The organism is Microbacterium sp. MEJ108Y, from assembly GCF_000834175.1.
Classification (GTDB): domain Bacteria; phylum Actinomycetota; class Actinomycetes; order Actinomycetales; family Microbacteriaceae; genus Microbacterium; species Microbacterium forte.
The window spans coordinates 1-55892 of record NZ_JXQX01000001.1; the positions used below are offsets into that span (position 1 = coordinate 1).

The window sequence follows — 55892 nt, forward strand, 5'->3', positions numbered from 1 at the left end:
GTGCGATGCGCCGGAGATTCTTCGGACTCTTCTGGATGACACTTCTGGATAAGGTGCAGATATGAAGCTCGAACTTCGCGGTATCACCAAGCGGTTCGGAACCCTGGTGGCCAACGACCACATCGACCTGGTCGTCGAGCCGGGGCAGATCCATGCGCTGCTCGGCGAGAACGGTGCAGGCAAGTCCACTCTGATGAACGTCCTCTACGGGCTGTATCAGGCCGACGAGGGCGAGATCCTCCTGGACGACGTCGTCCAGCGGTTCCGCGGCCCCGGCGACGCGATGAACGCCGGCATCGGAATGGTGCATCAGCACTTCATGCTCGTCCCCGTGTTCACGGTGGCGGAGAACGTCATGCTCGGCCACGAGCAGACCAAGGGCCTGGGCACCCTCGACATCACGAAGGCGCGTGAGCACGTCCGCTCCGTCGCCGCCCGCTTCGGCTTCGACATCGACCCTGACGCCATCGTCGGCGACCTCCCCGTCGGCGTGCAGCAGCGGGTCGAGATCATCAAGGCGCTCTCGCGCGATGCCAAGGTCCTGGTCTTCGACGAGCCCACCGCTGTGCTCACGCCGCAGGAGACCGACGAGCTGATGGGCATCATGCGTCAGCTGCGGGACGAAGGCACCGCGATCGTCTTCATCACCCACAAGCTGCGTGAGGTGCGCGAGGTCGCGGACACGATCACGATCGTCCGCCTCGGCCGCATCGTCGGCGAGGCATCGCCCACGGCGACCAACGCCGAGCTGGCCTCTCTGATGGTCGGACGTGCGGTCGAGCTCACCGTGCACAAGGACCCGCCGCGCCTCGGCGAGGGCGGCCTCGAGGTCAAGGGACTGCGCGTGCTCACCTCCGCGGGGGCGATCGTCGTCGACGGCATCGACTTCTCCGTGCGCCCTGGCGAAGTGCTCGCCGTGGCCGGAGTGCAGGGCAACGGGCAGACCGAGCTGGTCGAGGCCATCGTCGGCCTCGCGGCCAGGGTCGAAGGATCGATCACCCTCGGAGGCACCGAACTGGTCGGCAAGAGCGTGCGAGCGATCCTCGACGCGGGTGTCGGCTTCGTGCCCGAGGACCGCACCGAGGATGGACTCGTCGCAGGCTTCTCTGTCGCGGAGAACTTGATCCTCGACCGCACAGGCGACGAAGAGTTCAGCCGGGGCGGGACCATCCGGCGATCGGCGCTCGAGGACTTCGCCCGCGCACGGATCAGCGAGTACGACATCCGCACGCAGGGCCCGCACACCGCGGCAGGCACCCTCTCAGGAGGAAACCAGCAGAAGGTCGTGATCGCCCGCGAGATGAGCCGCGAGCTCAAACTGCTCGTCGCCGCGCAGCCGACCCGTGGAGTCGACGTCGGCTCCATCGAGTTCATCCACAAGCGGATCATCGAGACCAGAGACGCGGGCATCCCCGTCGTGGTCGTCTCGACCGAACTCGACGAGGTGGCGGCTCTCGCCGACCGCATCGCCGTCATGTACAGAGGCACGATCGTCGGGATCGTTCCCGGCGACACCCCGCGCGAGACGCTGGGACTGATGATGGCGGGCGCCGCCGAGGGAGAGGTGGCCGCATGAGCGGTACGACGCCACACGGGAGCGACTCGGTGGGACGGGGTTCCGCCGATCAGCTCTCGGTGAACACGACCACGACGCCGCGCGATACGGGCGAGGTTCCGCCGCCCCCGCGCGGCAACGTGATCCTGAAGGAGATGCTCCGCGGCAGCGCCGTCACGACGATCCTCGCGATCTTCCTGGCGCTGGTCGTCGGCGGCATCCTGATCGCCTTCACCAACGAGGACGTGCTGGAGGCATCCGGCTACTTCTTCCAGCGTCCGAGCGACACCTTCGCCGCGATCTGGAACGCGGTCTACAACGGCTACGAGGCGCTCTTCCGCGGAGCGATCTTCAACGCACGCGGTGCGGACTTCGCCGCGCAGATCCGCCCGTTGACCAACACGCTGGGCTTCGCGGCGCCCCTGATCGCCGCCGGTCTCGGCGTCGCCCTCGCCTTCCGCGTCGGCCTGTTCAACATCGGTGCGCGCGGTCAGATGCTCATCGGCGTGGCGGCCGCTGGTCTCCTCACCTTCCAGCTCGACCTGCCGTTCTGGCTGCACATCCCGGTCACCCTGATCGCCGGCATCGCCGGCGGAGCGCTGTGGGGCGCGATCGCCGGCCTGCTCAAGGCGCGCACGGGCGCCCACGAGGTCATCCTCACGATCATGCTCAACTACGTGGCGTACTACCTGCTGCTGTGGATGATCCGCACACCCGGTCTGCTGCAGAAGCCCGGCACGAATCAGGCCCTCGGCTACGCCACCCCTGAGAGCGCGCAGTTCCCCGAGCTCCTCGGGCCGCAGTTCCCGCTGCTCGACCTCGGGTTCGTGATCGTGATCATCGCGACCCTCTTCGTCTGGTGGCTGATCGAGCGCTCGTCGCTCGGAATGCGGATGCGCGCCGTGGGTGAGAACCCGCACGCCGCACGCGCGGCCGGAATCAGTGTGCAGCGCGTCTACGTCTACGCGATGCTCCTGGCCGGTGCTCTCGCCGGTCTGGCCGGCATGAACCAGGTGCAGGGTGCGGTCACGACCGGTATCACCGAGACGATCGACGCCGGGATCGGCTTCGACGCGATCACCGTCGCCCTGCTCGGCCGCAGCCGTGCATGGGGCACCTTCGCCGCAGGTATCCTGTTCGGTGCCCTGAAGGCGGGCTCGTTCTCGATGCAGGCGCAGGACATCCCGGTCGACATCGTGCTCGTCGTGCAGTCGCTCGTCGTGCTGTTCATCGCCGCGCCGCCTCTGCTGCGCGCAGTGTTCTTCCTGCCGAAGTCCGACCTCGAGAAGGCGGCCAAGGCGAGAGCCAAAGCCACGAAGAAGGCGGTGACCGCATGACCTCCCTCGTCCAGAGCGAAGCCGCCGACGGAACCGTGCAGCTCGCCACCGTGCGCGAGCGGCACCTGAAAGCGCCGATCGTCCTCGCCGCAGCCACCGTGCTGCTGGCGCTCCTCTTCCTGCTCGTGCCACGCAGCGGCACCAGCAGCTTCCGACTCAACGACCCGTCGTCGCCGTTCGCGCTGCCCGACGTGGCGCTGCCGACCGGGCCGACCAGCTGGGTCGTGATCGTGATCCTCGCGCTGCTGTCGGTGCTCGCGTTCCTGCGGGCGTGGACGTACCGCAAGCCGTCGATCTGGCTGGTGATCGCCTTCAGCGTGATCGCCGTCTTCGGGTTCCTCGTGTGGGCGGGCGCCGGTGGCCTCGTTCCCGTCAGCAGCCTGCTCTTCGGAGCCGTCTCCCTCTCCGTTCCCCTCGTGTTCGGCGCCCTCGGCGGCGTCATCGGCGAGCGGGCGGGCGTGGTCAACGTCGCGATCGAAGGCCAGCTGCTCCTCGGCGCGTTCTCGGCCGCGCTGCTCTCGAGCGTCACCGGCAGTCCGTTCATCGGACTGCTGGGTGCGATGCTCGGCGGCGTGCTCGTCGCCGCCGTGCTGGCCGCGTTCGCGATCAAGTACCTCGTCGAGCAGGTCATCGTCGGCGTGGTGCTCAACGTGCTCGTCAGCGGTCTCACCGGGTTCCTCTACGGCGCGCTGCTCGCACCGAACGAGGCCGAGCTCAACACCCCGGTGCGCTTCAGCCGCATCGAGATCCCGCTGCTCAGCGACATCCCCATCATCGGTCCGGTGCTCTTCAACCAGACGTTCATCGTCTATCTCATGTTCATCACCGTCGCCATCGTCGCCTGGGGGCTGTACCGCACGAAGTGGGGGCTCCGGGTCCGCGCCGTCGGCGAGCACCCGCAGGCGGCGGACACGGTCGGCATCAAGGTCAACTCGACGCGGTTCTGGAACGTCCTGCTCGCGGGCGCGATCGCCGGCATCGGCGGCGCGTACTTCACGCTCGTCTCGGTGCCGCAGTTCGGCAAGGACATGACGGCCGGTCTCGGCTTCATCGCCCTCGCCGCCGTGATCTTCGGACGCTGGGATCCGATCCGCGCGACGCTCGCGGCCCTGCTCTTCGGCTTCGCGACGAACCTGCAGAACCTGCTGTCGATCCTCAAGACACCGATCCCCGGCGAGTTCATGCTGATGCTCCCGTATGTCGTGACGCTTCTCGCGGTCGCCGGTTTCGCCGGTCAGATCCGCGGGCCGGCGGCCAGCGGCAAGCCGTACATAAAGTCCTAGGAGAGACATGACCGACATCGACTGGGACGAGCTGCGCCAGGTCGCGACAGACGCCATGACGAAGGCCTATGCGCCGTACTCGCGGTACCGCGTGGGGGCCGCCGCCCTCGTCGGCGACGGTCGCATCGTCGCCGGCTGCAACGTCGAGAACGCGTCGTACGGGGTGACCCTGTGCGCCGAGTGCGCGCTGGTGGGTGACCTGCACATGTCCGGTGGCGGCCAGCTCGTCGCCTTCGTGTGCGTGAACAACGACGGACAGACGATCATGCCGTGCGGCCGCTGCCGCCAACTGCTCTACGAGCACGCGATGCCCGGGATGCTGCTGGAGACCGTCTCCGGCATCCGGACCATCGATGAAGTGCTGCCGGATGCGTTCGGCCCCCGAGACCTGGAGGACGCCCGATGAGCGTTGAACCCTTCGACGCCGTCGATGTGATCCGTGCCAAGCGTGACGGAGGTGCCGTGCCCGAGAAGGCGCTGCGCTGGATGGTCGACGCCTATACGCGCGGCTACGTGTCGGACGCGCAGATGGCCTCGTTCGCGATGGCCGTCTTCCAGCGCGGCATGGAGCGCGACGAGATCCGCGTGCTCACCGATGCCATGATCGCCTCGGGGGAGCGGATGAGCTTCGCGACCCTCGGCAAGAAGACCGTCGACAAGCACTCGACCGGAGGAGTGGGCGACAAGATCACCCTGCCGCTCGCACCGTTGGTCGCGGTGTTCGGCGTGGCGGTGCCGCAGCTCTCCGGCCGAGGACTCGGCCACACCGGCGGCACGCTCGACAAGCTCGAGTCGATCCCCGGCTGGCGTGCCGCGCTCAGCAACGAAGAGATCTTCGCGCAGATGCAGGGCGATGTGGGCGCGGTGATCTGCGCCGCAGGTTCGGGTCTCGCTCCCGCAGACAAGAAGCTCTATGCGCTGCGCGATGTCACCGGCACGGTCGAGGCGATCCCGCTGATCGCGTCGAGCATCATGTCGAAGAAGATCGCCGAAGGCACGGACGCGCTGGTGCTCGACGTGAAGTTCGGCTCGGGCGCGTTCATGCAGGACATCGATCGGGCACGCGAACTCGCGCGCACGATGGTCGCCCTCGGAACCGACTCCGGCGTCGCCACGACGGCACTGCTCACCGACATGAACGTGCCCCTCGGGCGAGCGATCGGCAACGCCAACGAGGTTCGCGAGTCCGTCGAGGTGCTGGCAGGCGGAGGCCCCTCCGACGTCCGCGAACTGACGATCGCCCTGGCGCGCGAGATGCTCGCGCTCGCAGGACAGCCGGATGCCGATGTCGAGGCCGCTCTCGACGACGGACGTGCGATGGACGGCTGGAAGGCCATGATCCGCGCGCAGGACGGCGACCCCGACGCACCGCTGCCGACGGCACGCGAGACGCACGTGGTCACTGCTCCCGCAGACGGCGTGGTGTCGCAGATGGACGCGCTGCCGTTCGGCATCGCGGCGTGGCGTCTCGGTGCAGGACGCGCGCGGGCCGAGGACCCGGTCATCTTCGAAGCCGGCATCGATCTGCACGCCAAGCCCGGCGACCGCGTCGTGGCCGGCCAGCCGCTGTTCACCCTCTCCGCCGCTGATGAGGCCAGGTTCCCTCGCGCGCTCGAGGCCCTCGAGGGCGCATGGGCGATCGGCGACGAGGCTCCGGCGGCCGGTCCGATCGTGCGCGAGCGCATCACGGCCTGATCCGCGGACCGCTAGCCTGAACACAGCGAATCCGCGACCGAGAGGAATCCCCATGTCGATCGACGCGAACGGCGATGTCACCATCCAGGGAGCGTCTCTGCGCAGCCTGCCCAAGGTGTCCCTGCACGACCACCTCGACGGCGCAGTGCGCCCGTCGACCATCGTCGAACTGGCGGATGCGATCGGCGTCGATGTGCCGGAGTCGAAACCTGCCGCTCTCGGCAAGTGGATCGCGAAGAAGAGCGACTCGGGTTCTCTGGTCGAGTACCTCAAGACGTTCGATCTGACGACCGCGGTCATGCAGACGACGGAGGGGCTGACCCGCGTCGCACGCGAGTTCGTGCAGGACCTCGCGACCGACGGAGTGATCTACGGCGAGGTGCGCTGGGCGCCCGAACAGCACCTCACCCGCGGTCTCTCGCTCGAGCAGGCCGTCGAGGCCGTGCAGCAGGGCATCGAGGAGGGCGAGGACGCCGCTGACCGCGACGGGCACAGCATCCGCGTCGGCCAGCTGATCACAGCGATGCGTCACACCGACCGCTCTCGTGAGATCGCAGAGCTCGCGGTCGGGTTCCGCGGACGCGGGGCCGTCGGATTCGACATCGCCGGCCCGGAGGACGGATTCCCCGCCTCGAACCATCGAGCCGCCTTCGACTACCTGGCCGAGAACTTCTTCCCCGTCACGGTGCACGCGGGAGAAGCCGCCGGTTCGGCCTCGATCCGTTCGGCGCTCATCGACGGGCGAGCTCTGCGCCTCGGCCACGGCGTGCGCATCGCCGAGGACCTGCAGGTGATCACCCAGGAGGGCGACGAGGTGCAGGTGCAGTTCGGCGACCTCGCCCGCTGGGTGCGCGACCGCGAGATCCCGCTCGAGCTCTCGCCGTCATCGAACCTGCAGACCGGGGCGATCGCTGCGTGGGGCGACACCCTCGCCGATCATCCCTTCGACCTGCTCTACCAGCTCGGTTTCGCCGTCACGGTGAACGTCGACAACCGCACGATGAGCGCCACGTCTCTCACGCGCGAGCTCGCCAACCTCGTCGAGACGTTCGAGTACGACCTCGACGATCTCGAGACCTTCCAGTTCAACGCCGCGGCCGCAGCCTTCCTGCCCGTCGAGGAGCGCGAAGAGCTCGTGGAGATGATCGCCGACGGATTCGACATCTAGATCATGGCTTCCGGGGGGAAGCGACGCCGCATCGGGGTCGCACTGATCATCAGCGCCGTCGTCGTGCTCGCGGCAGGCGCGACAGCAGCATACGCCTGGTCGACGCGAGCGCCGGAGGAGAGCGTTCCGCGCGCCGGTGCGGACGTCATCGAGCGTCCGCTGACACCCGCTCAGCAGCTGCTCGCCGATGCCGACGATCCGCTGGCGTGCGCGGTGAGCTTCTTCGGCGAGGGGGCCCCGGCCGAGCCCATGCTGCAGAGGCAGGACGCCCTCTACGCGGCGCTTCCGATCCCCGTGCAGGATGGGCGGGTGTTCGCGGGGTGGTACACCACCGAGGCGGATGCCGCCGCATACACCGTCGCCGCGCGGGTGAACGGCGCCGATCCCGTCGCCTGCGTCGATCAGCAGACCGAACTGTTCGCCGGGTGGACGACCCCCGAGGCGAACGCCGCTGCCGATGTGCAGGTGCCGATCCTGATGTACCACCAGTTCACGACGAACCCGGACGGCGAGACGGGGTGGCTGCGCGGCAACTACGCGTACAGCGGCGACTTCGACGCGCAGATGACTCACATCGCGACGACGGGGTTCTATCTTCCGACCTGGGACGAGCTCAGCGCGTTCATCGACGGGCGCCTCTCGCTGCCCGCCCGCTCGGTGATCATCACCGACGACGACGCCGACCAGACATGGTTCGATCTGGCGGTTCCGGTGATCGAGCGGAACAAGCTCCTGTCGACGTCGTTCATGATCACGGCCTACCGGCAGGATCCGCCGCCGTCGATCTACGTGCTGCGCCGTTCGCACACCCACGACATGCATCAGGCCGGCGAGAACGGCAAGGGCCGGATGACCAACTGGACGGCCGATGAGATCGCGGCCGACCTGAATCTCTCAGGGGATGTGCTCGGGGTACGCGAGGTGATCGCGTATCCGTTCGGGCACTACAACGACACCGCGAAGCAGGGTGTCGCACAGGCCGGCTTCGAGATGGCCCGCACCATCGAACCCGGGTACGTCGAGATCGGGACCGACAAGCTCGCGCTGCCGGTCGTGCGCATCGACTACGGAATGGGTCTGGACTCGCTGATCAAGCGGATCGGCTGATCAGGCGGCCGCACGGGGCAGGATGGAGCCATGACCGCATCCGTCTTCATCGCAGGCCCCGTCTCGTGGAACTCGATCGTCGTGCTCGATCGCCTGCCGGAGCCCGTGCCCCACATGCAGTTCGCCGAGGACTCGTGGGAGACGACAGGCGGCACGAGTGCCGGAAAGGCGCTCAGCCTCACCGCGCTCGGACGCCCCACGCTGCTGTACGCGGTGAGCGCGGCCGACGAGCCGGGTCAGCGCGTGCGGGGTGCTCTCGATCGGGCAGGTGTGCGCACCCTGTGGGGTGAGGGAGACGTCACGGAGCGCCATCTGAACCTCATGACCCGTCGCGGCGAGCGCGTGTCGCTCTATCTCGCGTCGCCCTCGGCGACCGGCGGTGCCGATGACGCTGCTCTGGTCTCTGCGATGCGAGAGGCCGATGCGATCGTGCTCGACCTCGCGGCGGAGCCCCTGAGGCTGCTTCCCGTGGCCAGAGCCACCGGGCGCCCGATCTGGGTCGACGTGCACGACTACGACGGCGAGGCCGACTTCCACACACCGTTCCTCGATGCGGCGGACGTCGTGTTCTGCAACGCCGACCGCCTCGCCGATCCGGTGGCGTTTCTCCGTTCGCGCATCTCGGCGGGAGCGTCACTCGCAGTGTGCACGCTCGGCGCGGAGGGCGCTGTGGCGATCGATGCAGACGGCGTGGAGCACCGCGTCGCGGCCGTGCCCGTCGACGTCGTCGACACGAACGGCGCCGGCGACGCCTTCCTCGCCGGTGTGCTCGACGCCCGGCTCTCCGGCGCCGACGTGCCGTCGGCTCTCCGCGCGGGCGCGCGGACGGCGTCGGGGGTGCTCGGCACCAGGCACCTGCATCCGCTGCTCGATCCCGTGATCGTCTGACACCGGGGGCCTCGGACGCGGGCGGAGAGCCGATCAGCCCTGGGAGAGCTCAGCCATGAAGGGGTTCAGGAGATCGGCGACCTCGGCATGCATCTCGTCGTCCGCGATGGTCGGCGTCCCGTCGCCGGCCTGAGGGCCGTAGTCGCCGAATGACGCGTGGGATGCGCCCTCGATCTCGACCATCTCGGCGTCGGCGGGGAGCAGGTCGCGGGCCGCGTCGATCTTCTCGGGCGTCGAGAGCCCGTCTTCGCTGCCCGAGATGCTCAGCACTGCGAGGTCGGTGTCGGAGACATCGTTCGAGCAGTACGACCCGAACAGCACGAGCGCATCGGCGTCTGCGGCGAGCTGGCACGCGCGCACGCCGCCCAGCGAGTGACCTCCGACCGCCCACTCGTCGATGTCGGGAGCCGCCGACGTGAAGGAATCCAGGCCGCGCAGGTCGAAGAACGCGAGGTTCAGCCACGGGCGGGTGATCACGACCGTCACGCCCTCCTCGGCGAGGCTCTGCAGGATCGCGGCATACGCCCACGGGTCCACCTTCGCCCCGGGGATGAACACCAGACCCGTCTCGGACTCGCCGTCGGCGGGGGTGAGGACGATTCCCTGCTCGGCGTCTTCGACGTGGATCGCCGGGTTCTCCCGGACGCTCGCCAGCGGTGCCTTCTCGGCGGGCATCACCCCGATCTGGCTCCAGGCGACGATGCCGCCGATTCCGAGCACGAGGACGGCGACGAGTCCCCAGACGATCACTTTCAGGACACGACGGCCACGCTTCTTCTGCACGGATCAAGGCTAGAGCCTGCGCATGTGAACGGCCTCTGCCGCGAGGATCAGGGCCGCCGCCCCGTCTGGTCTTCCAGCGCGTGCTTCTCGCGGCGGACGGCACCGCGGTAGGCGTCCTTGTTGACGTAGTAGGCCATGCGGTCGAGTCCGAGGTAGCGATAGCCACCGGTGACATCGGGCCACGGCTGCGAGGTCACCCGGTCTCGGAACCGGGTCGCGGTGTCCGGGTCGTGCTCGAGGGCGTCGAGATAGGCCGCCAGCAGGTCGGCCTGCTCGTATCGTCCCTGCCAGCCGATGCCGGATGCCTCGATCATTCCCATGACGTACAGGCCGTTGAACGAGGCGGGGAAGATGTTCAGGAACAGCCGAGGGGCCGCGCCGCGCCAGTGCAGGTGCGCGCGGTCGACGAACGGATAGTCGAGCGTGTAGCCGGTCGCGAGGAGCACGAGGTCGTAGTCGTCGGCCGTGCCGTCGCGGAACCGCACGGTCGAGCCGTCGAACCTGTCGAGGTCCGGGCGGATGCGCAGGTCGCCCTGGCCGAGGTGGTTGAGGATCATGGTGTTGACGATCGGATGCGATTCGTAGATGCGATAGTCGGGCTTCGGGAAGCCGAAGCGCACCGGGTCGCCGGTGAATGCCCGCAGCACGCGGCTGTCGACGGCCTGCTTGATGCGTGCGGGCAGCGGACGACCCTGGTTGAGGGTGTCGCTCGGGCGACCGAAGAGATACCGCGGGACGAAGTAGTAGCCGCGACGCACACTCATGTCGACGGACGCGGCGTGATGCACGGCATCCACCGCGATGTCGCAGCCCGAGTTGCCCGCGCCGATCAGGAGCACGCGCCTGCCCGCGAGCTGGGCGGGGGACCGGTAGGCGCTGGTGTGCATCAGCTCACCGCTGAAGGTGCCCGGGAAGGCGGGGATGTTCGGTTCGGCCAGAGTGCCGTTCGCGAGCACGACGCCGGCGTACCACCTGGTGTGCTCGCCCTCGGGGCCGTCGCTGGTGAGGTCCCAGCCGCCGCCCTGCGGTTCGAGACGGGTGACCCTCGTCTCGAACCGGAAGCGGTCGGTGAGCCCGAAGTGGTCGGCATAGTCGCGGAAGTACTGCCGCAGCACGCGGTGGCCCGGGTAGTCGACCGTCGATCGCAGGGGGAACTCGGTGAATTCGGTGGTGGTACGTGAGGAGATCAGGTGCGCCGACTCGTACATGGTGCTGCGCGGGTTGTCGATGTCCCAGAGTCCACCGACCCCTGCCGCGGCCTCGTATCCGTCGACGCCGATCCCACGTCTCGTGAGCGCTCGGGCGGCAGCGAGTCCTGACGGCCCCGCGCCGATGACGGCGTATCTGTTCATGCTGCTCCCGCACCTCGCTGTGCGCGCACCTGCGCCCTCCGCCGATCGTATCGGCAGAGGGCGCAGGCGATGCGTGCAGCGGCGCTCAGGAGGCGTTCAGAGCCGTCTGACGCGAGACGACGGCGTCGCGAACCGCAGGGAACAGCGGATGCTCGGGATCCAGTCCCGTCGTGCGTGAGGTGAAGGCGAGAGCGTCTTCGGTGCGCAGGGCCTCCTGCATCTCGACCGCCTGTTCGTCGTCGGGCGATTCGAACTCGAGCGCGGCGGTGACGGCGCCAACCAGTGCGATGGTGGAGAGTCCTCGCTCGGCGGCCATCGCCGCGGGGCCGATGAACCGCTCGTGCCGCGAGATCTTGCGCAGCGGCTGTCGTCCGACGCGCTGCACGGTGTCGACGAGCGCGGGATTGCGGAACCGCTCGAGGATCGTCGCGCGGTACTGGGCGAGCTCGGCGGGGTCGAGGCCGTGCTCGGCGACCAGGACCGCGGAGGTCTCTTCGAGTGCAGCCGACACGCGAGCGGCGATGTCGGGATCCGCCAGCGCGTCCGAGATGCGCTCGATGCCGGCACGAGCGCCGAAGTAGGCCGTCGCGGCGTGCCCGGTGTTCACCGTGAAGAGCTTGCGCTCGATGTAGGGCGCGAGGTTCTCGACGAAATGCGCTCCGGGGATCTTCGGCAACGCGCCGCCGAAGGCCTCCGACTCGATCGCCCACTCGAAGTACGGCTCTACAGTGACGTCCACTCCGCCGTCCGCGGGCTGTCCTGGCACGATGCGGTCGACTGCGGTGTTCGCGAACACCGCGCGGGAGAGCAGCTCTTCGGCATCCACTCCCGCCGCCTTCTCGATCTCGGCGCGAAGGGTGTCGGTCGCGCCGATCGCGTTCTCGCACGCCATCACCTGCAGCGGTGCGGCGCCGGCCGAGCGGCGGGCGAGCCCGGCCACGATCGTCGGAGCGACGAAACGGAGGACCGTCGGCCCGACGGCCGTCGTGACGACATCTGCGGTCGCGACCTCGTCGGCGACCGTCTCCGGATCGGTCTTGCTGTTCACGGCGCGGAAGCCCGTGACCACGTGGTCGGTGCCGCCGGGACCGGCTTCGTGCACGGTGTACGAGTCGACAGCGTTGATCGCATCGACCAGGGCGTCGGCGACGTCCGAGAAGACGACCTCGTAGCCGCCCTCGTGCAGCAGCAGGCCGACGAAACCGCGGCCGATGTTGCCCGCTCCGAAGTGGACGGCCTTCATCAGTCGTTCACCGCCGAGAGGAGTGCGTACAGCTCGTCCGGGGTCTGCGCCGCGTTCAGCTTGGCGACGTCGTCCTCGTCGGAGAAGAGGATCGCGATCTGCGAGAGGATCTCGAGGTGCTCGTCGCCGCGTCCGGCGATGCCGATCACGAAGGTCGCGGGCTCACCGGCCCAGTCGACGCCGCCGTCGTAGCGCACGACCGAGAGAGCCGACGCGAGGATCGCATCCTTCGTGTCGTTCGTGCCGTGCGGAATCGCCAGACCGTTGCCCATGTAGGTCGAGACGGTCTCTTCGCGCTGACGCATCGCGTCGACGTAGGCGGGAGTGACGGCACCGACGGATACGAGGATGTCGGTCGCCTCCTGCAGCGCCTCCTGCTGAGTGCTGGAGCCTGCGTGGATGCGGACCTGGTCGAGGGTGAGAACGCTCATGGTGATTCCTTCTTTCTGAGAGTGTGGGGGCGGGGCGGATGCCGTGGCACCCGCCCCGCCCGGTCTGTCACGCGTCGGAGTCGCGCTGCTCGCGCACCATCTCGACGACCTCTTCGTACTTCGGAGAGTTCATGAAGTTGTCGACCGACACGTGGATCGAGTTCGGCGACTGCGCCTGCGCCCGGTCGGTCAGCTGCTGCTGCGTGATGACCAGGTCGGCGGTGCCGTCGAGGTTCGCGATGGCCTGGTTCGTGACGGTGACGCCGTCGACCCCTGCCTTCTTGAACTTGTTGCGCAGCACGCTCGCGCCCATGGCAGACGAGCCCATGCCGGCGTCGCAGGCGAACACGATGTTCTCGATGCGGCGGTCGGTGGCGACACCCGCGCCCGCACCGGCGGCTGCGCCGGCAGCACCCGCGCCGGATGACGCGCGGAGAGCGTCCATCGCGGCGGACGACTTGCCCTTGTTCGCCTCGGTCTGTGCGATCGCGTCGCCGAAGCTGTCTCCCTCGGCCTCGAGGTCACGCTTGCGCGATGCGCGCAGGATGACGCCGGTGATGAGGAACGTCACGACGGCGGCGATGACCACCGAGAGGTACACGACCAGCAGGTTGCCGACACCGCCTCCGACGGCCGCCGCCGTGACGGCGATGATGCTGCCGGGTGCTGCCGGGAAGGCCAGTCCGCCACCCAGGACCATGTTCGTCGTGACACCGGCCGCGCCACCTGCGATCAGCGCGAGGATGGTGGTCGGCTTGCTCAGCGCGTACGGGAAGTAGATCTCGTGGATGCCTCCGAAGAACTGGATGATCGCCGCACCCGGGGCAGAGGCCTTCGCCGCACCGACGCCGAAGAACGTGAAGGCGAGCAGCAGGCCCAGGCCGGGACCGGGGTTCGCCTCGATGAGGAACAGGATCGACTTTCCGGTCTCAGCCGCCTGCTCGATGCCGAGCGGCGTGAACACACCGTGGTTGATGGCGTTGTTGAGGAACAGCACCTTGGCGGGCTCCACGATGATCGAGACCAGCGGGAGCAGGTTCAGGGAGACGAGCCAGTCGACGGCGCCGCCGAGCACCGCACTGATGCCGAGCATGACCGGGCCGAAGGCGAAGAAGCCGAGGATCGCCAGGACCATGCCCAGGATGCCGGCGGAGAAGTTGTTCACCAGCATCTCGAAGCCGGGGCGGATCTTGCCGTCCCACAGCCGGTCCATGCGCTTGGTGATCCAGGCCGCGATCGGTCCCATGATCATCGCGCCGAGGAACATCGGGATGTTCGTGCCGACGATGACACCCATGGTGGCGATCGTCGCCACGACACCGCCGCGTTCGCCGTAGACCATGCGGCCTGCGGTGTTGGCGATGAGGAGCGGGAGCAGGTAGGTGACCATGGGGCCTACCAGGCCGACATACGCGAGGACGTTGCCGTCGGCGCCCTCGGCGACCGCGGTCATCGCACCCTGCCAGCCCAAGACGGCGGAATCGCCACCGCCTCCGACGATCTCGGCGACGCCGGCCCAGTGCCAGCCGAAGGGGCTCTCCGCTCCGAAGAAGCCCTTCGGGATGAACAGCATGGTGATGAATCCCCACGCGATGAACGCGGCGATGTTGGGCATGATCATTCCGGACAGGAACGTGCCGAAGCGCTGCACGCCCGTTCGGAGGCCGCCTGCCTTCGTGGCGGCCGGTGACGTCGTCGTCATGATGTCGTCTCTTTCTGGTGAGGGGGGAGGGATGCCGCGGCGTCAGCCACGGCGAGGCGAGCACCGGCGGCGTCGTCGGCCGCCAGTGCGAGTTCGGCGAAGTTGCGGGCTTCGTCGAGAGTGTGCTGCGACAGGGTGTGCCGCACGTCTGCGAGGGCTGACGGCGCCATGGAGAGACTCGTGGCGCCGAGCCCCACGAGCACGACGGCCAGCATCGGGTCGGCGGCAGCTTCACCGCAGATCCCGACGGGTTTGCCGAGGCGGGCTCCTGCTGTGCCGACCTCGCGCACGAGCCTGAGCACGGCGGGGTGCCACGGGTCCTGGAATCCGGCGACGGAACCCAGCATGCGGTCGGCGGCCATCGTGTACTGCGTGAGGTCGTTGGTGCCGATCGATGCGAAGTCCGCATGCGCGAGGATCCGGTCGGCGAGCAGGGCGCTGGACGGGATCTCGACCATGACGCCGGCGGTCTTGAGGCCGTACTCGCGGGCGAGCGCGGTGAAGTACTCGGTCTCCTCGACGGTCGCGACCATGGGCGCCATGACCCACAGGTCGGCCTCGGTGGCGGCATCCGCCTCTGCCAGCGCGGTCAGCTGCTCGCGCAGGATGTCCTCGCTCGCTCGGAGCGCGCGCAGTCCGCGCAGACCGAGCGCGGGGTTCTCCTCGTGCGCATCGTTGAGGAAGGCCAGCGGCTTGTCGGCACCGGCATCCAGCATCCGCACGACGACCTTCTGGCCGGGGAAGGCCGCGAGCAGCTCGCGGTACGACTCGCGCTGCTGCTCGACGGTCGGCGCCTGGGCCGACGAGAGGAACAGGAACTCGGTGCGGAACAGCCCGACGCCCTCGGCCCCGCGTTCGACGGCATCGGATGCGTCTGCAGGTTTCCCCAGATTCGCCAGCAGCGGGATCAGCGTGCCGTCGGCGAGGGCGCCGGGGGTAAGCGGTGCGGCGTCCGCCGAGCGGCGGGCGGCTGCGCGCTGTTCAGCGCGCGTCTTCTCGTCGTCGGAAGGATCGACGGTCACGATCCCGGCGGCGGCATCGACGATGACATGGCTGCCGGTGACGAGGTCGGATGCTGATGCCGCGCCGACGATCGCGACGATGCCCTTCTCGCGGGCGAGGATCGCCGTGTGCGAGGTGGGTCCGCCGTCGAACGTGACCAGAGCCAGCACCTGATCGAGGTTCAGCAGCGCGGTGTCCGCCGGGGCGAGGTCGCGGGCGACCAGGACGAACGGATGCCCCGGGTCGGGGACCCCTGGCGCATCGACGCCGCGAAGGCGGGCGAGCACTCGCTGGGCGATGTCATCGAGGTCGGCTGCACGCTCCCCGAGGTAGCCCCCGACGGCTTCGAGCGTCGCGCGGAAGCCCGCGAACGCGTCGTGCACGGCCCATTCGGCGGTCGCACCGTCGTCGATGCGCGTGTCGACCTCGTCCTGCAGCGTCGGGTCCTCGGCGATCATCGCCTGCGCTTCGAGCACCTCCTGCGCCGAGCCGCCGGCCGCCTCACCGCGTGCGGTGAGCTCCTGGGCGACTGCGGCGACGGCCTCGCGCACCCGTGCGCGCTCAGCATCGATGCCCTGGGCGCTGGGGGTGTTCTCGGGAGCGGGCAGCGCCTCGGTCATCCGCACGACGATGCCCTGGGCGACCCCGAGACCGATCCCGACTCCTCTGAGCTCGCTCACGCGCCGGCGTCCTGGTCATGGTCGGTCGTGAGCAGTTCGGTGAGCGTGTCGAGCACGCCTTCGGCGCTGTCGCCCTCGGCGGTCAGCGTGACGTAGTCGCCGTGCTCGATCGCGAGCGCGATCACCCCGAGGATGCTGGCCGCGTTGACCGCCTTGCCCGAGTCCTTCGCGATGGTCACGGGAATCCCCGAGTCCTTGGCGGCCTGCGCGAACAGCTTCGCCGGACGGGCGTGGAGTCCATGGGATGAGCCGATGCGGACGGTGCGGGAGACGGTCATGATGTTCCTTTCGGGGTGTTCCTGGCGTCGGCGACGATCGACCGCGCCAGCGCGAGCGTGCGGGTGCCGTCCCGGTCGGCGAAGACGTCGTCGGGGAGCACTGCCACCCGAGCGGGTGCGGCACGGCGGATCGCTTCGAGGCGATCGGCGAGATGAGGACCGATGAGGATGAGGTCGTGGTCGCTGCCGGCGACGGACTGCTCCATGCCGGCGGCTGCGTCCCAGTCGAGGCCCGCTTCCGAGGCCGCGCGGCGGAGTCGTTGCGCGACGAACGTGCTCGACGCACCGGCGCCGCACACCACGAGGATCTTCATCGATGCTCACCTTTCCTGAGAACAGTCTGGGAAGAGTCGGGGTGCGGTCGCCAACAGGTTCCTTTCCGCCCCTGCGGAACATCGGTTTCGGAGCGGGCCCCCCGCCTTCCTGACATCATGGAAGTCACGTCAGGACAGTGCAGTCGGCACGGAGGAGGGAGCATAATGTCGCGACAGCGCCAGGACCAGCTCCTGTCGTCTCTGCTCCGACAGGAGAAGTGGGTGACGGCAGCGAACCTCGCGGATCAGCTCGGCGTCACCCCGCGCAGCATCCGCTCGTACGTCGCCGCCCTGAATGCGAGGACCGGAGCGGCGGATGCCGTCGAATCGGGCCCGGCCGGGTACCGCGCCGGGTCAGGGGCGCGGAACGCGTTGCGCGCCCGTCAGAGCGGTGAGTCCGCTCCGCGCGACCGCCTGCACGGTCTCGTGCGCACGCTGCTGGATGTGCCGGACGGCGTCGACGTCTTCACCACGGCCGAGGCGCTGCACGTGAGTGAGGCCACTCTCGAAGCCGACCTCGCCCGCGTGCGCGCTCTGATCGACGGCACCGATCTCACCCTCGACAGAGACCGGGAGATCGTGCGCCTGCGCGGCAACGAGGCGGCACAGCGGCGCCTGCTGTCTCGGCTGGCGCACGATGAGATGGACGCCGCGTCGTTCCACCCCGAGACGTTCCGGCGAGCGCTCGCCGGAGGGGTCATCGCCGCCGATGCCGTCGCGCCCTTCAAATCCGAGCTGGTGCGCGAGCTCGGCGAGCAGGGCTACTACGTCAACGAGCTCGCGATCTCCGACGTCCTGCTGCACATCGCCATCGCCGCCGAGAGGGTCGCCGCAGGGCATGCGCTCGAGTCGGGGCCCTCCGGCGCACGCGAGGAGATCCCGCGGGTCGGCGCCGTGATCGCCCGCCTCGCCCAGCAGCACTTCTCTGTCACGCTCGGAGACGGCGACAGCGGCCATCTCGCGTCCCTTGTGCTCACCCGCATCGTGGCACCGGGAGAGGACGCTGCGGGTGATGTCGCCCGCAGCGGCGTCGACCCGCGGGTCGAGGCCGCCGTCCGAGCCGAGATCGCGAGGGCGGCGGAGGACTTCCAGGTCGATCTGGTCGACGAGACGTTCGTGCTGCGCCTCGCCCTGCACGTGCAGAATCTGATGCGGCGAGCAGAGGAGAGCGCGCTGACGCGCAATCCGCTGACCCGTTCGCTCAAGACCTCGTATCCGATGATCTTCGAGGTGGCCGTCTCGATAGCCAGTGGCCTGCACGACCGACTCGGCACGCCGATCCACGACGACGAGATCGCATACATCGCCATGCACGTCGGCGGCCGCCTCGAGCGCAGCCGCAAGGCGGAGTCGATCCTCACGGCGACCATCGTGTGTCCCGGCTATTACGAGCTCCACGAGCTGCTGCGTTCGAGTGTCGACCGCTCCCTGGGCTCGGCGATCGAGGTGACCAGCGTCATCACCAAGGTCGACCCGGACTGGGCATCGTTCGACACCGATCTGGTGCTCAGCACGATCGAACCGGGGGCGTCGGGAGATCGCTTCGTGCGCATCCAGCCGTTCCTCACGGATGCCGATGTCGATCGGATCCAGCAGGCCGCAGCGCGCGTCAGGCGTGCGCGGCGCCTGACGAGGCTCCGCGCCGAGCTCGCGCGCTACTTCGTCGCCGATGCTTTCGTCTACCCGCTGCCCGATGAGGGCGAGGAGGCGATCATCCGGCGGCTGGGCGGATTGCTCGTCGATGCCGGTCTCATCGGCGACGTCTACGTCGACAACACGATCCTCCGCGAACGGATGTCATCGACGGCGTTCACCGACGCCCTCGCGGTGCCGCACGCGCTGCAGATGACCGCGACGCGCACCGCGATCGCGATCGGCGTCGCCGACGGATCGGCGGCCTGGGGTGAGGGGCGCGTGCAGGTGGTCGCCCTCGCCGCCTTCAGCGAGAGCGACCGCGCCGCATTCCAGACGGTGTTCGAGCAGCTCGTCGAGGTGTTCAGCGAACGAGACAGCGTGCAGCGGATCCTCCGCCGAGGCACGACCTTCGAGGCGTTCCTCGACGAGCTCGTCGCCGTCATCGACGGCTGACGACCGCGTCAGGCCCGAGGATCCAGCACGCCGGCCAGGGTGTCGAGGACCGATTCGGCATCCGCCGACTCCGCCGTCTCGAGCACCACCGCGTCGCCGGGCGCGAGTGCGAGGTCCATCAGCGCGAGAACGCTGCTGAGGTCCACGACTGCGCCCGACGACGTGCGCAGAGTCACGACGTGCGGGTGCGCCTGCACGAGCCTGACGAGCTCGGCGACGGGGCGCGCGTGCACCCCGTTGTGCGCGCTGATCACGACATGTCTTCTCGGCATGCGGCCTACGAGCGTTCTTCCAGGAGCACGCGCACTGCGGCCTCGAGCTCCGCGACCGTCGCACTCGCCCGCTCCGCAGAGTCGGCGGTGGCGTCGATGTAGACCTTGAGCTTCGGCTCGGTGCCGCTCGGACGCACGATGATGCGCGAGCCGTCTGCGAGCCTGTACCGCAGCACATCGCCGGACGGCTGTCCCTCGTCGGCGTGCAGCAGATCCTCCGCAGAGGCGATGGCGTGGCCACCGAGCTGCCGCGGCGGGATCGTGCGCAGGGACAGCATCACACTGCCGATGACCGAGAGATCCTGCACGCGCACCGACACCTGTCCGCTGGCGAAGTGGCCGTAGGTGTCGCCCAGCTCCGACATCAGGTCGGCGAGCGACTTCCCGCGCTCATGAGCCTCGGCCGCGAGACCGAGGACCGCGACGGCGGCCGAGATGCCGTCCTTGTCGCGCACGGTCTCGGGGTTCACGAGGTACCCGAGGGCCTCCTCGAACCCGAACACGATGCCGGGGGCGCGGGAGATCCATTTGAAGCCCGTGAGCGTCTCGTGGAAGTCGAGGCCGTGGTGCGCGGCGACGGCGCCGAGGCCGGGGGAGGAGACGAGCGAGCAGGCCAGCGAGGCCCCGGGAGTGCCCGCAGCCGCCCGAGCTGCGCGCGCACCGAGCAGGAGTCCGACCTCGTTGCCGGTGAGGCGACGCCATCCGCTCTCGGAGGACGCATCGGGGATGGCCACGGCGAGGCGGTCGGCATCCGGATCGTTCGCGATGATGAAGTCCGCCTGCACTCGGCGCGCCCGAGCGAACGACAGGTCCATCGCCCCCGGCTCCTCGGGGTTGGGGAACGACACGGTGCGGAACGTCGCGTCGGGCGTCAGCTGCTCCTCGACAACCATCGGCTGCGGATATCCGGCGGCCGACACGATCTTCGACAGCGTCTCCCAGCCGACCCCGTGCATCGCGGTGTAGACCCAGCGGAGGTCCGATGCGCCTGCAGGCGCAGGCGAGATCGCGGCTGTCGCTGCCACGTACGCCTCGACGACGTCCTCACCCGCCGTCTCGTAGTCGGTGGAGCGAGGCAGGGCCGAGACGTCATCCGCGTCGGCGACCCGCTGGATGTGCGCGGCGATCTCGGCGTCGGCGGGTGCGACGATCTGCGAACCCTGGTCGGCGCCGCCCAGATAGACCTTGTAGCCGTTGTCGTTCGGCGGGTTGTGAGATGCCGTCACCATGACGCCAGCGTCCGCGCCCAGGTGGCGCACCGCGAAGGCGAGCACGGGTGTCGGCAGCAGCCTCGGGAGGAGGATCGCTCGCAGACCTGCCCCGGCGAACAGCTCGGCGGAGTCGGTCGCGAACACCCGGGAGTTGCGGCGGCCGTCATAGCCGATGACGACCGTCGGCGTGCGGCCGTGCGACTTCTCGCGCAGGTAGGCGGCGAAACCCGCGGCCGCCTGTGCGACGAGCACGCGGTTCATGCGGTTGCTGCCGGCGCCGAGCGCCCCGCGGAGCCCTGCCGTGCCGAACGCGAGTCTGGCGCCGAAGCGGTCGTCGAGGTCGGCGGCCGCCGCCTCGTCGCCGGAGGCCGCGCGGGTGATGACCGCGGCGAGCTCGTCGCGGGTCTCGTGATCCGGGTCCTGTCTCATCCAGGCGCGCGCCTGCGCCAGGCGCTCGTCGTTCACAGCGCCTCGACCACTCGGGCCAGCAGCGCCGAGATCACCGGCTCGGCCTCGCGGCCGGCTTCGATGACCTCCGCGTGGCTGAGAGGCGTCTTCTGGATGCCGGCTGCGAGGTTCGTGATGAGCGAGAACCCGAGGATCTCCATGCCTGCCTCGCGTGCGGCGATCGCTTCGAGGGCGGTGGACATGCCGACGATGTGGCCGCCGATGTGCTTCGCCATCTGCACCTCGGCCGGCGTCTCGTAGTGCGGGCCGCGGAACTGCGTGTAGACGCCCTCGTCGAGCGAGGGATCGACACTGCGGGCGATGTCACGCAGGCGCGGGGAGTAGAGGTCGGTGAGGTCGATGAAGGTCGCCCCTTCGAGAGGCGAGTCGGCGGTGAGGTTGATGTGGTCGCTGATCAGCACCGGCTGGCCGGGGGTCCACGTCTCGCGGACGCCGCCTGCACCGTTGGTGAGCACCATGATCTTCGCCCCCGTGGCTGCGGCTGTGCGCACCGAGTGCACGACCCGGCGCACGCCGTGGCCCTCGTAGTAGTGGGTGCGGGCGCCGATGACGAGCACGTTCTTGCCGTCGGGGGTGCGGATGCTGCGCAGAGTGCCCACGTGCCCTTCGAGAGCGGGCTTCGAGAAGCCGGTCACCTCGGTGGCGGGGATGGTCGCTGTGGTCTCGCCGATGATGTCGGCGGCCTTGCCCCAGCCGCTGCCGAGGGTCAGGGCGATGTCGTGCTTCTCGACTCCGGTCAGGCGCGCGATGTCGGCGGCTGCGTCGGCTGCGACCTCGAACGGGTTCGCATTCGGGTCGTCGAGGGGGTTGCTGTGTGTTTCGGACATGGATCCACTCTAGGAAGGTGCAGGCTCGGGGGCCAGGATTGCGGAAGAATGGAGATCATGTCTTCCACCCCTTTTGAGCGCACTCAGCGCGTCGCCGTGCTCGGCGGCGGTCCCGGCGGCTACGAGGCGGCGCTCGCCGCCGCCCAGCTCGGAGCCGAGGTGACCCTGGTCGAGCGCGTGGGCGTCGGCGGTGCGGCGGTCCTCACCGACGTCGTGCCCTCGAAGAGCCTGATCGCGACGGCCGATGCGGCCATCGCGATCTCGGAGGCATCCGACCTGGGTGTGCAGTTCTACGCGAAGGGCGAGCACGGCAAGCCGCTGAAGCCCGAGATCGCCATCAACCTCGCCGCCGTCAACAAGCGCCTCATCGCCCTCGCCGGGCAGCAGTCCGAGGACATGCGCTCCGCCCTGCTCGAGGCCGGAGTGCGCATCCTCTCGGGACACGGGCGCCTCGAGGGCCCGAACGCGATCATCGTCTCGACCGGTCACGGCGGCACGGACTTCGACCGCATCGAGGCCGACACGATCATCGTCGCCGTCGGCGCGTCGCCGCGCGAGCTGGACTCGGCGAAGCCCGACGGCAAGCGCATCCTCACCTGGACGCAGCTGTACGACATGAAGGCTCTGCCCGAGCACCTCATCGTCGTCGGATCCGGTGTGACCGGTGCCGAGTTCGCCTCCGCCTACATGAACCTCGGCGCCAAGGTCACCCTGGTGTCCAGCCGCGACCAGGTGCTTCCGGGCGAGGATCAGGATGCCGCGCGCGTGCTCGAGAAGGTCTTCAAGCGCGGCGGCATGACGGTGCTCTCCAAGGCCCGAGCCGAGAAGGTCGAGGTCACGAAGGACGGCGTGACGGCGACCCTGTCGGACGGCCGCACGGTCGACGGCAGCCACTGCCTCATGGCCGTCGGATCGATCCCCAACACCGCGGGCATCGGCCTCGAGGATGCGGGAGTCGAACTCGACGAGAGCGGACACGTCCGCGTCAACCGCGTGGCTCGCACCTCGGTTCCCAACGTCTACGCCGTCGGCGACTGCACGAACTTCTTCCCGTTGGCATCCGTCGCGTCGATGCAGGGCCGCACGGCCGTCTTCCACGCGCTGGGCGACATCGTGATCCCGCTCGAGCTGATCAAGATCACATCGAACATCTTCACCGCGCCCGAGATCGCGACGGTCGGATACTCCGAGAAGGACGTCGAGGACGGCGTGGCTGACGGGCTCGTCTACAAGCTGCCTCTCGCCGCGAACCCACGGGCCAAGATGATGGGCATCAAGGACGGCTTCGTGAAGCTCATCGCCCGCAAGGGCTCCGGCACCGTGATCGGCGGCGTGATCGTCGGACCGAAGGCATCCGAGCTGATCTACCCGATCGCCGTCGCGGTCGAACGCCGTCTGACGGTCGACCAGGTCTCGCGTGTGTTCGCGGCGTACCCGTCGCTGTCGAGCAGCATCACCGACGCGAGCCGGGCGATGCACCTCGTCAACGCGAAGATCTCGTAGCTCGTCGAGACGGTCGGACCGCGGCCGGTACCGTCGTCTGCGAAGACGGTACCGGCGCGAGTCCGACGGCTCGCCTCAGCGTGCCCAGACGGACGCGTCGCGGCGATCCTGCGCACGGAAGCTGTTGTTGCCCCGATGGGCGATCGCGGACAGCGCATGTGCGATCGCCGTCATCTCGCGCATCGACTGGTGCCATTCGCGCTGCGCCACACGATAGGCGACCTGTGCCTCTCCTGACCACTGCCAGGACAGCGCGTCCGCCGCAGCCTCGAGTCGATCGAGCTCGGCGTCGATCTGCCTCACATGCTCCGAGATCTCGGTGCACGCGGCGTCCAGCTGGTCGTGCTCGATCGAGATGATTCGACTGTCCATCTCACTCCCCTCAGAAGTCGTTCTGCGATGTGCAGGTCAGTGTGCCGTCGAGTGTCGCCGACGTCTCGAGTTCGGCCGGATACCCCTCGGCGGACGTGCCGATTCGGGCTTCGGCGTTGTCGAACGTCACCGCGCCGTCATGCTCGAACGCGTCCGTCGTCAGCAGCCACCGGTCGTCTCCGAGGCTGATCCAGGTGGTCGCGTCCGAGGCGCCGGTGATGGACGCGGTGAACGCCGAGAGCTCGCCGACGCGGTCCTGCGCGCTGGATGCGGTGAATCGATCGCCTGAGGTGACGCACTGCAGATCTGAAACCGAGACGGTCTGTCCTTCGCCCTCTTCGAACTGCACGGTCAGCGAGGATTCCGCGGAAGACGAGCAGCTGCTGAGCAGGATCGCGGCGAGTGCGGTGCCGACGACCGCGAGCGCGCGCTCACCGCGCACGGTCGTCACCCGAACCGGTCGTGTCGGAGCGGTCGCCCGGTCCGTACAGGAAGGCCGTTCGCACGGCTTCTCGCTGCTCGTCGTCCATATCGGCGAGGGCGGCCTTGAGCAGGCGGCCCGCCTCTTCCATCCGCGCGGCGAATGCCGGGGTCTGGGCGACGTCGCGGAGCGTCGCGCGTCCGGCGAGCGCCGCCTGAGCGCGATTGCGCACCGATTCGTCCATCTGCGGATCGCGGCTCAGGCGTGCGAGCAGTTCGCGGGCGCGGAGGTCGAGGGGACTTCCGGCCTGAGCGGTGCCGAGCACGCGGGGCTGGCCGGGGACTTCTCCTTCGGGAGAGATCGAGGGGTCGTCCATCATCAGTTCACCTGCGCATTGTCGTATCCGACGGGGAGGGGGAGGTCGGTGCCGCCCGCGAGCAGCGAGCTCAGCACTCCCACCGAGGCGTTCAGCGCGTCGAAGAAGGTCAGCACGGACTGCACGGTGTCGTAGGCGGACTTGGCGAGCCACAGGGCGTATCCGATCTCGATGCCACCGCAGAGGTAGCCGAGGATTCCACCGACGACCGTCTCGATCGTCACTGTGCCCGCCGCGATGCAGACGGCGGCCACGAGTGCGGCGTCGAGGATCTTCGAGAAGATGCCGCTCACCAGTGCAGCCGTGCTGATCATGCCCCGCGCCACCATCTCGAACTCCGGTCCGAGCTCGGCGATCTTGGTGCCCGCCTCACGGAGGAGCTCCGCGAGGTCGGTGAAGAACGCGTTCGCGGCTGTCGCCGCTTCCCCGGTCCAGGATCCGGCGGTCACGGCCATCTCGTAGGCCACGTTGTCGCCCTGGGTGCCGGTGTAGGCGCCGAGCTTGCGGAGCGAGTCCGAGACTTCATACAGCTTGTTCCAATCGCCGCTGAAGTTCTTGGAGATGACGTCGAGGTAGTTCCAGTCGAAGATCCAGTCCAGCACCTGGGCCAGCACCGACGACGGGCTCAGCCAGTCGGTCGTGAGGATGGTGGAGACCAGATCCTCCGGAGTCTCCGTGGCCGGAGGGGACAGCTCGTCCACTGCGTTGTGGGGCGAACCGGACGACGCATCGTCCGCCGATGTCGTGGCACCGCTGCCGCCCCCGCCGGGATAGTTCCGGTCGAGGTCGGCTTCGATCGCGTCGTCGAGTTCGAGTGATCGGGTCGCCGTGCCCTGCAGCTCGGTCGCGGATGCCGTCAGCGCGGTGTTCAGTGCGCCGAAGTAGCTGTTGAGCGCCTCCACCGTCTCATTAGCCGCGAACAGAGCCTTCGAATAGACGAAAGAAGTGTCGAGGTACTCGAGCGTGATGTGGTCGGAGGCGTAGGTCGTGGCTGTGGCCGTCGATCCGGAATCGTCGGTCAGTGCGCCGGCGTGCGCCGTGAGTCGCGCGGGGTCGATCCGATACATGCGATCCTTCCTCGGTGGTGGTCCGGCGATCAGCCTACTTCGAATGCGCTGCGATAATGGTGGCCATGCGAACTGCCCTCGTCGAACCACCGCTCCTCGTCGCGGAGGGGCAGCGGTGACGGATTCGTTCGCATCGCCGCGGTTGCAGGGATGGCCGGCGAAGTGGGGTGAACGTCGCCCTCGACGCAACACCGGCATGCTCTGGCTCGGCGTGGTCCTCTTCGCCGCCGCGGCCGCCATGGTCGGATTCTCCGGCGGCGCCGCGGGGCCGCTGTGGTCGGGGGCGTTCGTCGCGCTGTTCGGTCTCACGGCCCTCGCCGTCGCTGCCCGCAGGCCTTTCGCCGCAGGGAGCGCGCGTCTGGCCGACGCGGCGACGCTGACGCGCGGGCGGATAGGAAGCCCTGATGCACGCGTGCACTTCGTGCCGGAGCGGCGCCCGGGCGTCGTCACCCTGATGCTGTGCGTCGTGTGGGCCATCGTGCTCACGGCCGCGACGATCGTGGCGGTCGGGATCGGGCTGACCGGCCGACCGGAGGCCTTCCTCGGCGTGGCGGTGCTCGCGGCGACCGCCGCGCTGTTCGTCTACACGGCGGTGCGCGCGGCCATCACGCAATACCGCTCCGATTCCTTCGGCCGTCGACCGATGGGGCTGGGCATCGGCCATGACGGGGTGCTCCTGATGCGTGCCACCGAGACCCTCTACGTGCCGTGGAGCGCGATCCGTCGCGTGGAGCCGGACACGACCGAACCCCGTCGAGGAATGGATGAGCTCCCGCTGATCCGACTCCGCGTGGACCCCGGTCGCGTGACCGCGTCCGACGGTATGCGTGTTCCCGCCACGGTCACCGTGGCCCCGGCGATGCTGAAGACGCACCCGCAGGTCGTCTGGTCGGCGCTGCGTGAGTTCCACGATTCGCCGGCGGCACGCGCCGCCCTCGGCACACCGACGGGGCAGGGGCTGTTCGACGAGTGGTGCGCGACTGCCCCTGCGGACTGAGGGAACGACGAAGGCCCCCGCCTCGAGGCGGGGGCCTTCGTCGTGATGCGTGTGGTCAGCTGATCGTGAGCAGCTGGTGCCCGGCCGAGACCGTCGCACCGGCGACCGCGCTGATGTTCGCGATCGTGCCGTCCTTGTGGGCCTGCAGCGGCTGCTCCATCTTCATCGCCTCGAGCACGACGACGAGGTCGCCCTTGACGACCTGCTGCCCCTCCTCGACGGCGATCTTGACGACGGTGGCCTGCATGGGCGACTTCACGGCGTCGCCGGAAGCACCGGCGCTGACGGAGGTGGCGTGGCTGCGACGAGACGGCGGCACGGCGGCCGGTCGTCCGGCGGTGCCTGCGGCTACAGCGACGCGGTCCGGAAGGCTGACCTCGAGGCGCTTGCCTGCGACCTCGACCACCACCGTGTGGCGGTTCTCGGCGGCCGCGGGAGACTCGAGCTCGCCGTCCCACGCCGGGATGTCGTTCTCGAACTCGGTCTCGATCCAGCGTGTGAAGATGCCGAACTCGCCGTTCTCCGCGGTGAAGGCGGGGTCGCGGACGACCTTGCGGTGGAACGGGATCACGGTCGGGAGGCCGGCGACCTCGAATTCGTCGAGCGCCCGGCGCGACCGCTCCAGAGCCTCGGCGCGGTCCTTGCCCGTGACGATGATCTTCGCGAGCAGCGAGTCGAATGCTCCCGAGACCGAGTCGCCCGCGGTGACGCCGGAGTCGAGCCGGATGCCGGGGCCGCCGAAGGTCTTGAAGACGTGGATCGGACCCGGCTGGGGGAGGAACCCGCGACCGGGGTCTTCGCCGTTGATCCGGAACTCGATCGAGTGGCCGGTCGGCTTCGGGTCGTCGTAGTCGATGGTGCCGCCGGCGGCGATGCGGAACTGCTCCCGCACCAGGTCGATGCCGGTGACCTCTTCGGAGACGGGGTGCTCGACCTGCAGGCGGGTGTTGACCTCGAGGAACGACACGGTGCCGTCGGCGCCGATCAGGAACTCGCAGGTTCCTGCGCCGACGTAGCCGACCTCCTTGAGGATGGCTTTGGAGGCCGAGCAGAGCAGGTCGTTCTGCTCGTCCGTGAGGAACGGAGCCGGTGCCTCCTCGACGAGCTTCTGGTGGCGCCGCTGCAGCGAGCAGTCACGCGTCGAGATCACGACGACGTTGCCCTCCGCGTCAGCCAGGCACTGGGTCTCGACGTGGCGGGGCTTGTCGAGGTACTTCTCGACGAAGCACTCTCCACGACCGAACGCCGCGACGGCCTCACGGGTGGCCGACTCGAACAGCTCGGCGACCTCGTCGAGCTCACGGGCGACCTTGAGGCCTCGGCCTCCACCGCCGTACGCGGCCTTGATCGCGATCGGCAGACCGAACTCCTGGGCGAACGCGATGACCTCGTCCGCTCCGGCGACCGGGCCCGGCGTGCCGGGGGCGAGGGGAGCGCCCACCTTCTCGGCGACATGACGGGCGGTGACCTTGTCGCCGAGCGCCTCGATGGCCTCGGGGGAGGGGCCGATCCAGGTCATGCCTGCACCGATGATGGCGCGGGCGAACTCGGCGTTCTCGGCGAGGAAGCCGTACCCGGGGTGCACGGCATCTGCGCCGGCACGGCGGGCGATCGAGAGGATCTTCTCGATCTGCAGGTAGGTCTCGGCGCTCGTGGCACCGCCGAGGGCGTATGCCTCGTCGGCGAGGCGGGTGTGCAGAGCGTCCCGGTCCTGGTCGGCGTACACGGCGACCGAGGCGATCCCCGAGTCGCGAGCGGCACGGATGATGCGGACGGCGATCTCGCCGCGGTTGGCGATGAGCACCTTGGCGATATCAGGCATGCCTGCCAGCCTAGCGAGAAGGGTGGCGTTCGCTTTGACGACTCTCCACAAGAAAGAGGGAGAAACGTCGACGAGACTCTACGACCAGAGGTCGGTCCACGTCACGCCGAGATCCGCAGCGAGGCGGCGCACGGTCGAGAGCGACATCCCGACCACCGTCGACGGGTCTCCGTCGACGCGCGTGATGAAGGCTCCGCCCAGGCTGTCGACCGTGAATGCGCCGGCGACGAGCAGAGGCTCGCCGGAGGCGACGTAGGCCGTGATCTCGGCATCCGTGATGTCCTCGGCGAAGGTCACCGAAGCCTCCGCCGTCGCGGTGGCCTCGACCGGAGCGGAGCCGGGGGAGACCCGGAAGACCGAGTGGCCCGAGTGCAGGATCCCGGTGGCGCCGCGCATCTCCTGCCAGCGCCTGGTCGCCTCCTCCGCCGTGTAGGGCTTGCCGTAGACACGACCGCCGATCTCGAACATCGAGTCTCCGCCGATCACGATGCCGTCGAACGACCCGTCCTCCGCGAGCCGCTGAGCGACATCCGCGGCCTTCGCGCGGGCGAGCAGAAGCACGAGGTCGGCCGGCGCGAGCTCGGCGCCGCGTTCGGCAGCGGCAGCGGCGGCGACCGCATCCTCATCCACGCCGGGCGACTGGGTCAGCGGTTCGATGCCGGCCTGTCGCAGCAGCATGAGACGGGCGGGAGAGGTGGAGGCGAGGCAGACGCGCATGTTCACCACCGTATCCTCGAAGGATGACTTCCTCCCCAGCCCTGCTCGATCTGGACATCACCGGCATCGCGCACGGCGGCACGTTCATCGCCCGACACGAAGGTCGCGTCGTCTTCGTCTCCGACGCCATCCCCGGTGAGCGGGTCCGCGCGCGCCTGACCGAGGATTCGACCGGAGAGTCGAAGAGCTTCTGGCGCGCCGAGACGGTCGAGGTCCTCGAGGCTTCGCCGCACCGCCGACCGCACGTCTGGGCGGAGGCCGACGTCTCTCGCGCCCCGGAGGATCGGCCGGGTGGTGCCGACCTCGGGCACATCGACCTCGCGCAGCAGCGCGTGCTGAAGCGTCAGGTGCTGACCGAGGCGCTCGATCGCTTCGCCGGTCCCGGACTCGAGGCCCCCGAGATCGAAGCCGTCGACTCCACCGACGGCACCGGGTGGCGCACGAGGGTCACCCTGCACGTCGACGACGAGGGCCGGGTCGGGCCCTATGCCGCGCGCAGCCACCGCGTGATCCCGGTCCGTTCCCACCCGCTCGCCCGCCCGGCGGTCGCGAAGGCGGCGCTGCGCCTCGCCGGCGGCGACGCGGGAAGCGTCGACCTCGTCGAACCCGGCGACGGCGAGGTGCGGGTCATCCGCCGAGACCGCCTCGACGAGCGCCCGGCAAGGGGCCAGCATCGTCGGCCCGCCCCCGAGGTCGTCTACGAGCAGGTGGGAGACCGTCGGTTCCAGGTCGACGCCGGTGGATTCTGGCAGGTGCACCCCCGTGCCGCCTCGGTGCTCGACGGCGCCGTCTACGGAATCCTCGACGGCCATGTCGACCCCGAGAAGAAGCACTTCGATCTCTACGGGGGAGTCGGGCTCTTCGCCGCGTCGCTCGCGGATCTCGGCGGCACCGACATCGTCACGGTCGAGTCGAGCCGACGAGCGACCCTTCACGCGCAGCAGAACCTCGCGCCCCTCGCAGTGGATGCCGTCACGGCGAGAGTCGACCGCTATCTCGCCGGTGTCCCCGCGGGTACGCGCGCAGGAGCCGTCGTCCTCGATCCGCCGCGTGCGGGCGCCGGCCGCGCCGTGGTCGACGCTCTCGACACGCTCGCCCCCGAAGCCATCGCCTACGTCGCGTGCGACCCCGTCGCGCTCGCCCGTGACCTCGGCACCTTCCGTGCGCATGGGTGGAACGTGGGGACTCTGCGAGGGTTCGATCTGTTCCCGCACTCGCACCACTTCGAGGTCGTCGCGCTGCTCACTCGGTGACCGGTGATCTGCGGACGCTGACTACTCAGTAGGCTGGGCGGATGAGCAGGGTCGCACTCATCGACGATCACGAATCCGTCCGTCTCGGTCTCGAGGCGGCGTGTGCTCGTGACGGAGCGCAGACCGTCGTCTTCTCCGGCAGCACGGTCGTGTCGTATCTCGAGTGGAGGTCGGCGACGTCATCGCAGCCGGCCGACGTGGTGGTGCTCGACCTGACGCTCGGCGACGGCACCACGGTGACGGAGAACGTCCGGTCGCTCGTCGCAGACGGCGCGAGCGTCGTGATCCACAGCGTCGCCGATCGACCGGCGGCCGTGCGCGAGGCGCTCGCCGCCGGTGCGGCGGGCGTCGTGAGCAAGTCCTCGGCGCTCGACGACGTGCTGGACGCCATCCGCACCGTCGCCCAGGGGGAGGCGCTCAACAACGTCGAGTGGGCGAGCGCCGTCGACGGGGATCGCGACTTCGCGGATGCCCAGCTGTCGACCCGAGAACGAGAGGTCTTGCGGCTCTATGCGGCCGGCCTGCCGCTGAAGGCTGTGGCCGAGCGACTCGGCGTGGCCTACTCGACCGCGAAGGAGAACATCACTCGCATCCGGGTCAAGTACGTGGAGGTCGGCCGACCGGCACCGACGAAGGTCGACCTTCTGCGCCGCGCGATGGAGGATGGGATCGTCGCCGCAGACGGGGCGCCGAGTGGCCGCTGATCCGCTCAGCATCCGCGAGGCCTGGAGCAAGATTCCTTCTCCCGGCAGCGTGGAGACCGAGTTCGAGCGCTTCACCGGCAAGCGCATGGAGCGCATCCTCGCCACTGTCGTCGCGATCGGATCGGGCGTTCTCGGAGCGCAGGCGCTGATCGCGGGCATCACCACCACATCGGGGGCGGATGCTGCGCGCATCACGATCCTGCTCGTCGTCTTCATTCCGCTGATGGTGATGCTCATCGCGTGCGTCATCGGCCGTGGTGTCAGGACGGCGTCGGGGGCGTTCGCGATCGTCTACACGGTCGCGCTCGGTGCGTGGCCGAGTTTCGTCGAGCCGGTGGGAGAGGCGGCCGACCAGCCATGGATCTTCTTCCTCGTCAACGTGGGCGTCGTGGCCGCCATGCTCGCATTCCCGCTCTGGCTCCAGTTCGCCTGGGCATTGTGTCTGCCGTTCGTCTACGGCTACGTCCGTCTCGTCGAGGGCGACTTCTCTCGTGACTTCTGGGTGACGACCGCCTTCGACGTGTCGTTCACGCTGATTCTCGGTTTCGTCATCATCGCGCTCGGGTGGATGTTCCGTTCGGTCGCCGCCGGCGTCGACGAGGCTCGCGCGCGGGCGGTCGCGTCGTATGCGGGGGCAGCGGCCGCGGCCGCGGCAGAAGAGGAGCGCGCGGCCATGTCGGCACTCATGCATGACAGCGTTCTCGCGGCACTGATCGCCGCCGAGCGAGCGGAGGGAGAGCGCGCGCAGGACCTCGCCGTGGGTATGGCGCGCGAGGCTCTCACCCGGCTGGCGAACACGGAGGCCGCAGTCGCTCAGGAGGGGAGCGATGAACCTGTGGGTGCGGCACAGATCGTGGTCGAGCTCCGCAGAGCGCTCTCGGAGCTCGGGGCGGATGCGATCGTCGAGGAACGAGGCGGGATCGGCCTGATCCCCGGACGCGCCGCGAGAGCGCTCGTGCTCGCTGCCAGGCAGGCGCTCGGCAACGCCGTCACCCATGCGGGCGGGCGCGGCCTGCACATCCTCGTGGAGGGCCGAGGTGATGAGGGCATCACCGTGACGATCTCGGACACGGGGCCGGGGTTCGATCTTCGGGCGATCGGTGCCGACCGCCTCGGAATCAGAGCATCGATCTTCGCGCGCATGGCCGGAGTGGCCGGCACCGCAGAGATCGACTCGAGCGAGTGCGGCACCACTGTCACTCTGGGCTGGGAGCGTCCATGAACCGCACGGTGCGCAGCGTCGCGACCTCACTCGCTGTCGGCTTCGCGATGTACTTCGCCGCCAGAGGCGTCTGGTGGATCGAGCAGCCGTCCGCACCGCTGCTGATGGTCGCGGCGATCGCCCTCTATCTCGTCGTCGTCAACGTCGCGATCCTCTGGGACTCGGCGGTCTCGGTGCGGATGCCTCTCTGGGCGGCGCTGGCGACCCTGGTCTCGAGCATCCTGATTCCGGTGCTCGTGACGCTGTCTCTCGATCCGCTGACGCGCACGGCGCCGTTCGCGACCTGGTACATCGGTGCCCTCGGTCTGATGGGCGTCGTGTGCATCGTGCGGCGTCGCTTCGTCATCGGCTGGCTGGTGGTGGCCGTCCTCGTCGCCACCTCCTCGGCGTATCTGGGCTTCTTCGTCGCACTGTCGCTCGGTCTCGTCGGCTCGCTCATGTGGGTCGTGATCGCTCACCTGCTCGTGATCTTCTGGGACAGAGCCGTCCGCGACACCGAGCGTCTCGCGGGAATCCAGCAGGCGGTGTCTGCGTGGCACGCGACCCAGCAGGTGCGCCAGAAGGAACGTCGCCTGCGCACGCAGTTCGCGCTCGCGGTCGCCGGGCCCGTGCTCAGCCGCACGGTCGCCTCTCGCGGCGCGCTGAACGACGAGGAACGTCTGCAGGCGCGCCTGGCCGAGGGACGGCTCCGCGACGAGCTGCGCGGCGCGGATCTGCTCAACGACGCGGTACGTGATGCGATCGAGGACGCGCGTCGCCGGGGTGCCGTGGTCACGGTCTTCGATGAGGGCGGCCTGGCAGACGTCGACGAGGAGAGGCGCGCGACGATCCGCGACGAGCTCGCGCGAGTGCTGCGCGATGCCGATGCGGAGCGGTGGATCATCCGGGCGGCTCAGGATCCTCTCACCGCCGTGACGATCGTCGGTCGGGCAGGTGCAGGCGGACAGAGCGACGACGATGCCGTCGACGTGTGGCACGAGATCCCCCGAGACGCGCCGGAGGGCTGACGCCTGGCCCTGCCCTCGGCTCTGGCCGGGGGAGGGAGGTCAGAGTCGAGGTCAGACAGAGTGGGCGAGGGGCGGCGAATCCGCCTGCCCCTCGCCAAGCGGACAAGTTACCCGAAAACCGTCCGCTGGTGGCCGGTCTGCGTCTATCTACCCTGGGACAGAGAGACCAGCCGAACGCTGAGCGTCTTACTCAGTTTCGCGGTTAGTCAAGTCGTTGTCTGTAGGTATTTTGGGGGACACGGATGCGGCCCCGGTGCGAGAAGATGGGGCATGGGAATGCGTCGAGGAACAAACCTCCCCCGTATGGGCGACTTCAATCAGTCGGTCATCCTCGAGGCCATCCGCCGGTCGGGTGAAGGACTCAGCCGGATCGAACTCGTCGAGGCGACCGGTCTCTCCGCGCAGACGATCACGAACATCACCCGGCGTCTTCTCGACGAGGGGCTCATCGCCGAAGCCGGACGGACCATCAACGGGCCGGGCAAACCGCGCGTCACGCTGCGCCTGGTGGCGGAGAGTCGCTTCTCGGTCGGCGTGCATCTCGATCCGGCCGTGATCACGTTCGTGCTGCTGAACATGACCGGCGAGGCGGTCGGTCGGAGGGTCGTGCGCACTCAGGACCGAGATCCGAGCCGTATCGTCGAGACGATGGCGAAGACGATCGAGATCCTGATCGACGAAGCGGGCATCGATCGGGATCTGGTCGCGGGAGTCGGAGTCGCTGCTCCCGGCCCGCTCGACGCCGCGAAGGGCACCGTGATCGACCCTCCGAAGCTCGACGGGTGGCACCGTGTTCCGCTGCGCTCGGTGCTCGCGGAGGCGACGGGTTTCGAGGTCACGCTCGAGAAGGACACCACCGCTGCCGCGGTGGGGGAGCTGTGGACGGGAGATGCGACGTCCGAGGGGTCTTTTCTCTTCGTGTACCTCGGCACGGGGCTGGGAGCAGCCGCCGCGCGCGACGGCGGCGTGGTTGCCGGCAGCACCCACAACTTCGGTGAGATCGGCCACATCATGGTCGACCCGGAGGGGCCGCCGTGCGCGTGCGGCTCGCGCGGCTGCGTAGAGGTGGTGTGCACTCCGCAGGCGATCGTCGAGCAGGCCGAGGCGGCGGGGGTGTTCGACGATGAGCCTCAGGGCGGAGGCGCGAACGAGGTCGACGAGCGGCTCCTGCGCCTGTGCGAGCGGGCCTCGGCAGGGGAGCTGCCGGCGCTCGGCGTGCTGCGTCGTTCTGCCGGCCATCTCGCGGTGCTGATCTCGGTGCTCACGAACGTGCTCGACGTCGATCGCGTCGTCCTCGGGGGCCCGTTCTGGGGGCCGCTCTCCGATGTCTACCTTCGTGAGATCCCCGAGCCGTTGCACCGGAGGAGCGCGACTCGCGCAGTGCGCACACTGACCGTCGACGGTGCCGTCGTCGGAGACGACGTCGGTGCGGTGGGCGCGGCCTGTGTCGTGCTCGACGCCGTTCTCACACCCCGGGCCTCGGACCTGTACCTGGAGGACTGAACGCCGTCCCGCGATTCACATACCGGTATATCGGTTACGCCCCCAGGGCTATAACTCCATTCGATGTACTATCGAAGAGATGCGCCATCTGGGGTTACAAGGTGCCAGGGGCGACGGCCCCGCATCATCGGAGGGTCGTCTGCGTGGCCCGGTAGCCGGGGGGCTCCGGGCCTCGCAGGCACTCCGTGCCCGTTGCGGTCACCCCGCGAAGCGGCCCCACGGGATGTCGCGTCGCAGCGGACGTCGCAGCGGTCGCTGCGTGCGGGCCCATGCCGACACGCGAGGCTCGTCTGCCACGGCCTCGGAAGCCTCCTGCGCGTAGGCGTCGCTCACCACCGCGATGAGAGCGGCGAGCTCCTCCTCGGTGGCGGCACCCCGAGTGATCTGCATCGTCGGCGGCTGGTGTTCCTCCGACGTCGCGTCCCGCGTTGCCCCGATGGTCACAGCGGAATGTTCCCATGCTTCTTGGGCGGCAGCTCGGCGCGCTTCCCACGGAGGGCGCGCAGCGCCTTGGCGATCGAGACCCGGGTGTTCGCGGGCTCGATGATGCCGTCGATCTCGCCGCGCTCCGCGGCGAGGAAAGGCGAGGTCACACTGTAGGTGTACTCGTTGGCGAGGCGCGTGCGCACGGCGGCGACGTCCTCGCCGGCTTCCTCGGCACGCTTGATCTCGCCGCGGTAGAGGATGTTGACCGCACCCTGACCGCCCATCACGGCGATCTCCGCCGTGGGCCAGGCGAGGTTGACATCCGCACCGAGCTGCTTCGAGCCCATCACGATGTAGGCCCCGCCGTAGGCCTTGCGGAGGATGACCGTGACCAGAGGAACCGTCGCCTCGGCGTACGCGTAGATGAGCTTCGCACCGCGGCGGATGACGCCGGTCCACTCCTGGTCGGTGCCCGGCAGGTACCCGGGCACGTCGACGAGCGTGACGATCGGGATCGAGAACGCGTCGCAGAATCGCACGAACCGGCTGGCCTTCTCGCCCGCCTCGATGTTCAGGGTTCCGGCCATCTGCGACGGCTGGTTGGCGATGATGCCGACGGAGCGGCCCTCGACACGTCCGAAGCCGATCACGATGTTCGGTGCGAAGAGCGGCTGGACCTCGATGAAGTCGCCCGCGTCGACGACGTGCTCGATCACGGTGTGGATGTCGTACGGCTGGTTGGCGGAGTCGGGGATGATCGTGTTCAGCGAGCGATCGGCATCCGTCGTCTCCCACTCGAAGCCGCTCTCGTAAGCCGGGATCTCCGCCATGTTGTTGTCGGGGAGGAACCCGAGCAGCGTGCGAGCGTAGTCGATCGCGTCGTCCTCGTCTTCGGCGAGGTAGTGGGCGACACCCGAGCGGGTGTTGTGCGTGAGGGCTCCTCCGAGCTCTTCCATGCCGACGTCCTCGCCGGTCACGGTCTTGATGACGTCGGGGCCGGTGACGAACATCTGGCTGGTCTTGTCGACCATGATCACGAAGTCCGTCAGCGCCGGGCCGTACACGGCGCCGCCGGCTGCGGGGCCCATGATGAGTGAGATCTGCGGGATGACGCCCGACGAACGGGTGTTCAGACGGAAGATCTCACCGTACTTGCTGAGCGCGAGCACGCCCTCCTGGATGCGGGCTCCGCCCGAATCGAGGATGCCGATGATCGGCATGCCGCCGGACAGCGCGAACTCCATGATCTTGATGATCTTGTCGCCCGAGACCTCGCCCAGAGAGCCGCCGAACGTGGTGAAGTCCTGCGAGTACACGGCCACGGTGCGTCCGTGGATCGTGCCGACGCCCGTGACGACCGAGTCGCCGTACGGGCGATTGCGATCCATGCCGAACGAGGTCGTGCGGTGTCGGACGTACTCGTCGAACTCGACGAAGCTCCCTGGATCGACGAGCAGTTCGATGCGCTCGCGGGCGGTCATCTTGCCCTTGGCGTGCTGCTTCTCCTGCGCGACCTTCTCAGCGTCGACAACGGCTTCGTTGTAGCGAGCGCGGAGGTCTGCGATCCTGCCGGCGGTGGTCGAGAGTTCGGGCTTGTCCGTCACGGATTCCACCCTATCGTCGGGTCGGCCTCGTCCGTTGGATGCTCGCCACAACGGGTCGCCGGATCCTTTGGCTGCTGTCGTGCAGTCGGCGCAGGTTGCGGCGGATGCCGAATCGCGTCAGTCCTGGACGACGTCCGACCTGCCGGATCCGAGCTCGCCCGGAAGATCGTGAGTTCCCGTCGGGCCGATCTCGTCGGCGCCGCTCTTGCGGCCACGACCGACGGATGCGATCTTCCGTCCTGCCCAGCCCACACCGCGTGCCGCCGATCCGGCCGCACCCGCGACGGCGCCCCCGACGAACTGCGCGCCGTGCAGCATCCGCAGTTCGAGCTTCTCCGCCCCGTCGACCGGCTCGAGCTCGAGGGGCATGTCCATCGGGGCGGCGCCGAAGGCATGATGCGATGTAGTGAGGACGCGGCGTCCGAGGATGTGGTTGCCCGCGCCACCCACGGCGGCACCGACTCCGAACGGCAGCGCCTTGCCGATGAAGGATGCTCCGCCCTTCGCGGCGAACTGCTTCACGAACCGGGTCTTGAGCTGGTCGACCAGCGGTCCGACAGCGGCCCGAGGAAGCGACTTGGTCACCGTCTCACCCCAGTACGACGATCGCGTGCCGCCGCGACCCGTCGCCTGTCCTGCCAGCTGTCCGACCAGCGCCACGCCCTCTTTGCCGAGCATCAGGGTCATGACCAGTGCCCTGGCCCTGTCGGGGTTGGAAACCGCGATCCCATGGACCTCGGCGACCGACTGCGCGAACAGTGCGGTCGATTCGACGAACCCCACGGTCTCGACCCCTGAGAGGGCGAGGGTGATGCCTGTGCCGATGCCGGGAACGACGGCGGTCGCGCCGACGGCGGCACCGCCGGTCGTGACAGCCGCGAGGTAGCGACGCTCGAGGATGCGGATGATCTGCTCGGGCGACGCGTGCGGGTTCCTCAGGCGGATGCTGCGGATATGCGCGAGCACGAGAGGGCGCTGGATGGCGAGAACGCGATCGAGTCCTCGGACCATCAGCGGGTGCTCCGCGGAGCCCACTGGCGGCACCCCCTTGTCCCACGCGGCGTCGTCGGGGAGGGAGTGGATCTTGTGCACCTTGGGGGCCATGGAACGATCCTAGGAACCCAGACCGCGAAAACGCCGAAAGCCCGGCTCCCCTTGACGGAGCCGGGCTTTCGTGGAAGCGATCAGACGAACAGGTTCGCCCGCTCGAGGTCTTCGGCGAAGTCGACCTCGACCGCGTACAGGTCGGAGACGTCCATCGGCTCGAGAAGGAGTCCGTCCTCCGCGATCGAGAGTTCGAGGCCGCGTTCGAAGTAGTCCTGGTCCTCGACCCGCTGCAGCTGACGCATGAACGCCTTCTTGTTCGCGGACGAGATGTAGTTGATGCCCACGGCCTCGCCGAGGCCGCCCTTGACGGTCTTGGAGAGCTCGTTGATGAAGCCCTCGGCGGTGACCGTGTACTTCACCTCTTCGTCGCTGACCTTGGAGGTGTTGACGGTGACGAACGACTGGTCGCGCTCGATGTAGGCGGCCGCCCGACCCAGGATCATCGGGTCGAAGACCACGTCGCCGTTCATCCAGAGCACGCCGGACTTGCCCGTAGCGCTGAGGGCGCGCAGCAGGCTCTTCGAGGTGTTGGTCTCGTCGTAGCGCTCGTTGTGCACGTAGTTGACGTTCGGGAATGCTTCGATGATGGTCTCGGCGCGGTATCCGACGACGGCGGTGATGCGGGCGTCCGATCCGAAGGCGGCGCGGATGTTGTCGTGCTGCTGGCCCATGATCGTGCGGCCGTCGCTCAGCTCCGTGAGCGGCTTCGGCAGCGCACGGCCCAGGCGCGAGCCCATGCCTGCTGCGAGGATGACGGTCTGAAGAGTCACGAGTGCTCCTAAAGGAAGTATGTGTTCACGGTCGGTTCACCGACCAGACACTTCGTCGTGCCGAGAGTCATGCTAGCGATCAAGCCTGGGAAGCCCCGGGGGTTGAGGTCGCTGTTGCCAATTCGTGATCCAGTACACACCCAACACTCAGATTCGTCCAGATCGGGGCGACGAGAGGTCGGTCTGACGATCCGAAGGGCGATTTGTTGCGGCGACCCGAAGAAAGTCGGCACCCGTTGATACCGTAGGACGGTGACTGCTTCTTCCTCCGACGACCGCACCGATCAGGTGGCTGACGCCGCGCCCGCCGCCCCGAAGAAGACTCCCGCCCGCAAGGCCCCCGCGAAGAAGACGACCGGCACACGTGCTCCGTCGAAGGCCGCAGCCGACAGGGCCGCGGCGACCGTCGAGGTGGTCGCCGAGCCGGCGTTGAAGATCGACCGGAGCTCCGCAAGCTCCGGTCCGCGATCCGCAGGATCGAAGAAGACGACGACCGCTGCGGCGCGCGCGGCCGCAGCCAAGAACTCGACGCGCGACACGACGGCTCGTGCGGCTGCGGCGAAGTCCGCTTCGGCACGTTCCGCAGCGACCACGGCGACGACAGCCAAGACCGCCGCTGCCAAGGCCGCCGCTGCGAAGACCCCCGCTGCGAAGACGGCTGCCTCGAAGACCGCTGCCTCAGGCACGTCGAACACGTCGGCCGCGAAGACCGCCGCCGCGAAGACCGCCGCGGCCAAGGCGGCCTCAGAGAAGAGCGCTGCGGCGAAGTCGGCGGCGCGCACCTCTGCCGCGAGAACAGCAGCGGCGAAGACCGCGGCAGCGAAGGCAGCGGCAGCGAAGGCGGCCGCTGCCAAGGCGGCTGCGGCGAAGGAGTCGGCAGTCGAGGCTGAGAACACTGTGGCGATCGAGGCCGTCGCTGTGGACACAACGGGAGCTGATGTGACCACGGCCGACGCGGATCCACGCGAGCTCGGCGTCACTGAGTCAGACACGACGGGCGAGGTTCTCGAAGAGAATGCCGCTGTCGAGACGCGCATCGAGACCCCCATCGAGACCCCGTCGCTGCCGCTGACGACCGAGGCGGCGGCATCCTCCGACGCGGTCGCCGTCGAGAGCGAAGACGATGCGACGTCCGCGCCCGTCGAGTCGACTCCGAGCACGCGATCCGCAGACGAAGCGTCGGCCGATCCTGCCCTCGACACGTCACCGGTCGAAGGCGCCACGGCGGAAGCCGAGCCGGTCATCGAGTCCGCTGAGGAGCCGACCGTCGACGAGGACGCGACATCCGAGTTCGTCGACGCCGTGTCCGATACGGATGAGACGGATGAGGCCGTCGGCGGAATCGAGGAGGCATCCGGCTCCGAAGCCATCCGCATCCGCGGCCTCGTGAAGAGCTTCGGCGACCACACCGCGGTCAACGGCATAGATCTCACTGTGCCCGCAGGGTCGTTCTACGGCATCGTCGGTCCCAACGGTGCGGGCAAGACGACGACGCTCTCGATCGTGGCGGGCCTTCTGCGTGCCGACGCGGGCGACATCGCGATCTGCGGCATCGATCAGTCGGCGAAGCCGCTCGCTGCGAAGCGCATGATGGGCGTGCTGCCCGATCGCCTCCGCACGTTCGACCGGCTCACCGGGCGGCAGCTCCTCTATTACTACGGGCTGCTGCGGGGGCTCGCATCGGCGGTGATCGAGAAGCGCGTCGCCGACCTCGCACGAGCCTTCGACCTCGGAGAGGCGCTGAACCGCGTCGTCTCCGACTACTCGGCCGGCATGACGAAGAAGATCATGCTCGCGGGTGCGATGATCCACTCGCCGCGCGTCCTGGTGCTCGACGAGCCCTTCGAGGCCGTCGACCCGGTGTCCTCCGCGGTGATCCTGGACATCCTGCGGGCCTATGTCTCGCACGGTGGAACGGTGGTCCTCTCGAGCCACGGCATGGACCTCGTCGAGCGCGTCTGCTCGCGCGTGGCGATCATCGTCGGGGGAGAGGTGCTCGCCGAAGGCACGATCGATGAGGTCCGCGCAGGGCAGACGCTCGAAGCGCGGTTCGTCGAACTCTCCGGTGGCATCGGAGAGGTGGAGGGGCTCGAGTGGCTGCACACGTTCTCCGACTGAGGGCGGCGCTCCTGATCGGATCGCTTCGCGGCGAACGTCGGGTCCGCACCCTGGTCATGCTCGCTGTCGTGGTGGTTCTGACGGCTGTGGTCTGCGCTGCGGTCCTCAGCCTCGACGACTCCCCTGTCGCTGTCGCGCGCACGGTCATCGTGCTCGGCAGCGCCGCTCTGCTCCTCGGGTTCCTGGTCGGGCCGATCCTCGTGGGTGCCGTCGACCAGCTCGATCCCCGGCGTTTCGCGGTGTTCGGGGTCGATGAGCGGCAGATGCCCTGGATCCTCACCCTCGCCTCGTTCGTCAGCGTCCCGAGCCTTGCCCTGATCGCAGTGAACATCAGCGTGTGCATCGTGGCGATCAGGCTCGGCGCACCCTGGTTCGTCGCGGTGCTGATGAGCGTCGTCAGCCTGTTGTCGACGATCCTCTCGGCGCGCATCGGCATGGCGGTCAACGCGCTGCTGCTGCCGGAGCGTCGGTCGCGCGAGCTCACCGCGCTCTTCGCACTGGCCGTGATCGTGATCGCGTTCCCCGTCGCCGTGTTCCTCGCCTCGCTCAAGTGGGACGGGCAGGTTCCTGCGGCGGTCGCGTCGCTGACGGCGACGATCGGGTTCACCCCGTTGGCGGCGTCGTCGCGGTTCCTCTTCTCCTTCGCGACAAACGATGTCGCCGGAAACTGGATCAGCGGCATCGTGGCCCTCGTCACCATCCTGGTGCTCTGCGTGGCGTGGTCGTGGCTGGTGCGCAGACTGCTCACCACCACAGAGCGGCCCGTGACCCTGCGGGAGCGCTCGGGCCTCGGCTGGTTCGGCCTGCTCCCGTCGAACGCCTTCGGTGCGATCGCCTCGCGCAGCCTGGTCTACTGGCTGCGCGACCGCAGGTACATCATGAACCTCATCGTCGTCCCCGTCGCGGGCGTGCTCACCGTGCTGCCTCTCCTCGTCGCCGGAGTGCCGCTCGAGATCGCTGCGCTCGTTCCGGTCCCGGTGATGGCCCTGTTCTTCGGGTGGCTCCCGCACAACGACGTCGCCTACGATTCCACGGCGTTGTGGACGCACGTGGCCAGCGGCGTCCGCGGCATCGCCGATCGTCTCGGACGACTCGTCCCGGTCATACTCGTGGCTGTTCCCGTGCTCGCCATCGCCGTTCCCCTCACGCTGCTGTGGATCGACGACTGGCGTCTGCTCCTTCCGCTCACCGGCCTCGGGGCCAGCCTCCTGCTGTCGGCACTCGGATTCTCGAGCATCGTCTCGGTGATCGCTCCCTACGCCGTGTCGCGTCCGGGCGACAGCCCGTTCCAGCAGCCGCAGCGGCCGACGTCGCGCGGTGCATACGGCCCCGCCGCGGCGTTCCTCGGCGCGATCGTGGTGAGCGTGCCGACCATCTGGCTGCTCGTGCTCACGATGCTCGAGGGGTCGCAGTTCGCTCCCGCGACGTTCTGGGCGGGACTCGCGACCGGCATCGCGGTCTTCGCGATCGGCGTCGGTGTGGGCGGGCGCATCTTCGAGCATGAGGGCGAGCGGCTGATGGAGTTCGTCGAGACCGCGTGACAGCCGCCCCACGGGGCGCGTGCGCGGCTAGACTCTCGGCATGAGTACTCCGCTGGACAGCCCCGATCAGGGCGGCGTGGCAACGCTTGATCGCGAACTGGAAGAACTCCTCCGCGAGGAGAACCTCGAGCCGGGCGATCACGAGCGCTTCTCGCACTACGTCAAGAAGGACAAGATCCTCGAATCGGCGATCACCGGCAAGCCGGTGCGCGCACTGTGCGGCAAGAAGTGGACGCCGGGTCGCGACCCCGAGAAGTTCCCGATCTGCCCCACGTGCAAGGAGATCTACGAGACGATGGTCGGCTGAGTCTGCGCCGACTCGCCGGCAGTCAGCTCGCGTCGACGAAGACGGTGGGGATCGCCGGGTCGGACTTGCTGAGCGCGAGCGCCCGTACAGGAAGCTCCTCCCGCACCCGAAGGTGATGTGCCCGAGCGGAAGCGGTGCCTTCGGCACCTTCGAACGCCGTGTCGATCTCTCCGCCCTCGACGAAGGTCGTCTGCAGCGCCCGCCCGTCCGCATGCTCCGCCGGGGTGTCGAGCTCTTCGAAGCCGTCTGAGACGACGACCGTCTCAGCCTCGGCGACGCCGTCGACGAGAGTGCGGAATGCGGCCTTGCGCCCGCCGTGGGATGCCTTGTCGGTCGAGGCCTTGGCCACTCCGATCCACGCTCCGCTCGGATCCTGGCGAGCCACGAGCTTGTAGACCATGCTCGCCGTGGGGTATCCGGAGCCCGTGACCACTGAGGTGCCCACACCGTACGCGTCGACCGGTGACGCCGCCAGCGCGGCGATCGCATACTCGTCGAGATCGCTCGTGACCGTGATGCGCGTGCCCGTCGCACCGAGCTCGTCGAGCTGTGCCCGCACCTCTGCGGCGACGATCGGCAGGTCGCCCGAGTCGATCCGCACACCGCCGAGGCCGGTGCCGGCCACGCGGATGGCCGTCTCGACGCCCGTGCGGATGTCGTAGGTGTCGACGAGCAGGGTCGTATCGGTGCCGAGGCTGTCGATCTGCGAGCGGAAGGCCTCTTCCTCGGTCTCGTGCAGCAGGGTCCACGAGTGCGCGGCGGTGCCCATCGTCGGGATTCCCCAGCGACGTCCGGCCTCGAGGTTGCTCGTCGCGCGGAAGCCGGCGATGTATGCGGCGCGGGCCGCCGCGACCGCCGACTGCTCTGCCGCGCGGCGTGATCCCATCTCGGCGAGCGGTCGCTCGCCGGCGGCGATGCTCATGCGTGATGCTGCAGTGGCGACGGCCGAATCGTGGTTGAGGACGCTGAGAGCCAGCGTCTCGAGCACGACGGCGTCGGCGAAGCTGCCCTCGACCGTCAGGATCGGAGACCCGGGGAAGTACAGCTCGCCCTCGCGGTAGCCCCGGATCGAGCCGGTGAAGCGGTAGTTCTCGAGATAGGTGAGCGACTCGGCATCCACGACGTCGTTGTCGCGCAGGAAGCGCAGCTCGTCGTCTCCGAAGCGGAACTCGCGCAGCAGCGTGAGCAGGCGGCCGGTGCCGGCCACGACGCCGAAGCGGCGGCCTCCGGACAATCGCCGGGAGAACAGTTCGAACACACTGGGTCGTGATGCCGTGCCGTCGCGAAGCGCGGCGGCGAGCATGGTGAGTTCGTAACGATCGGTCAGAAGCGCCGTGGACGTCGTCATCCGCTCAGCTTAGTGACGACACCCGCACGGGTTGCTGAGCATGACGCGCTCGCGCGCAGGTAGGCTGGGTAGTCATGAACGACGCCCCGATCGGAATCTTCGACTCCGGTGTCGGCGGACTCACGGTGGCACGTGCCATCCGAGCCCAGCTGCCCCGGGAATCGTTCGTCTACATCGGCGACACGGCACACTCCCCGTACGGTCCGAAGCCCATCGCGGACGTGCGGCGGTACGGCCTCGAAGTCCTCGACACACTGGTCGAGCAGGGCGTCAAGATGCTCGTGATCGCGTGCAACACCGCGTCCTCAGCCATGCTCCGCGATGCCAGGGAGCGGTATGACATCCCTGTCGTCGAGGTGATCGGTCCGGCGGTGCGCCGAGCCGTCTCGACGACGCGCAACGGCCGCGTCGGTGTCATCGGCACTGTCGGCACGATCGGGTCGCGTGCCTACCAGGACATGCTCGAGGTGAACGAGCGCCTCGAGGTGTTCACCGCCGCGTGCCCTCGTTTCGTGGAGTTCGTCGAAGGGGGCATCACCGGAACGCCGGAGGTGCTCGCGACCGCCGAGGAGTACCTCGCACCGCTTCGGGATGCCGACGTCGACACGCTGGTGCTCGGGTGCACGCACTACCCGTTCCTCCGCGGTGCGATCAGCTACGTGATGGGGGAGGGGGTCACGCTCGTGTCCAGTGACGACGAGACCGCCGGTGATGTGTACCGTCAGCTCGTGCGGGGCGACCTTCTCGCCTCTCCCGACGCCACGGCGTCGTACGTCTACGAGGCGACCGGCGACTCGACGACCGAGTTCACCGCCCTCGCCAACCGTCTGATGGGCCGGGAGGTGCGCGACGTCCAGCTCGTGCAGACCGGCGTCATCACCCTCCCCGCGACGGCCTCCGGGTCGTAGCTCTCCCGCAGCACCCGCTTCATCCACCTCCACCCGAAGGAAACCCATGACCAGCATCGTCCGCGCCGACGGCCGTTCCACCGACCAGCTCCGCGAGATCACGATCGAGCGCGGATGGAGCAGCCACGCCGAGGGATCGGCCCTGATCAGCTTCGGCGGAACCAAGGTGCTGTGCACGGCGTCGTTCACGAACGGCGTCCCTCGCTGGCTCACCGGCAAGGGCAAGGGGTGGGTCACGGCCGAGTACTCGATGCTTCCTCGCGCGACGAACAGCCGCAACGACCGTGAGAGCGTCAAGGGCCGCATCGGCGGACGCACGCACGAGATCTCCCGACTGATCGGTCGCGCGCTTCGCGCCGTTGTCGACACCAAGGCTCTCGGCGAGAACACGATCGTCATCGACTGCGACGTGCTGCAGGCTGACGGAGGGACGCGCACGGCCGCGATCACCGGAGCATACGTCGCGCTGGCAGACGCGATCGAGTGGGGCCGGGAGAAGAAGTTCATCGGCAAGAACGCGACGCCGCTGCTCGATTCGGTGGCGGCGATCTCGGTCGGCATCATCGACGGCGAGCCCATGCTCGATCTCGCATACGTCGAGGACGTCCGCGCCGAGACCGACATGAACATCGTCGTCACCGGTCGTGGGCTCTTCGTCGAGGTGCAGGGCACGGCAGAGGGGGCGCCGTTCGACAAGCGCGAGCTCGACGCCCTGCTCGATCTGGGCGTCGCGGGCTGCGCCGACCTGAAGGACCACCAGCTGAAGGCTCTCGCGGGCTGATGAGGGTCGTCCTGGCCACTCACAATCCGCACAAGGTCGCGGAGTTCCAGCAGATCGTGGCGTCTGCGCGCCCTGATCTCGAGATCATCGCGTATGACGGCCCGGAGCCGGTCGAGGACGGCGTCACCTTCGCCGAGAACGCGCTCATCAAGGCGCGAGCCGCTGCGCGGCACACGGGTCTCGCGGCCCTCGCGGACGACTCGGGCATCTGCGTCGATGTGCTCGGTGGGTCGCCCGGGGTGTTCTCGGCCTATTGGGCGGGGCAGAAGAAGGACGCCGCGGCCAACCTCGAACTGCTGCTCGACCAGCTGCATGACATCGCCGACCCGCATCGCGTCGCTCACTTCAACTCGACGATCGCACTCGTCACGCCGGATGGGCGCGAGCACGTGGTCGTGGGCAACTGGCCTGGTCGTCTCGCGACCGAGGCATCGGGCGGGGGCGGCTTCGGATACGACCCGATCTTCATCCCCGACGGCCAGGCCGCGGGGGCCGAGCGCACGGTCGGGGATCTCAGCGCGGAGGAGAAGCAGGCGCAGTCGCACCGCGCCCGCGCTTTCGTCGAGCTGCTGCCTCTGCTCGCTGATCTCTGAGCCGAACGCAACCACTACGCTTGACGTACTTCATGCGTAGTGGTTATGGTGGTCGGCATGAGAGATCTCACCTACTACATCGGAGTGACCCTCGACGGGTTCATCGCAGGCCCCGACGATGAGGTCGATTTCTACCCGGTGACCCCTGCCTTCGCCGAAGTCCTGGGCACGGAGTTCGCCGACATCCAACCGGCCCACGTCCGCGCCGCGGGCGGAGGCGAAGACGAACCGCTGACCCGGTTCGACACGGTCGTCATGGGACGACGCACCTACGAGCCCGCGCTGCAGGTCGGCATCACCGATCCCTATGCGCACCTGCGCACGGTCGTGTTCAGCCGCTCGCTCGACGATCCGGGCGAAGCCAATGTCGAGGTCGTGAGCACCGATCCCGTCGAGCGGGTTCGGCAGCTCAAGGCGGAGGACGGGCTCGGCATCTATCTCGCGGGCGGTGCGTCGCTCGCGGGGGTCCTCCTCGACGAGATCGATCGCCTGATCGTCAAGAAGTACCCGGTGATCGCCGGCACCGGCATCCCGATGGCACGCCACCCGTTCTCCCCGACGCGGTTCGCACTCGATCAGGTGCGCTCGTTCGACAACGGCTGCGTCGTGCTCGAGTACTCCCGGTCCCGCTGACGAATCGACTACTGAGAATCATCACCATTCCCGACTGGGCGGATCCCCGCCCACTCGCGTGAGAGCCGGTCTAGCCTGGAGACATGCACGATCATGCGCCCGCCGCCGGCGGCATCCGCTCGGCCAGCCATCGCCGCCTGCTGGCGATCTCGCTGACCCTGACCGCGACCATCATGGTCGTGCAGGTCGTGGGTGCGATCTTCACCGGTTCGCTCGCGCTGCTGGCCGACGCCGCCCACATGTTCACGGATGCGTCGGCTCTCGTGATCGCGCTCATCGCCGCCGCCGTCGCCGCGCGTCCGGCGGATGACCGACGTACTTTCGGATATCAGCGAGCCGAGGTGTTCGGAGCGCTGATCAACGCGATCATCCTGATCCTGCTTGCAGGCTGGGTCGCATTCGAAGCGGTGGGACGGCTGCTGAACCCGGGCGAGACCGAGGTCGTGGGCGGGCTGATGCTGGTCGTCGCGGTCGTGGGCCTCGTCGCGAACGCGATCTCGATGTGGCTGCTCAGCCGAGCACAGCGCACCAGCATGAACGTCCGCGGAGCCTACCTCGAGGTGATGGGCGACCTGATCGGGTCGGCGATGGTGATCATCGCGGCGATCGTGATCGTGACCACCGGATGGATGCCCGCGGATGCGATCGCCTCACTGATGATCGCGGTGCTGATCATCCCCCGGGCGATCTCGCTTCTTCGCGAGGTGTTCTCGGTGCTCTCCGAATCGGCGCCGAAGGGCACCGCGGTCAGCGAGATCCGCCAGCATCTGCTCGACTACGACGGCGTGATCGGAGTGCACGACGTGCATGTCTGGCAGCTCACGCGCGGCGCGCCCGTGTTCAGCGCACATGTCAGCGTGGACCCCGCTCTGCTGGCCGACGGACGCTCGACGAAGCTGCTCAATGATCTGCAGTCGTGCCTGGCGCACCACTTCGATGTCGCACATTCGACGTTCCAGATCGAGCCGGCCGAGCAGTCGGACTGCGAGCCGCATCACGCCTGAGGCGTCAGGCCTCGACGACGACCTCTGCGGGTGCCTTGTCGGGGCGCAGCCCTCGCCAACGCGAATGCCGGAGCACTCCGTCGGGAGTCCAGTTCGCGAACTCGACTTCGCCCACGAGCTCCGGCTCGACCCACAGAGCGTCCGAGGCATCGAGAGCCGGGACGCCGTCGAGCGGCGCCGACTCGACGCGCAGGGTCGCGAGGCGAGCGAGCAGGTCGCGCAGCATCCGGTCGGTGAAGCCCGTGCCCACGCGACCGACGTACCTCAGCCGACCTTCGTCGGGTACCGCGAGCAGCAGTGAGCCGAACGTCCCCTCGCGGTCGCCCTTGCCCGGACGGATGCCGACGATCACGACCTCCTGCATCCGCGTGTGCTTGAGCTTGAGCCACGAGGGTGAGCGCTGACCAGGACGATAGCGCGACGCCGGATCCTTGACGACGACACCTTCGAGGCCGAACTCGTCGCTCGCAGCGAGAGCCGCATCGAGGTCGTCGAACACGGGCGGCACCTGCACGGGCGCGTCGAGGTCGGAGATGACGTCCTCGAGCAGGGTGCGTCGCTGCGAGAGCGGCATCGAGCTGAGGTCGTGGCCGTCGAGCCGCAGCAGATCGAAGACCATGTAGACGATCGGGGTGCGCACGACCTCGCGCTCGATCTCGCGCGGTCGAGTCAGGTGCATGCGGTTCTGCAGCATCGAGAAGCTCGGCCTGCCGTGCGCGTCGAACGCCACGATCTCGCCGTCGATGATCGCGTCGGCCACCGGCAGGAAGGGCGCGCCGTCGGCCGTCAGCTCGGGGTACCGGGCTGTGATGTCTGTGCCGCTGCGGGCGTGCAGCAGCATCCGGCCGTCGGCCCAGGTGCCGATCGCGCGGATGCCGTCCCATTTGACCTCGACCCACGAGGGCGAGCTGAGGCCGCGCGCGATGGCCGGTGTGCCGTTCTCGGCGAGCATGGGGGAGACGGATGCAGGGGACCCTGGTGCGGACGCGCTCGCTGCCCCGGTGATTCGCGGTCGGTGACGCGGGAAAGCCGGTCGTGTGGCTGTCGTATCTGCGGGCACCTGCTCTGACTTCGCCTCGACCCGGCGCGGGCGCTCGGGGGGATGCTCGGTGCGAAGAGGTGCGAGTGGATCCAGCCCCGATTCCGCCCGCTCGAGCACGCTCGCGAAGTCGAGCTGCGCCAGATCGGGATCGTCGAGCTCCTCCCAGGTGCGAGGCGCTGCCACCCACGGCTGCGCTCGTCCTCGCAGGGAGTACGGCGAGATCGTGGTCTTCTTGCCGTTGTTCTGGCTCCAGTCGAGGAAGACCTTGCCCCCGCGTGCGGCCTTGGCCATGGTGCTCGTGGCGAGATCCGGATGCTCGGTCTCGATGAGCCGGGCGATCTCCTTGACGACCGACGAGATCTCGTCGCTGGTCTGCTGACCCGGCAGCGCCGCGTACAGGTGGATGCCCTTGCTGCCGCTCGTGACGGGCACCGGCACGAGACCGATGTCAGTCAGCAGGGCGCGGGCGATGCGGGCGACCTCGGCGCACTGCGCGAGCCCGACTCCGGGGCCAGGGTCGAGGTCGAGCACGAGACGATCGGGTGTGCCGGGCAGGCCATCCGTGTCGAAGCGCCACTGAGGAACATGGAGCTCGATCGCCGCGACCTGAGCGAGCCAGACCAGGGTCGGCACGTCCTCGACGAGGGGGTAGGCCTTGGGGCCGTCGGAGTGCTGGATCTCCTGTCGGGGTATCCAGCTCGGAGCGCCGGGTTCGAGCTGCTTCGTGAAGAACGCGTCGGCGGGAGCATCGGCGGTTCCGACTCCCTCGACCCAGCGCTTGCGGGTGACCGGGCGTCCGTCGAGCAGCGGCAGGATGTGGGGCGCGATCGCCGTGTAGTAGGCGATGATCTCGCCCTTCGTGGTGCCGGTCTCGGGGTAGACGACCTTGTCGAGGTTCGTGATGCGCAGTCGACGACCGTCGATCTGCACGTTCTGCGCCTCCGGAGCCATAGCGCCAGCGTAGTCAAGGTACTGGCCCCCACCGGGGCGGCTGGTGTTCACTGGGGGCATGAGAACGATCTGGAAGGGCGCGCTGACCTTCGGCCTCGTGAACGTGCCGGTCAAGGTGTATTCCGCGACTGAAGACCACGACGTGCCGCTGCATCAGGTGCACGAGAAGGACGGCGGACGCATCCGGTATCAGCGCACGTGCGAGGTGTGCGGCGAGACCGTGGCCTACGCCGACATCGATCGCGCCTACGTCGACGAGGGGCAGACGGTGGTTCTCACCAAGGACGATCTCGCGGCGCTCCCGGCCGAGAAGAGCCGAGAGATCGACGTCGTCGAGTTCGTGCCCTCCGACCAGGTCGACCTGCTCACCCTCGACAAGCCGTATTACCTCGAGCCCGACTCGAAGTCGCCCAAGGCCTACGTGCTTCTGCGCAGGACGCTCGAGCAGACCGACCGCACCGCGATCGTGCGGTTCACGCTCCGTCAGAAGACCCGCCTCGCTGCGCTCCGCGTGCGGGGCAAGGTGCTGGTGCTGCAGACGCTGCTGTGGGCCGATGAGGTGCGCGAGGCGGCGTTCCCGGCTCTGGATGAGGATGTGCGGATCTCTAAGAAGGAACTCGAGCTCTCGGCTTCACTCGTCGACAGCTACTCGGCCGACTTCGACCCCGAGTCGTTCGTCGACGAGTATCAGAAGGAGCTGCGCACTCTGATCGACGCGAAGATCGAGGCGGGCGACACGTTCGACGTCTCGGAGACCTTCGGCGAGGCCGAGGACGACTCGAAGAGCGGCGAGGTCATCGACCTGATGGAGGCGCTGCGCGCCAGCGTCGCTCGCACGAAGGCCGCGCGCTCGGAGTCGTCAGACAAGAAGGAGAGCACCAAGAAGAGCCCGACCAAGAAGAAGGCGGGCTGAGTCCTCAGCCCGCCTCTCTCAGTCGTTCGGGATCAGTGCTTGCCGTCGCCGTCGAAGTCGGGAGCGCGGTCGAAGACCTCGGGGTCGAGCGCGAGCTCTTCGGCCTCGGCGGCGTCGGTCTCACCCTCGCCGGCCGCAGCCTCCTTCTTGGCCTTGTGGCGCTCCGAGAAGTAGTGCCAGACGGTGATCAGCGCGGTGCCACCGACGGCAGCGAGGAGGATCAGGTCGATGTAGCTCTCGACGAAGTGCGCGACCGGCGGGATGAACCCGATGGCGTAGCCGAACATCGTCAGACCGAAGCCCCAGAGGATGGCGCCGATCAGGTTGTACAGCGTGTAGCGGCGCCACGGCATGTGGCCCACACCGGCCGCGACCGGGGCGAAGGTGCGCACGATCGGCACGAAACGGGCGAGGATGACCGTGATGCCGCCGAAGCGCTCGAAGAAGGCGTTCGTCCGCTCGACGTTCTTCTTGCTGAAGAGCCCTGATTCCTTGCGTTCGAAGACTGCCGGTCCGCCCTTGTGGCCGATCAGATAGCCGACCTCACCGCCGACGAACGCCGACAGGCCGATGAGCAGTGCGACGATCCACACGTTGATGCCGAAGACTCCGTGCTCCGAACCCGCGAGCGGGTGCGACAGCAGGCCCGAGATCACGAGCAGCGTGTCGCCCGGAAGCAGGAACCCGACCAGCAGGCCCGTCTCGGCGAAGACGATGAAGCACACCACGAGAAGCGCCCACGGCCCGGCCGATCCGATGATGGTGGCGGGGTCGAGCCAGGGGATGAGAGCGGCGTGATGCATGGATTTCCCGTCGTAGTGATGTGTGCGGCGGTACAGACACCTGTCGCGGGGAACACGACAGATCGGTGCGGAAGGTGGGACTTGAACCCACACGCCCTAGGGCACAGGAACCTAAATCCTGCGTGTCTGCCAATTCCACCACTCCCGCGCGGTGAGATAAGTCTACTGATCGGGGGATCCGTCGATGCTGGGGATCCGCCCGCAGCCCGAGCGCTGTCACTGTGGATAACTCCGACGGGCGGCGCTCGATCCTTGCGAGGATGCTCGGGTGATCCCGCCTCCCGTCCTCGTCGCCGAGCGCGTGCGGCAGCGACTCCGCTCTGGGGGCACGGATCCGACATCCGATCCCGCGGCGGCGCGCGCCATCGCGCTGGCGGAGGTCCGCAGGTTCAACGATCTGGCGCTCGCACGGGGCGCGGCGATGATCGACGACGAAGCCGCGTGCGTGCGCGACGTGCTCGCCTCGGTGAGCGGGTTCGGAGCGCTGCAGCCCTTTCTCGACGACCCGGAGATCGAGGAGATCTGGCTCAACGGTCCCGAGAGCATCCACGTCGCCCGCAGCGGAATCGCCGAACGCATCGAGCTGCGTCTCACCGACGCGGCCCTGCGCGATCTCGTCGAACGGATGCTGCAGTCGACCGGGCGCCGCGTCGACATCGGCCAGCCGTTCGTGGATGCGTCTCTTCCCGACGGATCCCGTCTGCATGTCGCGATCGCAGATGTCGTCCGCGGATCGTGGTCGGTCAACATCCGCAAGTTCCTGCCGCGCTTTCGCACCCTCGACGCGCTGGTCGAGAACGAGGCTCTGACTGCAGAGCTCGGCGACCTGCTGCGCGCGGCGATGCGTGCGGGCAAGAGTGTCGTCGTGTCGGGCGCCACCCATGCGGGCAAGACCACGTTCCTCGGTGCGCTGCTCGCCTCGTGCTCCGACCATCAGCGGATCATCACCGTCGAGGAGACATTCGAGCTCGCCGTGCAGGGTCCCGATGTCGTCTCCTTGCAGGGCCGTCAGGCGAGCCTCGAGGGAAAGGGCGAGATCACGCTGCGCAGGCTTGTGAAAGAGGCGCTGAGGATGCGGCCCGATCGCCTCGTGGTGGGTGAGGTCAGAGACGCGGAGGCGCTCGACCTCGTCCTCGCACTGAACACCGGTGTGCCGGGAGCAGCGACCGTGCACGCGAACTCCGCCGCCGAGGCGCTCGACAAGCTCACACTGCTGCCGCTCCTCGCCGGACGGAACATCGACCGATCGTTCATCGTGCCTGCACTCGCGGGAGCCGTCGATCTGGTCGTGCACTGCGTACGCGGCGACGACGGGGTCCGACGGGTGGAGGAGGTCATCGCGCCCACCGGCGAGGTGATCGACGGTCGGATCGTCGCGAGAGAGGTCTACACCCGTGGCGGGCCCGCTGTCGCTGCCGGGACGGCATGGCGACGCGGCGAGCTGATGAGGGTCGGAGACACCCCATGACGGTGCTGCTCGGAGCGATGCTCGCCGCCGGCGTGCTGTTGTGCACGTCGCCATGGCTGTGGCCTCCACGTCCGGAAAAAGAGAAGGTCAGACGCCGCGGCCATCTTTCTCGGTTGCTCGAAGAGGGTGGTCTCGCCGCCGTCAGCCCGCGCACACTTCTGTCGGTGATGGCGACGGTCGCGCTCGCCGCAGCGTCCCTCGTGTGGCTCCTCACGGCGATTCCCCTCCTGGCCGGGTTGGCAGGCGCGGCTGCAGCGGTGGCACCGATCGTGTTCGTACGATCGCGGCGGATGCGGCTGCGCAAACAGCGGCGACAACTCTGGCCCGACGTCTGCGATCTCCTGATCGCCTCCATCCGCGTGGGACTGTCGCTGCCTGATGCCGTCGCGAGCCTGGCCGAGTCGTCGCCGTCGATGATCCGGCCCGCCTTCATCGTGTTCGCCAGGGATCTGCGCGCCACCGGTCGATTCGAGACGAGCCTCGATCGACTGAAGTCCGCGCTGGCCGATCCCATCGCCGACCGGATCATCGAGACGCTGCGCATGGCAAGACAGGTCGGGGGAACCGAGCTCACCGGCGTGCTGCGCGCGCTGTCGTCGTCGGTTCGCGCAGACGCTGTGCTGCGCGGCGAGGTCGAGGCCCGGCAGTCATGGATCCGCGGCGCGGCCGTGCTCGGCGCCGTGGCGCCCTGGGTGATCCTCTGTCTGCTGGTGCTGCGCCCCGAGGGCGCTGCTGCCTACGGCACCGCGGAGGGGATGCTGGTGATCTTCCTCGGTGCTGCCGTGTCGGTGACCGCGTACCGCATCATGATCCACATCGGTCGTCTGCCCGAGCCGGGGAGGTGGTTCGGGTGAACCCGGTCTCCGCGGTCGCGATCGCGATTCTCGGCGGCGTCGCGCTCGGGTCGGGCGTGCTCTGCCTCCTCGCCGCCATGCCGCACTGGTCAGCATCGCCCCTCTCACAGCGGATCGCCTCGTACGTGCGAGACGTGGTCTCCGATGACGACCTGCCTGACGGTGCACTCCCGCGAGTCGGAGTGCTCTCGGCGGGCGACCGGACGGTGTGGCTGCGATCGCGGGCGATCTTCGAGCGCCTTCTCGGCGGGGGAGAAACTCTGCGTCGCAGGATCGAGCAGGCCGGGCTCCCCCTGGAACAGGGCGCCTTCCTCGGGCGTCAGCTCGGCTGGGTGCTGGCAGGCGTCGTGACCGGTGCGATCGCCGTCATCGGCCTCGCCCTCGCGGGCCGCATGAGTCCGCCGATCGCGCTGCTGCCCGGCATTCTGGGAGCCGCCGGGGGATTCGGGTACGACATGCAGCTCACGGCACGAGTCTCGTCTCGTCGAGCTCGACTGACCGACGAGCTGCCGACGACCCTCGAGTTCCTCGCTCTGTGCCTGTCGGCAGGGGAGGGGTTGCTCGACTCCCTGCGCCGGGTGGCCGCGGTCGGATCCGGAGAGCTCACCGGCGAGTTCCGCCGTGTGGTTCTCGCCGTGGGCACAGGTTCACCGCTCGCCGACGCCCTCACCGAGATGGCCGTGCGGCTGCAGCTTCCAGGACTCTCACGCGCCATCGACCAGGTGATCGCCGCTCTCGAGCACGGTGCCCCGCTCTCGGCCGTCCTGCACGCGCAGGCCGGCGACGCGCGCGAGGATGCCAAGCGTGTCCTCATCGAACAGGCCGGACGCAAGGAGATCCTGATGCTCCTCCCCTGCATAATGGTGAAAAGGTACCTTGCTCGGGCCGCAGCGCTGCCGGTGACCCTCGGGCGGGGGTCGGTGCGAGCGGCTCTGAGCGTCGTCTGAGCGGTCTAGCTGCTCCCGGCTGCCCAAGCGGTACCCGGCAGGCATCCCACCCCCGCAGCGGGGCGCTTACGGGCATGGCCGAGCAACATCCCTTCTGACCTGGGGTTTTCTTGGGCGCTGGTCCCCGCTGGGCGCGGGAGTGCATACTAGTACCCATGCAGCCGGTTGTCAACGCCACGTGTCGAGGCACCGCCCATCGTGGGCACCCCGAGCGTACCGTTGCGCAGTTCCGTGACAACGACGGATGGGCGCGGGTCTACCCTCGGGGTAGTCGGGGGCAGCATGATCCGATCATCTGGGAGCCAACCGGCGAGCTCCGGTCGCTCCACGTCATCCATTGCCCGACGTGCGGTCGCACGTTCCCGCCGATCACGCCGGAACGCTTGTATCCTCTTCTTGATTGGGCGCGCGAGCACGGCAAGAACGTTCCGCTCGGCTGACGCCCCCCAAGACCTACAACTGAATACGCAGTCCTCAATCCACTCGCGAAGTGGATGGGTGCTTATTTCGGGAACCTCACGATAGGTGTCCCTCATCTAGCGCGCTCTGCGCTAAGCACCAGAGGAACTGCCCATCATGGAGTTCGAAACTCCCAACCCGTTTCAGGCAGGTGGTCGTCTCACAGTCGCTCGGCGTAGCGGCGACCCCGAACAGATCGCCGCTGCTGAGGCCAACGTCGCAGAAGCGAAGATCGCTGCCTATGTCAAGCGCACGCTTGCCGCTGCTCCACCACTCACCGCAGCCCAGGTCAAGCGCCTGTCGGGGCTGCTGCGTACGGGGGGGCAGTGATGACCCGCCTCTTGCGCGTGCCCAAGCCGCGCACCGGCTACCCCTCGAAGGCGAAGCTGTCGGACTCCGAAATGACGAGCGCGCTCCGTGTCGGCCCGCTCCTCAAGTGGTTCTTTCCCTTCGCAGTGTTGGGGGAGGTGCGCACCGCCCAGCCGAACCGGATGCCGTATGGACTCGTCCACTTGTACTTCGACGCTGATGGCAACTCCCAGCGCGCCGTCCAGACCTTCTACTCGGAAGAGGACGCACGGTGGGCTGTGTCGTGGTTGTACCGCACCCATGAGGACGACTGCCAGTGTGCCGCCATCTTCTTTTGGACGCCGGCGACGGTCAACTA

Annotated in this window: 55 protein-coding genes and 1 tRNA gene (1 of these 56 running past the window's edge); 30 read left to right on the top strand and 26 right to left on the bottom strand. The window is 68.5% G+C overall.

Going from position 1 to position 55892, the window contains the following annotated elements; all coding sequences use genetic code 11:
• The first annotated feature begins 61 nt into the window (after positions 1–61).
• From RU09_RS00005 to RU09_RS00040, 8 genes are read left to right on the top strand one after another with little or no spacing between them, the layout of a single operon-like run.
• A complete protein-coding gene (locus RU09_RS00005; protein WP_042536468.1) occupies positions 62–1576 on the top strand; it encodes an ABC transporter ATP-binding protein in 1515 nt (504 codons plus the stop codon).
• Positions 1573–2892: an ABC transporter permease gene (locus tag RU09_RS00010; protein ID WP_042536469.1), complete on the top strand. Its 1320-nt coding sequence runs from the start codon at positions 1573–1575 to the stop codon at positions 2890–2892. The genes RU09_RS00005 and RU09_RS00010 overlap by 4 nt, the downstream gene beginning before the upstream one ends.
• Complete coding sequence (locus RU09_RS00015) at positions 2889–4175, top strand: ABC transporter permease (RefSeq protein WP_042536470.1); 1287 nt, start codon at positions 2889–2891, stop codon at positions 4173–4175. The genes RU09_RS00010 and RU09_RS00015 overlap by 4 nt, the downstream gene beginning before the upstream one ends.
• Positions 4176–4182: 7 nt before the next feature.
• On the top strand, positions 4183–4581 hold the full coding sequence (locus RU09_RS00020; RefSeq protein WP_042536471.1) for a cytidine deaminase: 399 nt from the start codon (positions 4183–4185) through the stop codon (positions 4579–4581).
• Entirely contained in the window at positions 4578–5870 is a 1293-nt protein-coding gene (locus RU09_RS00025) for a thymidine phosphorylase (RefSeq protein ID WP_042536472.1), read from the top strand. Before RU09_RS00020 ends, RU09_RS00025 begins: the two co-directional genes overlap by 4 nt.
• 52 nt (positions 5871–5922) lie before the next feature.
• The gene (locus RU09_RS00030; protein WP_042536473.1) at positions 5923–7038 is read left to right on the top strand and encodes an adenosine deaminase; all 1116 of its coding nucleotides are present in this window, start codon (positions 5923–5925) and stop codon (positions 7036–7038) included.
• A 3-nt stretch (positions 7039–7041) separates the two neighbouring features.
• Positions 7042–8145, top strand: coding sequence for a polysaccharide deacetylase family protein (locus RU09_RS00035; protein ID WP_042536474.1), 1104 nt, complete (start codon positions 7042–7044; stop codon positions 8143–8145).
• A gap of 30 nt (positions 8146–8175) precedes the next feature.
• Entirely contained in the window at positions 8176–9033 is an 858-nt protein-coding gene (locus RU09_RS00040; protein WP_042536475.1) for a carbohydrate kinase family protein, read from the top strand.
• A 33-nt stretch (positions 9034–9066) separates the two neighbouring features.
• On the opposite strand, the gene RU09_RS00045 is transcribed toward RU09_RS00040, so the two are convergent.
• The 8 genes from RU09_RS00045 to RU09_RS00080 form a co-directional block, all read right to left on the bottom strand.
• Positions 9067–9816 carry an alpha/beta hydrolase gene (locus tag RU09_RS00045; protein ID WP_042536476.1) on the bottom strand — a complete coding sequence of 250 codons (750 nt, stop codon included), beginning with the start codon at positions 9814–9816 and terminating at the stop codon, positions 9067–9069.
• 47 nt (positions 9817–9863) lie between these two features.
• Positions 9864–11168: a flavin-containing monooxygenase gene (locus RU09_RS00050; RefSeq protein ID WP_042536477.1), complete on the bottom strand. Its 1305-nt coding sequence runs from the start codon at positions 11166–11168 to the stop codon at positions 9864–9866.
• Between the two features lie 85 nt (positions 11169–11253).
• Positions 11254–12411 (bottom strand): mannitol-1-phosphate 5-dehydrogenase, encoded by a 1158-nt coding sequence (locus tag RU09_RS00055; RefSeq protein ID WP_042536478.1) that lies wholly within the window; start codon positions 12409–12411, stop codon positions 11254–11256.
• Positions 12411–12842 carry a PTS sugar transporter subunit IIA gene (locus RU09_RS00060; protein ID WP_042536479.1) on the bottom strand — a complete coding sequence of 144 codons (432 nt, stop codon included), beginning with the start codon at positions 12840–12842 and terminating at the stop codon, positions 12411–12413. The genes RU09_RS00055 and RU09_RS00060 overlap by 1 nt, the downstream gene beginning before the upstream one ends.
• Before the next feature lie 67 nt (positions 12843–12909).
• Positions 12910–14544, bottom strand: coding sequence for a PTS mannitol transporter subunit IICB (locus tag RU09_RS00065; RefSeq protein WP_042536480.1), 1635 nt, complete (start codon positions 14542–14544; stop codon positions 12910–12912).
• Positions 14541–16166 (bottom strand): phosphoenolpyruvate--protein phosphotransferase, encoded by a 1626-nt coding sequence (gene ptsP, locus RU09_RS00070; protein ID WP_042536584.1) that lies wholly within the window; start codon positions 16164–16166, stop codon positions 14541–14543. Before ptsP ends, RU09_RS00065 begins: the two co-directional genes overlap by 4 nt.
• 56 nt (positions 16167–16222) lie before the next feature.
• On the bottom strand, positions 16223–16504 hold the full coding sequence (locus tag RU09_RS00075) for an HPr family phosphocarrier protein (RefSeq protein WP_042536481.1): 282 nt from the start codon (positions 16502–16504) through the stop codon (positions 16223–16225).
• Positions 16501–16818, bottom strand: a complete 318-nt coding sequence (locus RU09_RS00080; RefSeq protein ID WP_042536482.1) for a PTS sugar transporter subunit IIB — start codon at positions 16816–16818, stop codon at positions 16501–16503. The genes RU09_RS00075 and RU09_RS00080 overlap by 4 nt, the downstream gene beginning before the upstream one ends.
• Positions 16819–16983: 165 nt before the next feature.
• On the opposite strand from RU09_RS00080, the gene RU09_RS00085 reads away from it, so the two are divergent.
• Positions 16984–18906: a BglG family transcription antiterminator gene (locus tag RU09_RS00085; RefSeq protein ID WP_042536483.1), complete on the top strand. Its 1923-nt coding sequence runs from the start codon at positions 16984–16986 to the stop codon at positions 18904–18906.
• Between the two features lie 8 nt (positions 18907–18914).
• Here the strand turns inward: RU09_RS00085 and RU09_RS00090 are convergent, their stop codons facing one another.
• Genes RU09_RS00090 through RU09_RS00100 form a run of 3 tightly spaced genes read right to left on the bottom strand, consistent with a single transcriptional unit; the run spans position 18915 to position 21684 of the window.
• On the bottom strand, positions 18915–19178 hold the full coding sequence (locus RU09_RS00090; protein WP_042536484.1) for an HPr family phosphocarrier protein: 264 nt from the start codon (positions 19176–19178) through the stop codon (positions 18915–18917).
• A 5-nt stretch (positions 19179–19183) separates the two neighbouring features.
• Positions 19184–20854 carry a phospho-sugar mutase gene (locus RU09_RS00095; protein WP_042536485.1) on the bottom strand — a complete coding sequence of 557 codons (1671 nt, stop codon included), beginning with the start codon at positions 20852–20854 and terminating at the stop codon, positions 19184–19186.
• Positions 20851–21684 carry a purine-nucleoside phosphorylase gene (locus tag RU09_RS00100; RefSeq protein WP_042536486.1) on the bottom strand — a complete coding sequence of 278 codons (834 nt, stop codon included), beginning with the start codon at positions 21682–21684 and terminating at the stop codon, positions 20851–20853. Before RU09_RS00100 ends, RU09_RS00095 begins: the two co-directional genes overlap by 4 nt.
• 48 nt (positions 21685–21732) lie before the next feature.
• Between RU09_RS00100 and RU09_RS00105 the strand changes: the two genes are divergently transcribed.
• Positions 21733–23187 carry an NAD(P)H-quinone dehydrogenase gene (locus RU09_RS00105; RefSeq protein WP_194285947.1) on the top strand — a complete coding sequence of 485 codons (1455 nt, stop codon included), beginning with the start codon at positions 21733–21735 and terminating at the stop codon, positions 23185–23187.
• Positions 23188–23262: 75 nt separating this feature from the next.
• Here the strand turns inward: RU09_RS00105 and RU09_RS17940 are convergent, their stop codons facing one another.
• The 4 genes from RU09_RS17940 to RU09_RS00125 are packed head-to-tail and all read right to left on the bottom strand — an operon-like array spanning position 23263 to position 25423.
• Positions 23263–23559, bottom strand: coding sequence for a WXG100 family type VII secretion target (locus RU09_RS17940; RefSeq protein WP_052492793.1), 297 nt, complete (start codon positions 23557–23559; stop codon positions 23263–23265).
• A gap of 10 nt (positions 23560–23569) precedes the next feature.
• Positions 23570–24010 carry a hypothetical protein gene (locus RU09_RS00115; protein ID WP_042536487.1) on the bottom strand — a complete coding sequence of 147 codons (441 nt, stop codon included), beginning with the start codon at positions 24008–24010 and terminating at the stop codon, positions 23570–23572.
• Complete coding sequence (locus tag RU09_RS00120) at positions 23991–24359, bottom strand: hypothetical protein (RefSeq protein WP_153302227.1); 369 nt, start codon at positions 24357–24359, stop codon at positions 23991–23993. The genes RU09_RS00115 and RU09_RS00120 overlap by 20 nt, the downstream gene beginning before the upstream one ends.
• Complete coding sequence (locus RU09_RS00125) at positions 24359–25423, bottom strand: hypothetical protein (RefSeq protein WP_042536489.1); 1065 nt, start codon at positions 25421–25423, stop codon at positions 24359–24361. The genes RU09_RS00120 and RU09_RS00125 overlap by 1 nt, the downstream gene beginning before the upstream one ends.
• 115 nt (positions 25424–25538) lie before the next feature.
• Between RU09_RS00125 and RU09_RS00130 the strand changes: the two genes are divergently transcribed.
• Positions 25539–26420: a hypothetical protein gene (locus RU09_RS00130; RefSeq protein WP_042536490.1), complete on the top strand. Its 882-nt coding sequence runs from the start codon at positions 25539–25541 to the stop codon at positions 26418–26420.
• A gap of 55 nt (positions 26421–26475) precedes the next feature.
• On the opposite strand, the gene RU09_RS00135 is transcribed toward RU09_RS00130, so the two are convergent.
• Entirely contained in the window at positions 26476–28242 is a 1767-nt protein-coding gene (locus RU09_RS00135) for an acetyl/propionyl/methylcrotonyl-CoA carboxylase subunit alpha (protein WP_042536491.1), read from the bottom strand.
• A 78-nt stretch (positions 28243–28320) separates the two neighbouring features.
• On the bottom strand, positions 28321–28959 hold the full coding sequence (locus RU09_RS00140; protein WP_042536588.1) for a Maf family protein: 639 nt from the start codon (positions 28957–28959) through the stop codon (positions 28321–28323).
• A 23-nt stretch (positions 28960–28982) separates the two neighbouring features.
• On the opposite strand from RU09_RS00140, the gene RU09_RS00145 reads away from it, so the two are divergent.
• The 5 genes from RU09_RS00145 to RU09_RS00170 all read left to right on the top strand — a co-directional run bounded on the left by RU09_RS00145 (position 28983) and on the right by RU09_RS00170 (position 34648).
• Positions 28983–30212, top strand: coding sequence for a class I SAM-dependent RNA methyltransferase (locus RU09_RS00145; RefSeq protein ID WP_042536492.1), 1230 nt, complete (start codon positions 28983–28985; stop codon positions 30210–30212).
• A gap of 41 nt (positions 30213–30253) precedes the next feature.
• The gene (locus tag RU09_RS00150; RefSeq protein WP_042536493.1) at positions 30254–30916 is read left to right on the top strand and encodes a response regulator transcription factor; all 663 of its coding nucleotides are present in this window, start codon (positions 30254–30256) and stop codon (positions 30914–30916) included.
• Positions 30906–32138 (top strand): ATP-binding protein, encoded by a 1233-nt coding sequence (locus RU09_RS00155; protein WP_231567436.1) that lies wholly within the window; start codon positions 30906–30908, stop codon positions 32136–32138. Before RU09_RS00150 ends, RU09_RS00155 begins: the two co-directional genes overlap by 11 nt.
• The gene (locus RU09_RS00160; RefSeq protein WP_042536494.1) at positions 32135–33145 is read left to right on the top strand and encodes a hypothetical protein; all 1011 of its coding nucleotides are present in this window, start codon (positions 32135–32137) and stop codon (positions 33143–33145) included. The genes RU09_RS00155 and RU09_RS00160 overlap by 4 nt, the downstream gene beginning before the upstream one ends.
• 303 nt (positions 33146–33448) lie before the next feature.
• Entirely contained in the window at positions 33449–34648 is a 1200-nt protein-coding gene (locus RU09_RS00170; protein WP_042536496.1) for an ROK family transcriptional regulator, read from the top strand.
• A gap of 198 nt (positions 34649–34846) precedes the next feature.
• On the opposite strand, the gene RU09_RS00175 is transcribed toward RU09_RS00170, so the two are convergent.
• From RU09_RS00175 to RU09_RS17945, 5 genes are all read right to left on the bottom strand, one after another.
• Entirely contained in the window at positions 34847–35092 is a 246-nt protein-coding gene (locus RU09_RS00175) for an acyl-CoA carboxylase subunit epsilon (protein ID WP_376708822.1), read from the bottom strand.
• Positions 35089–36678 (bottom strand): acyl-CoA carboxylase subunit beta, encoded by a 1590-nt coding sequence (locus RU09_RS00180; RefSeq protein ID WP_375137374.1) that lies wholly within the window; start codon positions 36676–36678, stop codon positions 35089–35091. The genes RU09_RS00175 and RU09_RS00180 overlap by 4 nt, the downstream gene beginning before the upstream one ends.
• A 117-nt stretch (positions 36679–36795) precedes the next feature.
• Positions 36796–37782 (bottom strand): hypothetical protein, encoded by a 987-nt coding sequence (locus RU09_RS00185; RefSeq protein WP_231567437.1) that lies wholly within the window; start codon positions 37780–37782, stop codon positions 36796–36798.
• An 80-nt stretch (positions 37783–37862) separates the two neighbouring features.
• Positions 37863–38555, bottom strand: a complete 693-nt coding sequence (locus RU09_RS00190) for a phosphocholine cytidylyltransferase family protein (protein ID WP_042536498.1) — start codon at positions 38553–38555, stop codon at positions 37863–37865.
• Between the two features lie 284 nt (positions 38556–38839).
• The gene (locus RU09_RS17945) at positions 38840–39481 is read right to left on the bottom strand and encodes a hypothetical protein (RefSeq protein WP_156145844.1); all 642 of its coding nucleotides are present in this window, start codon (positions 39479–39481) and stop codon (positions 38840–38842) included.
• A 13-nt stretch (positions 39482–39494) separates the two neighbouring features.
• On the opposite strand from RU09_RS17945, the gene RU09_RS00200 reads away from it, so the two are divergent.
• From RU09_RS00200 to RU09_RS00210, 3 genes are read left to right on the top strand one after another with little or no spacing between them, the layout of a single operon-like run.
• Positions 39495–40673, top strand: a complete 1179-nt coding sequence (locus RU09_RS00200; protein ID WP_197065915.1) for an ABC transporter ATP-binding protein — start codon at positions 39495–39497, stop codon at positions 40671–40673.
• Positions 40649–42214: a hypothetical protein gene (locus RU09_RS00205; protein ID WP_042536499.1), complete on the top strand. Its 1566-nt coding sequence runs from the start codon at positions 40649–40651 to the stop codon at positions 42212–42214. The genes RU09_RS00200 and RU09_RS00205 overlap by 25 nt, the downstream gene beginning before the upstream one ends.
• A gap of 40 nt (positions 42215–42254) precedes the next feature.
• Entirely contained in the window at positions 42255–42521 is a 267-nt protein-coding gene (locus RU09_RS00210; protein ID WP_042536500.1) for a DUF3039 domain-containing protein, read from the top strand.
• A gap of 22 nt (positions 42522–42543) precedes the next feature.
• Here RU09_RS00210 and RU09_RS00215 read toward each other — a convergent pair whose 3' ends face one another.
• A complete protein-coding gene (locus tag RU09_RS00215; RefSeq protein WP_042536501.1) occupies positions 42544–43869 on the bottom strand; it encodes a nicotinate phosphoribosyltransferase in 1326 nt (441 codons plus the stop codon).
• A 74-nt stretch (positions 43870–43943) separates the two neighbouring features.
• Here RU09_RS00215 and murI point away from each other — a divergent pair, with 74 nt between their 5' ends.
• From murI to RU09_RS00240, 5 genes are all read left to right on the top strand, one after another.
• On the top strand, positions 43944–44777 hold the full coding sequence (gene murI / locus RU09_RS00220; protein WP_042536502.1) for a glutamate racemase: 834 nt from the start codon (positions 43944–43946) through the stop codon (positions 44775–44777).
• 46 nt (positions 44778–44823) lie between these two features.
• A complete protein-coding gene (rph, locus tag RU09_RS00225) occupies positions 44824–45558 on the top strand; it encodes a ribonuclease PH (RefSeq protein WP_042536503.1) in 735 nt (244 codons plus the stop codon).
• Positions 45558–46151: an RdgB/HAM1 family non-canonical purine NTP pyrophosphatase gene (gene rdgB / locus RU09_RS00230; RefSeq protein ID WP_042536504.1), complete on the top strand. Its 594-nt coding sequence runs from the start codon at positions 45558–45560 to the stop codon at positions 46149–46151. The genes rph and rdgB overlap by 1 nt, the downstream gene beginning before the upstream one ends.
• A gap of 57 nt (positions 46152–46208) precedes the next feature.
• Entirely contained in the window at positions 46209–46784 is a 576-nt protein-coding gene (locus tag RU09_RS00235; RefSeq protein WP_042536599.1) for a dihydrofolate reductase family protein, read from the top strand.
• 83 nt (positions 46785–46867) lie between these two features.
• Positions 46868–47788 carry a cation diffusion facilitator family transporter gene (locus RU09_RS00240; RefSeq protein ID WP_042536505.1) on the top strand — a complete coding sequence of 307 codons (921 nt, stop codon included), beginning with the start codon at positions 46868–46870 and terminating at the stop codon, positions 47786–47788.
• Positions 47789–47792: 4 nt separating this feature from the next.
• Here the strand turns inward: RU09_RS00240 and ligD are convergent, their stop codons facing one another.
• The gene (gene ligD / locus RU09_RS00245; protein WP_042536506.1) at positions 47793–49781 is read right to left on the bottom strand and encodes a non-homologous end-joining DNA ligase; all 1989 of its coding nucleotides are present in this window, start codon (positions 49779–49781) and stop codon (positions 47793–47795) included.
• Between the two features lie 58 nt (positions 49782–49839).
• Between ligD and ku the strand changes: the two genes are divergently transcribed.
• The gene (gene ku, locus RU09_RS00250) at positions 49840–50694 is read left to right on the top strand and encodes a non-homologous end joining protein Ku (protein WP_042536507.1); all 855 of its coding nucleotides are present in this window, start codon (positions 49840–49842) and stop codon (positions 50692–50694) included.
• Between the two features lie 32 nt (positions 50695–50726).
• Here the strand turns inward: ku and RU09_RS00255 are convergent, their stop codons facing one another.
• Positions 50727–51497 (bottom strand): DedA family protein, encoded by a 771-nt coding sequence (locus tag RU09_RS00255; protein ID WP_042536508.1) that lies wholly within the window; start codon positions 51495–51497, stop codon positions 50727–50729.
• A 66-nt stretch (positions 51498–51563) separates the two neighbouring features.
• A tRNA-Leu gene (locus RU09_RS00260) sits at positions 51564–51645 on the bottom strand.
• Positions 51646–51765: 120 nt separating this feature from the next.
• Here RU09_RS00260 and RU09_RS00265 point away from each other — a divergent pair.
• The 5 genes from RU09_RS00265 to RU09_RS00285 all read left to right on the top strand — a co-directional run.
• Positions 51766–52965: a CpaF family protein gene (locus tag RU09_RS00265; RefSeq protein WP_042536509.1), complete on the top strand. Its 1200-nt coding sequence runs from the start codon at positions 51766–51768 to the stop codon at positions 52963–52965.
• A complete protein-coding gene (locus RU09_RS00270; protein WP_042536510.1) occupies positions 52962–53819 on the top strand; it encodes a type II secretion system F family protein in 858 nt (285 codons plus the stop codon). Before RU09_RS00265 ends, RU09_RS00270 begins: the two co-directional genes overlap by 4 nt.
• Positions 53816–54766, top strand: a complete 951-nt coding sequence (locus RU09_RS00275) for a type II secretion system F family protein (protein ID WP_042536511.1) — start codon at positions 53816–53818, stop codon at positions 54764–54766. Before RU09_RS00270 ends, RU09_RS00275 begins: the two co-directional genes overlap by 4 nt.
• Before the next feature lie 576 nt (positions 54767–55342).
• A complete protein-coding gene (locus RU09_RS00280; protein WP_042536512.1) occupies positions 55343–55555 on the top strand; it encodes a hypothetical protein in 213 nt (70 codons plus the stop codon).
• Positions 55555–55892, top strand: the 5' portion of a protein-coding gene (locus tag RU09_RS00285) for a hypothetical protein (protein ID WP_156145846.1). Its footprint extends 22 nt past the window's final position; the window shows 338 of its 360 coding nt (coding positions 1–338); its start codon is at positions 55555–55557; its stop codon lies beyond the right edge, outside the window. Before RU09_RS00280 ends, RU09_RS00285 begins: the two co-directional genes overlap by 1 nt.

Bases quoted from the DNA above. Each gene is read 5' to 3' on its own strand.
- RU09_RS00005 (WP_042536468.1), top strand. From the start codon at position 62: ATGAAGCTCGAACTTCGCGGTATCACCAAGCGGTTCGGAACCCTGGTG.
- RU09_RS00010 (WP_042536469.1), top strand. From the start codon at position 1,573: ATGAGCGGTACGACGCCACACGGGAGCGACTCGGTGGGACGGGGTTCC.
- RU09_RS00015 (WP_042536470.1), top strand. From the start codon at position 2,889: ATGACCTCCCTCGTCCAGAGCGAAGCCGCCGACGGAACCGTGCAGCTC.
- RU09_RS00020 (WP_042536471.1), top strand. From the start codon at position 4,183: ATGACCGACATCGACTGGGACGAGCTGCGCCAGGTCGCGACAGACGCC.
- RU09_RS00025 (WP_042536472.1), top strand. From the start codon at position 4,578: ATGAGCGTTGAACCCTTCGACGCCGTCGATGTGATCCGTGCCAAGCGT.
- RU09_RS00030 (WP_042536473.1), top strand. From the start codon at position 5,923: ATGTCGATCGACGCGAACGGCGATGTCACCATCCAGGGAGCGTCTCTG.
- RU09_RS00035 (WP_042536474.1), top strand. From the start codon at position 7,042: ATGGCTTCCGGGGGGAAGCGACGCCGCATCGGGGTCGCACTGATCATC.
- RU09_RS00040 (WP_042536475.1), top strand. From the start codon at position 8,176: ATGACCGCATCCGTCTTCATCGCAGGCCCCGTCTCGTGGAACTCGATC.
- RU09_RS00050 (WP_042536477.1), bottom strand. From the start codon at position 11,168: ATGAACAGATACGCCGTCATCGGCGCGGGGCCGTCAGGACTCGCTGCC.
- RU09_RS00055 (WP_042536478.1), bottom strand. From the start codon at position 12,411: ATGAAGGCCGTCCACTTCGGAGCGGGCAACATCGGCCGCGGTTTCGTC.
- RU09_RS00060 (WP_042536479.1), bottom strand. From the start codon at position 12,842: ATGAGCGTTCTCACCCTCGACCAGGTCCGCATCCACGCAGGCTCCAGC.
- RU09_RS00065 (WP_042536480.1), bottom strand. From the start codon at position 14,544: ATGACGACGACGTCACCGGCCGCCACGAAGGCAGGCGGCCTCCGAACG.
- ptsP (WP_042536584.1), bottom strand. From the start codon at position 16,166: ATGACCGAGGCGCTGCCCGCTCCCGAGAACACCCCCAGCGCCCAGGGC.
- RU09_RS00075 (WP_042536481.1), bottom strand. From the start codon at position 16,504: ATGACCGTCTCCCGCACCGTCCGCATCGGCTCATCCCATGGACTCCAC.
- RU09_RS00080 (WP_042536482.1), bottom strand. From the start codon at position 16,818: ATGAAGATCCTCGTGGTGTGCGGCGCCGGTGCGTCGAGCACGTTCGTC.
- RU09_RS00085 (WP_042536483.1), top strand. From the start codon at position 16,984: ATGTCGCGACAGCGCCAGGACCAGCTCCTGTCGTCTCTGCTCCGACAG.
- RU09_RS00090 (WP_042536484.1), bottom strand. From the start codon at position 19,178: ATGCCGAGAAGACATGTCGTGATCAGCGCGCACAACGGGGTGCACGCG.
- RU09_RS00100 (WP_042536486.1), bottom strand. From the start codon at position 21,684: ATGTCCGAAACACACAGCAACCCCCTCGACGACCCGAATGCGAACCCG.
- RU09_RS00105 (WP_194285947.1), top strand. From the start codon at position 21,733: ATGGAGATCATGTCTTCCACCCCTTTTGAGCGCACTCAGCGCGTCGCC.
- RU09_RS17940 (WP_052492793.1), bottom strand. From the start codon at position 23,559: ATGGACAGTCGAATCATCTCGATCGAGCACGACCAGCTGGACGCCGCG.
- RU09_RS00120 (WP_153302227.1), bottom strand. From the start codon at position 24,359: ATGATGGACGACCCCTCGATCTCTCCCGAAGGAGAAGTCCCCGGCCAG.
- RU09_RS00125 (WP_042536489.1), bottom strand. From the start codon at position 25,423: ATGTATCGGATCGACCCCGCGCGACTCACGGCGCACGCCGGCGCACTG.
- RU09_RS00135 (WP_042536491.1), bottom strand. From the start codon at position 28,242: ATGCCTGATATCGCCAAGGTGCTCATCGCCAACCGCGGCGAGATCGCC.
- RU09_RS00140 (WP_042536588.1), bottom strand. From the start codon at position 28,959: ATGCGCGTCTGCCTCGCCTCCACCTCTCCCGCCCGTCTCATGCTGCTG.
- RU09_RS00145 (WP_042536492.1), top strand. From the start codon at position 28,983: ATGACTTCCTCCCCAGCCCTGCTCGATCTGGACATCACCGGCATCGCG.
- RU09_RS00150 (WP_042536493.1), top strand. From the start codon at position 30,254: ATGAGCAGGGTCGCACTCATCGACGATCACGAATCCGTCCGTCTCGGT.
- RU09_RS00160 (WP_042536494.1), top strand. From the start codon at position 32,135: ATGAACCGCACGGTGCGCAGCGTCGCGACCTCACTCGCTGTCGGCTTC.
- RU09_RS00170 (WP_042536496.1), top strand. From the start codon at position 33,449: ATGGGCGACTTCAATCAGTCGGTCATCCTCGAGGCCATCCGCCGGTCG.
- RU09_RS00185 (WP_231567437.1), bottom strand. From the start codon at position 37,782: ATGGCCCCCAAGGTGCACAAGATCCACTCCCTCCCCGACGACGCCGCG.
- RU09_RS00210 (WP_042536500.1), top strand. From the start codon at position 42,255: ATGAGTACTCCGCTGGACAGCCCCGATCAGGGCGGCGTGGCAACGCTT.
- RU09_RS00215 (WP_042536501.1), bottom strand. From the start codon at position 43,869: ATGACGACGTCCACGGCGCTTCTGACCGATCGTTACGAACTCACCATG.
- murI (WP_042536502.1), top strand. From the start codon at position 43,944: ATGAACGACGCCCCGATCGGAATCTTCGACTCCGGTGTCGGCGGACTC.
- rph (WP_042536503.1), top strand. From the start codon at position 44,824: ATGACCAGCATCGTCCGCGCCGACGGCCGTTCCACCGACCAGCTCCGC.
- rdgB (WP_042536504.1), top strand. From the start codon at position 45,558: ATGAGGGTCGTCCTGGCCACTCACAATCCGCACAAGGTCGCGGAGTTC.
- RU09_RS00235 (WP_042536599.1), top strand. From the start codon at position 46,209: ATGAGAGATCTCACCTACTACATCGGAGTGACCCTCGACGGGTTCATC.
- RU09_RS00240 (WP_042536505.1), top strand. From the start codon at position 46,868: ATGCACGATCATGCGCCCGCCGCCGGCGGCATCCGCTCGGCCAGCCAT.
- ligD (WP_042536506.1), bottom strand. From the start codon at position 49,781: ATGGCTCCGGAGGCGCAGAACGTGCAGATCGACGGTCGTCGACTGCGC.
- ku (WP_042536507.1), top strand. From the start codon at position 49,840: ATGAGAACGATCTGGAAGGGCGCGCTGACCTTCGGCCTCGTGAACGTG.
- RU09_RS00255 (WP_042536508.1), bottom strand. From the start codon at position 51,497: ATGCATCACGCCGCTCTCATCCCCTGGCTCGACCCCGCCACCATCATC.
- RU09_RS00270 (WP_042536510.1), top strand. From the start codon at position 52,962: ATGACGGTGCTGCTCGGAGCGATGCTCGCCGCCGGCGTGCTGTTGTGC.
- RU09_RS00280 (WP_042536512.1), top strand. From the start codon at position 55,343: ATGGAGTTCGAAACTCCCAACCCGTTTCAGGCAGGTGGTCGTCTCACA.